Source organism: Pantoea sp. SGAir0175, assembly GCF_043547855.1.
In genome coordinates this window covers 4,063,603-4,121,273 of sequence record NZ_CP028081.1, presented here as the reverse complement: position 1 = coordinate 4,121,273, position 57,671 = coordinate 4,063,603, and the positions used below count along the sequence as shown (strand labels likewise).

Annotated in this window: 47 protein-coding genes, 1 tRNA gene and 3 rRNA genes (1 of these 51 running past the window's edge); 23 read left to right on the top strand and 28 right to left on the bottom strand. The window is 56.7% G+C overall.

Features of this window, described 5'->3' with window-relative positions:
• From glmU to ravA, 17 genes are all read right to left on the bottom strand, one after another.
• Positions 1-401 carry the beginning of a bifunctional UDP-N-acetylglucosamine diphosphorylase/glucosamine-1-phosphate N-acetyltransferase GlmU gene (gene glmU, locus C1N56_RS19235; RefSeq protein WP_159377273.1) on the bottom strand. Its footprint begins 970 nt before the window's first position, so the window shows 401 of its 1,371 coding nt (coding positions 1-401); it begins with the start codon at positions 399-401; the stop codon falls past the left edge of the window.
• Positions 402-979: 578 nt separating this feature from the next.
• The gene (locus C1N56_RS19230; RefSeq protein ID WP_021508191.1) at positions 980-1,399 is read right to left on the bottom strand and encodes a F0F1 ATP synthase subunit epsilon; all 420 of its coding nucleotides are present in this window, start codon (positions 1,397-1,399) and stop codon (positions 980-982) included.
• Positions 1,400-1,423: 24 nt separating this feature from the next.
• Positions 1,424-2,821, bottom strand: coding sequence for a F0F1 ATP synthase subunit beta (gene atpD, locus C1N56_RS19225; protein ID WP_021508190.1), 1,398 nt, complete (start codon positions 2,819-2,821; stop codon positions 1,424-1,426).
• Positions 2,822-2,884: 63 nt separating this feature from the next.
• Positions 2,885-3,751, bottom strand: coding sequence for a F0F1 ATP synthase subunit gamma (gene atpG / locus C1N56_RS19220; protein WP_021508189.1), 867 nt, complete (start codon positions 3,749-3,751; stop codon positions 2,885-2,887).
• A gap of 52 nt (positions 3,752-3,803) precedes the next feature.
• Entirely contained in the window at positions 3,804-5,345 is a 1,542-nt protein-coding gene (atpA, locus tag C1N56_RS19215) for a F0F1 ATP synthase subunit alpha (protein ID WP_021508188.1), read from the bottom strand.
• 14 nt (positions 5,346-5,359) lie between these two features.
• Positions 5,360-5,893 carry a F0F1 ATP synthase subunit delta gene (atpH, locus tag C1N56_RS19210; RefSeq protein ID WP_021508187.1) on the bottom strand — a complete coding sequence of 178 codons (534 nt, stop codon included), beginning with the start codon at positions 5,891-5,893 and terminating at the stop codon, positions 5,360-5,362.
• Positions 5,894-5,907: 14 nt separating this feature from the next.
• Positions 5,908-6,378: a F0F1 ATP synthase subunit B gene (atpF, locus tag C1N56_RS19205; protein WP_021313757.1), complete on the bottom strand. Its 471-nt coding sequence runs from the start codon at positions 6,376-6,378 to the stop codon at positions 5,908-5,910.
• A gap of 108 nt (positions 6,379-6,486) precedes the next feature.
• Positions 6,487-6,726: a F0F1 ATP synthase subunit C gene (gene atpE / locus C1N56_RS19200; protein WP_003849523.1), complete on the bottom strand. Its 240-nt coding sequence runs from the start codon at positions 6,724-6,726 to the stop codon at positions 6,487-6,489.
• A gap of 49 nt (positions 6,727-6,775) precedes the next feature.
• The gene (atpB, locus tag C1N56_RS19195; protein ID WP_031279833.1) at positions 6,776-7,594 is read right to left on the bottom strand and encodes a F0F1 ATP synthase subunit A; all 819 of its coding nucleotides are present in this window, start codon (positions 7,592-7,594) and stop codon (positions 6,776-6,778) included.
• A gap of 8 nt (positions 7,595-7,602) precedes the next feature.
• Complete coding sequence (atpI, locus tag C1N56_RS19190; RefSeq protein WP_021508185.1) at positions 7,603-7,983, bottom strand: F0F1 ATP synthase subunit I; 381 nt, start codon at positions 7,981-7,983, stop codon at positions 7,603-7,605.
• Positions 7,984-8,696: 713 nt separating this feature from the next.
• Positions 8,697-9,314, bottom strand: a complete 618-nt coding sequence (gene rsmG / locus C1N56_RS19185) for a 16S rRNA (guanine(527)-N(7))-methyltransferase RsmG (RefSeq protein WP_058758219.1) — start codon at positions 9,312-9,314, stop codon at positions 8,697-8,699.
• 48 nt (positions 9,315-9,362) lie between these two features.
• The gene (gene mnmG / locus C1N56_RS19180; RefSeq protein WP_021508183.1) at positions 9,363-11,252 is read right to left on the bottom strand and encodes a tRNA uridine-5-carboxymethylaminomethyl(34) synthesis enzyme MnmG; all 1,890 of its coding nucleotides are present in this window, start codon (positions 11,250-11,252) and stop codon (positions 9,363-9,365) included.
• Positions 11,253-11,693: 441 nt separating this feature from the next.
• Positions 11,694-12,134 (bottom strand): FMN-binding protein MioC, encoded by a 441-nt coding sequence (mioC, locus tag C1N56_RS19175; RefSeq protein WP_021508182.1) that lies wholly within the window; start codon positions 12,132-12,134, stop codon positions 11,694-11,696.
• Positions 12,135-12,288: 154 nt separating this feature from the next.
• Complete coding sequence (gene asnC, locus C1N56_RS19170) at positions 12,289-12,750, bottom strand: transcriptional regulator AsnC (protein WP_007893613.1); 462 nt, start codon at positions 12,748-12,750, stop codon at positions 12,289-12,291.
• Positions 12,751-12,855: 105 nt separating this feature from the next.
• Entirely contained in the window at positions 12,856-14,994 is a 2,139-nt protein-coding gene (gene ovoA, locus C1N56_RS19165) for a 5-histidylcysteine sulfoxide synthase (RefSeq protein WP_394516978.1), read from the bottom strand.
• A gap of 71 nt (positions 14,995-15,065) precedes the next feature.
• Complete coding sequence (gene viaA, locus C1N56_RS19160) at positions 15,066-16,526, bottom strand: ATPase RavA stimulator ViaA (RefSeq protein ID WP_058770715.1); 1,461 nt, start codon at positions 16,524-16,526, stop codon at positions 15,066-15,068.
• Positions 16,523-18,019 carry an ATPase RavA gene (ravA, locus tag C1N56_RS19155; RefSeq protein WP_058758223.1) on the bottom strand — a complete coding sequence of 499 codons (1,497 nt, stop codon included), beginning with the start codon at positions 18,017-18,019 and terminating at the stop codon, positions 16,523-16,525. Before ravA ends, viaA begins: the two co-directional genes overlap by 4 nt.
• 299 nt (positions 18,020-18,318) lie before the next feature.
• Between ravA and kup the strand changes: the two genes are divergently transcribed.
• Entirely contained in the window at positions 18,319-20,187 is a 1,869-nt protein-coding gene (gene kup / locus C1N56_RS19150; RefSeq protein ID WP_021508177.1) for a low affinity potassium transporter Kup, read from the top strand.
• Positions 20,188-20,198: 11 nt separating this feature from the next.
• Here the strand turns inward: kup and qseC are convergent, their stop codons facing one another.
• On the bottom strand, positions 20,199-21,530 hold the full coding sequence (gene qseC / locus C1N56_RS19145) for a quorum sensing histidine kinase QseC (RefSeq protein ID WP_394516977.1): 1,332 nt from the start codon (positions 21,528-21,530) through the stop codon (positions 20,199-20,201).
• Positions 21,527-22,189, bottom strand: coding sequence for a quorum sensing response regulator transcription factor QseB (gene qseB / locus C1N56_RS19140; RefSeq protein ID WP_058775628.1), 663 nt, complete (start codon positions 22,187-22,189; stop codon positions 21,527-21,529). The genes qseC and qseB overlap by 4 nt, the downstream gene beginning before the upstream one ends.
• Positions 22,190-22,359: 170 nt before the next feature.
• Between qseB and C1N56_RS19135 the strand changes: the two genes are divergently transcribed.
• From C1N56_RS19135 to rbsR, 7 genes are all read left to right on the top strand, one after another.
• Entirely contained in the window at positions 22,360-22,755 is a 396-nt protein-coding gene (locus C1N56_RS19135) for a YgiW/YdeI family stress tolerance OB fold protein (protein WP_058758226.1), read from the top strand.
• A 172-nt stretch (positions 22,756-22,927) separates the two neighbouring features.
• Positions 22,928-23,347 carry a D-ribose pyranase gene (gene rbsD, locus C1N56_RS19130; RefSeq protein ID WP_021313542.1) on the top strand — a complete coding sequence of 140 codons (420 nt, stop codon included), beginning with the start codon at positions 22,928-22,930 and terminating at the stop codon, positions 23,345-23,347.
• A 7-nt stretch (positions 23,348-23,354) separates the two neighbouring features.
• Positions 23,355-24,863 (top strand): ribose ABC transporter ATP-binding protein RbsA, encoded by a 1,509-nt coding sequence (rbsA, locus tag C1N56_RS19125; RefSeq protein ID WP_132466901.1) that lies wholly within the window; start codon positions 23,355-23,357, stop codon positions 24,861-24,863.
• Complete coding sequence (gene rbsC, locus C1N56_RS19120) at positions 24,860-25,831, top strand: ribose ABC transporter permease (RefSeq protein WP_021508172.1); 972 nt, start codon at positions 24,860-24,862, stop codon at positions 25,829-25,831. Before rbsA ends, rbsC begins: the two co-directional genes overlap by 4 nt.
• 27 nt (positions 25,832-25,858) lie before the next feature.
• On the top strand, positions 25,859-26,734 hold the full coding sequence (rbsB, locus tag C1N56_RS19115; RefSeq protein ID WP_021508171.1) for a ribose ABC transporter substrate-binding protein RbsB: 876 nt from the start codon (positions 25,859-25,861) through the stop codon (positions 26,732-26,734).
• Positions 26,735-26,798: 64 nt separating this feature from the next.
• Entirely contained in the window at positions 26,799-27,728 is a 930-nt protein-coding gene (rbsK, locus tag C1N56_RS19110; protein ID WP_058770712.1) for a ribokinase, read from the top strand.
• A 4-nt stretch (positions 27,729-27,732) separates the two neighbouring features.
• On the top strand, positions 27,733-28,725 hold the full coding sequence (rbsR, locus tag C1N56_RS19105) for a ribose operon transcriptional repressor RbsR (RefSeq protein WP_369597187.1): 993 nt from the start codon (positions 27,733-27,735) through the stop codon (positions 28,723-28,725).
• Here rbsR and mdtD read toward each other — a convergent pair.
• Positions 28,722-30,125 (bottom strand): multidrug transporter subunit MdtD, encoded by a 1,404-nt coding sequence (mdtD, locus tag C1N56_RS19100; RefSeq protein ID WP_021508168.1) that lies wholly within the window; start codon positions 30,123-30,125, stop codon positions 28,722-28,724. The two genes, rbsR and mdtD, sit on opposite strands and share 4 nt — an antisense overlap.
• 541 nt (positions 30,126-30,666) lie before the next feature.
• Between mdtD and C1N56_RS19095 the strand changes: the two genes are divergently transcribed.
• From C1N56_RS19095 to rrf, 4 genes are all read left to right on the top strand, one after another.
• Positions 30,667-32,208 (top strand): 16S ribosomal RNA (locus C1N56_RS19095).
• Positions 32,209-32,296: 88 nt separating this feature from the next.
• Positions 32,297-32,371: transfer RNA gene (locus tag C1N56_RS19090), tRNA-Glu, on the top strand.
• 214 nt (positions 32,372-32,585) lie between these two features.
• Positions 32,586-35,491 (top strand): 23S ribosomal RNA (locus C1N56_RS19085).
• A 222-nt stretch (positions 35,492-35,713) separates the two neighbouring features.
• Positions 35,714-35,829 (top strand): 5S ribosomal RNA (gene rrf, locus C1N56_RS19080).
• The 16S, 23S and 5S rRNA genes sit together here with 1 tRNA gene alongside, the layout of an rRNA operon.
• 86 nt (positions 35,830-35,915) lie before the next feature.
• Here rrf and mobB read toward each other — a convergent pair.
• Both mobB and mobA read right to left on the bottom strand, forming a co-directional pair.
• Positions 35,916-36,419, bottom strand: coding sequence for a molybdopterin-guanine dinucleotide biosynthesis protein MobB (gene mobB, locus C1N56_RS19075; protein WP_282996538.1), 504 nt, complete (start codon positions 36,417-36,419; stop codon positions 35,916-35,918).
• Positions 36,419-36,991, bottom strand: a complete 573-nt coding sequence (mobA, locus tag C1N56_RS19070) for a molybdenum cofactor guanylyltransferase MobA (RefSeq protein WP_021507127.1) — start codon at positions 36,989-36,991, stop codon at positions 36,419-36,421. Before mobA ends, mobB begins: the two co-directional genes overlap by 1 nt.
• Positions 36,992-37,062: 71 nt before the next feature.
• On the opposite strand from mobA, the gene C1N56_RS19065 reads away from it, so the two are divergent.
• From C1N56_RS19065 to polA, 4 genes are all read left to right on the top strand, one after another.
• Positions 37,063-37,338 (top strand): YihD family protein, encoded by a 276-nt coding sequence (locus C1N56_RS19065; RefSeq protein WP_021313943.1) that lies wholly within the window; start codon positions 37,063-37,065, stop codon positions 37,336-37,338.
• 46 nt (positions 37,339-37,384) lie between these two features.
• Positions 37,385-38,371 carry a serine/threonine protein kinase gene (locus C1N56_RS19060; protein WP_058775452.1) on the top strand — a complete coding sequence of 329 codons (987 nt, stop codon included), beginning with the start codon at positions 37,385-37,387 and terminating at the stop codon, positions 38,369-38,371.
• 26 nt (positions 38,372-38,397) lie between these two features.
• Positions 38,398-39,027: a thiol:disulfide interchange protein DsbA gene (gene dsbA / locus C1N56_RS19055; protein ID WP_021507125.1), complete on the top strand. Its 630-nt coding sequence runs from the start codon at positions 38,398-38,400 to the stop codon at positions 39,025-39,027.
• 423 nt (positions 39,028-39,450) lie between these two features.
• Entirely contained in the window at positions 39,451-42,240 is a 2,790-nt protein-coding gene (polA, locus tag C1N56_RS19050) for a DNA polymerase I (protein ID WP_394516976.1), read from the top strand.
• Positions 42,241-42,650: 410 nt separating this feature from the next.
• On the opposite strand, the gene yihA is transcribed toward polA, so the two are convergent.
• Positions 42,651-43,292: a ribosome biogenesis GTP-binding protein YihA/YsxC gene (yihA, locus tag C1N56_RS19045; protein ID WP_031279643.1), complete on the bottom strand. Its 642-nt coding sequence runs from the start codon at positions 43,290-43,292 to the stop codon at positions 42,651-42,653.
• A gap of 555 nt (positions 43,293-43,847) precedes the next feature.
• Here yihA and yihI point away from each other — a divergent pair.
• A complete protein-coding gene (gene yihI, locus C1N56_RS19040; RefSeq protein WP_349844108.1) occupies positions 43,848-44,366 on the top strand; it encodes a Der GTPase-activating protein YihI in 519 nt (172 codons plus the stop codon).
• 237 nt (positions 44,367-44,603) lie between these two features.
• A complete protein-coding gene (hemN, locus tag C1N56_RS19035) occupies positions 44,604-45,977 on the top strand; it encodes an oxygen-independent coproporphyrinogen III oxidase (RefSeq protein ID WP_394516975.1) in 1,374 nt (457 codons plus the stop codon).
• 29 nt (positions 45,978-46,006) lie between these two features.
• Here hemN and C1N56_RS19030 read toward each other — a convergent pair whose 3' ends face one another.
• From C1N56_RS19030 to glnA, 4 genes are all read right to left on the bottom strand, one after another.
• Positions 46,007-46,132, bottom strand: coding sequence for a YshB family small membrane protein (locus C1N56_RS19030; RefSeq protein WP_021507120.1), 126 nt, complete (start codon positions 46,130-46,132; stop codon positions 46,007-46,009).
• Positions 46,133-46,238: 106 nt separating this feature from the next.
• Positions 46,239-47,648 carry a nitrogen regulation protein NR(I) gene (gene glnG / locus C1N56_RS19025; protein ID WP_394516974.1) on the bottom strand — a complete coding sequence of 470 codons (1,410 nt, stop codon included), beginning with the start codon at positions 47,646-47,648 and terminating at the stop codon, positions 46,239-46,241.
• A 7-nt stretch (positions 47,649-47,655) separates the two neighbouring features.
• Positions 47,656-48,705, bottom strand: a complete 1,050-nt coding sequence (glnL, locus tag C1N56_RS19020) for a nitrogen regulation protein NR(II) (RefSeq protein WP_394516973.1) — start codon at positions 48,703-48,705, stop codon at positions 47,656-47,658.
• Between the two features lie 198 nt (positions 48,706-48,903).
• Positions 48,904-50,313 (bottom strand): glutamate--ammonia ligase, encoded by a 1,410-nt coding sequence (glnA, locus tag C1N56_RS19015; protein ID WP_031279641.1) that lies wholly within the window; start codon positions 50,311-50,313, stop codon positions 48,904-48,906.
• Positions 50,314-50,753: 440 nt separating this feature from the next.
• Between glnA and typA the strand changes: the two genes are divergently transcribed.
• From typA to fabY, 5 genes are all read left to right on the top strand, one after another.
• Positions 50,754-52,574, top strand: coding sequence for a ribosome-dependent GTPase TypA (gene typA, locus C1N56_RS19010; RefSeq protein ID WP_058759442.1), 1,821 nt, complete (start codon positions 50,754-50,756; stop codon positions 52,572-52,574).
• A 183-nt stretch (positions 52,575-52,757) separates the two neighbouring features.
• The gene (yihX, locus tag C1N56_RS19005; protein WP_021507115.1) at positions 52,758-53,354 is read left to right on the top strand and encodes a glucose-1-phosphatase; all 597 of its coding nucleotides are present in this window, start codon (positions 52,758-52,760) and stop codon (positions 53,352-53,354) included.
• A 6-nt stretch (positions 53,355-53,360) separates the two neighbouring features.
• On the top strand, positions 53,361-54,227 hold the full coding sequence (locus C1N56_RS19000) for a virulence factor BrkB family protein (RefSeq protein WP_021507114.1): 867 nt from the start codon (positions 53,361-53,363) through the stop codon (positions 54,225-54,227).
• Positions 54,224-54,661 carry a D-aminoacyl-tRNA deacylase gene (dtd, locus tag C1N56_RS18995; RefSeq protein WP_021507113.1) on the top strand — a complete coding sequence of 146 codons (438 nt, stop codon included), beginning with the start codon at positions 54,224-54,226 and terminating at the stop codon, positions 54,659-54,661. Before C1N56_RS19000 ends, dtd begins: the two co-directional genes overlap by 4 nt.
• A gap of 59 nt (positions 54,662-54,720) precedes the next feature.
• Complete coding sequence (gene fabY / locus C1N56_RS18990) at positions 54,721-55,668, top strand: fatty acid biosynthesis protein FabY (RefSeq protein ID WP_021507112.1); 948 nt, start codon at positions 54,721-54,723, stop codon at positions 55,666-55,668.
• A 205-nt stretch (positions 55,669-55,873) separates the two neighbouring features.
• On the opposite strand, the gene C1N56_RS18985 is transcribed toward fabY, so the two are convergent.
• Complete coding sequence (locus C1N56_RS18985) at positions 55,874-57,553, bottom strand: AsmA family protein (RefSeq protein WP_058780493.1); 1,680 nt, start codon at positions 57,551-57,553, stop codon at positions 55,874-55,876.
• Positions 57,554-57,671 lie beyond the last annotated feature (118 nt).

Genomic DNA, 57,671 nt, shown 5'->3' with positions numbered 1-57,671 from the left:
TCCAGCACCACGGTGAGCAGCCCGATGCCGCCAGCGGGTTTGGCGTCGCGCAGACGCTGCAGGGTTTCCTGGGCGATCAGCGGGACATCGCCGTACAGCATCAGGATATCTTCGTCATCGGCGAAGAACGGTGCCGCCTGCTGCATGGCATGGCCGGTGCCGAGCTGTTCCGCCTGCAACACCCAGTTCAGCGGGTTATGCGCCAGTTTCTCCTGCAGCAACTCACCGCCGTGGCCGTAGACCAGATGCACATGCTGTGCGCCGAGGCCGGTAGCGGCATCAATAACGTGTTGCACCATCGGTTTACCTGCCAGGCTGTGCAGCACCTTAGGCAGATCGGAATACATGCGGGTGCCTTTGCCAGCGGCGAGGATCACCACGCTCATTGCGCTTGTCGACATAACTATCCTGACTCAATTTAGCTTTCGAAAGTGTAAGGTTTACCCCTGAGATTACTACATTTTTCTCCGTGCGAAATTAGCGGAAGAGGATGAGCGGCGGTGAGTGGCCAGCACGGGTCGCCGGGAAGGGCATAAGGTAAGGGCGTTGTGCCATTTTCGGTCGCCATCAATGGCGCCCCTGCGGGGTAATTGTGCGGTTTTGGACAGCATGCGCATTTATGCGTACCGACATTTGGTCGCCATGAATGGCGCCCCTACGGGGTAATTGTGCGGTTTTGGACAGCGTGCGCATTCAACCGCATCCACATTTGGTCGCCATGAATGGCGCCCCTACGGGTAATTGTGCGGTTTTGGCAGCGTGTGCATTCATCCGCATCGACATTTGGTCGCCATAAATGGCGCCCCTACGGGTAATTGTGCGGTTTTGGACAGCGTGTGTATTTATGCGTGGTCGCCATGAATGGCATTCATACAGGGCAATCGCACAGCTATTCGTAGGGTGCGCATTTATGCGCACCGGCAGCAGGCAAAAAAAATGCCAGCCCGGGGGCTGGCATTTCGTGACGCATAAAGCCTGATTACATCGCTTTTTTGGTCAGCTCGATGACGCGCAGTTTCGCGATAGCTTTCGCCAGCTCCGCAGAGGCCTGAGCATAGTCCACGTCGCCGTGGCTGCTGTTCATGTGCTCTTCTGCTTTACGTTTCGCTTCCAGCGCGCGCGCTTCGTCGAGGTCTTCACCGCGAATTGCAGTGTCGGCCAGAACGGTCGTGCTGCCCGGCTGTACTTCCAGCACGCCGCCAGAGAGGTAGATATACTCCTCTTCGCCGTGCTGTTTAACGATGCGAATCATACCAGGCTTGATGGCAGTCAGCAGCGGGGCGTGACCCGGGTAAATACCCAGCTCACCTTCGCTACCTGACACCTGGATACGCTGCACCAGACCGGAGAACATTTGCTGCTCCGCGCTGACCACGTCCAGATGATAAGTCATAGCCATACCACTCCTCCTGGGAAACCGTTATTACAGTTTCTTCGCTTTTTCGACAGCTTCTTCGATCGCGCCGACCATGTAGAATGCCTGCTCTGGCAGGTGGTCGAATTCGCCTTCCATGATGCCTTTGAAGCCACGGATGGTGTCTTTCAGCGTCACGTATTTACCCGGAGAACCGGTGAAGACTTCTGCTACGAAGAACGGCTGAGACAGGAAGCGCTGAATCTTACGCGCACGTGCCACCAGCAGTTTGTCTTCTTCAGACAGCTCGTCCATGCCGAGGATGGCGATGATGTCTTTCAGCTCCTGGTAACGCTGCAGCAGCGACTGAACGCCACGCGCGACGTCGTAGTGCTCCTGACCGACGATCAGCGGATCCAGCTGACGGCTGGTAGAGTCCAGCGGGTCAACGGCCGGGTAGATACCCAGTGACGCGATCTGACGGCTCAGCGTAACGGTTGAGTCTAAGTGAGCAAAGGTGGTTGCTGGTGACGGGTCAGTCAGGTCATCCGCAGGAACGTAAACGGCCTGTACGGAGGTGATTGAACCGGTCTTGGTGGAGGTAATACGCTCCTGCAGCACACCCATCTCTTCAGCCAGCGTTGGCTGATAACCTACCGCCGATGGCATACGACCCAGCAGTGCAGAAACCTCTGTACCGGCCAGGGTGTAACGGTAGATGTTGTCGATGAACAGCAGAACGTCACGGCCTTCATCACGGAATTTTTCCGCCATGGTCAGACCGGTCAGTGCTACGCGCAGACGGTTACCCGGCGGCTCGTTCATCTGGCCATACACCAGCGCTACTTTGTCGATAACGTTGGAGTCAGTCATTTCGTGGTAGAAATCGTTACCCTCACGAGTACGCTCACCCACGCCAGCAAAGACCGAATAACCTGAGTGCTCAGCCGCGATGTTACGGATCAGCTCCATCATGTTTACGGTTTTACCCACACCCGCACCACCGAACAGACCGACTTTACCGCCCTTCGCGAACGGACACATCAGGTCGATAACCTTGATGCCGGTTTCCAGCAGTTCCTGCGAGTTTGACTGATCTTCATAAGAAGGCGCTGCGCGGTGAATAGAGGAAACCTCTACAGCGCTGCCGTCTTCTTCTTTCAGGTCGCCTTTCATGTCGATTGGCTCACCCAGCACGTTCATGATACGGCCGAGTGTTGCTTTACCAACCGGAACCTGGATAGGTTTTTTCAGGTCGGTGACTTCCAGACCGCGCTTCAGGCCGTCAGAAGAACCCATGGCGATGGTACGCACCACGCCACCGCCCAGCTGCTGCTGAACTTCCAGCACCAGACGAGCATCACCATTTTTTACCTCGAGAGCGCTGTATACCTGCGGTACCGCGTCCTGAGGGAATTCGACGTCAACTACGGCGCCGATAATCTGGACAATCTTTCCAGCTGCCATCTTGAATCCTCTACCTAATACGAGAATATCCGGCCGCGCTCGCGCGACGGGATATATGCCTGGTTAAACCGCGGAGGCTCCCGAGACGATCTCGGTAAGTTCCTGAGTGATGCTGGCCTGACGAGCTTTGTTGTACACCAACTGCAGCTCTTTGATCAGGTTTCCGCCGTTATCGGTTGCCGCTTTCATGGCCACCATACGTGCAGCCTGCTCACTGGCCAGGTTTTCCACCACACCCTGATAAACCTGCGATTCGACATAACGACGCAGCAGGGTATCCAGCAGCGCTTTCGGATCGGGTTCGTACAGGTAATCCCAGGTCTTCGCCTTCATCTCTTCTTCACCTTCCGCTGGCGGTAACGGCAGCAGTTGGGTAATGGTCGGAGTCTGAGACATGGTGTTATTAAACTTATTGCTGACGATATACAGCTTGTCGATGCGGCCTTCATCATAAGCCTGCAACATCACTTTTACCGGGCCGATCAGGTCGGACAGCGCAGGCTTATCGCCCATGCCGGTAACCTGAGCCACGACGTTGCCACCTACAGAGCCGAAGAAAGAAACGCCTTTGGAACCGATAATCGCCAGATCGCTCTGCACGCCTTTATCAGACCAGCCTTTCATTTCTGCCAGCAATTTTTTGAACAGGTTAACGTTCAAACCACCACAAAGCCCGCGGTCAGTCGAAACGACCAGGTAGCCGACGCGCTTAACGTCGCGCTCATCCAGGTAAGGGTGCTTGTATTCCAGATTACCCAGAGCAAGGTGACCAATCACTTTGCGCATGGTATCTGCATACGGACGGCTGGCCGCCATGCGTTCCTGCGTTTTACGCATTTTGGAGGCGGCGACCATTTCCATCGCTTTGGTGATCTTCTGCGTGTTTTTCACGCTTCCGATCTTGGTACGTATTTCTTTTGCGCCGGCCATTAGCTTCTCCTCAAAGCCTTGCGGCCTGCCTTTTCAGACAAGCCGCCAGACATTACCAGGACTGGGTTGCTTTAAACGTTTCGAGGAGGCCTTTCAGCTTCTCTTCGATTTCGTTGTTGTAGTTACCCGCCTGGTTGATTTCAGCCATCAGCTCCGCGTGTTCGCGATCGGCGAACGCCAGCAGAGCGGCTTCGAAGCTGCCGATTTTCGCCAGTTCAACGTCGTTCAGGAAGCCGCGCTCGGCAGCGAACAGTACCAGACCCTGTTGTGCAACAGACATCGGTGCATACTGTTTCTGCTTCAGCAGCTCGGTCACTTTCTGACCGTGGCTCAGCTGTTTGCGCGTTGCATCGTCCAGATCGGAAGCGAACTGAGAGAACGCTGCCAGTTCACGATACTGTGCCAGCGCGGTACGGATACCACCGGACAGTTTCTTGATAATCTTGGTCTGTGCAGCACCACCAACACGGGATACCGAAATACCCGGGTTAACGGCTGGACGAATACCGGAGTTGAACAGGTTCGATTCCAGGAAGATCTGACCATCGGTAATCGAGATTACGTTGGTCGGAACGAACGCAGAAACGTCACCCGCCTGGGTTTCGATGATCGGCAGCGCGGTCAGAGAACCGGTCTGGCCTTTCACTTCACCGTTGGTGAAACGCTCAACGTAGTCAGCGCTTACGCGTGATGCACGCTCCAGCAGACGAGAGTGGAGGTAGAACACGTCGCCCGGGAATGCTTCACGACCCGGCGGACGGCGCAGCAGCAGAGAAATCTGACGGTAAGCAACAGCCTGCTTAGACAGGTCATCATAGACGATCAGCGCATCTTCACCGCGGTCACGGAAGTATTCACCCATCGCGCAACCGGCATACGGAGCCAGGTACTGCAGCGCAGCGGATTCAGAAGCGGAAGCGACAACCACGATGGTGTTAGACAGCGCACCGTGCTCTTCCAGCTTACGTACCACGTTAGAGATGGTAGAGGCTTTCTGACCGATCGCGACGTAGACACACTTGATGCCAGAATCGCGCTGGTTGATGATGGCGTCGATGGCCATCGCAGTTTTACCGGTCTGACGGTCACCGATGATCAGCTCACGCTGGCCACGGCCGATTGGAATCATCGCATCGACAGATTTGTAACCGGTCTGAACAGGCTGGTCGACTGACTGACGGTCGATAACGCCTGGTGCAATCACTTCAACTGGTGAGAAGCCATCGTTGTCGATAGCGCCTTTACCGTCGATCGGTGCACCCAGGGTGTTAACCACGCGGCCCAGCAGGCCACGGCCAACCGGCACTTCCAGGATACGGCCAGTACACTTCACCTTCATGCCTTCGGCGAGGTCAGCGTACGGACCCATCACTACTGCACCTACAGAGTCACGCTCGAGGTTCAGTGCGATAGCGTAACGGTTGCCCGGCAGAGCAATCATCTCACCCTGCATTACATCGGCCAGGCCGTGTACGCGGATGATACCGTCACTTACAGAAACAATAGTACCTTCGTTGTGAGCTTCGCTCACGACATTGAACTGAGCAATGCGCTGCTTGATCAGTTCGCTGATTTCGGTGGAATTCAGTTGCATATGCTCCAGTCCCCTTAAGACTGCAAGACGTCTGCCAGACGGTCAAGACGGCCGCGCACGCTGCCATCAATCACCAGGTCACCCGCACGGATAACCACACCTGCCATTACAGACTTATCAATTTTGCAATTCAGCTTAACTTTGCGTGACAGACGTTTTTCCATCGCGGCGCTGATTTTACTCAGCTGGCTGTCACTCAGCGCACTGGCGGAGATCACATCAACTTCGGCTGTCGCTTCATAAGCGTCACGCAGTTGAATGAACTGTTCCAGTACCGCTGGAAGCGCTGTCAAACGTCCGTTCTCCGCCATAACCTTAATCAGGTTCTGAGCGTGTTCATCAAGTTGATCACCACAGACTGCGTTGAAAGAAGCAGACAAGGCTTCCGGTGCCAATGCACCGGAAAGGAGTTCTGCCATCTGTTCGTTGCGAGCCACTTCTGCGGCAAACGCCAGCATGGTCTGCCAGCGGTCGATACTTTGATGCTCAACAGCAAAGTCAAAAGCTGCTTTGGCGTAGGGGCGAGCTACAGTAATCAGATCAGACATCAGCCCCTCCCTCCTTACAGTTCAGCGACCAGTTTATCAACGATGTCGCTGTTAGCAGCTTCATCCACGGAACGTTCGATGATCTTCTCGGCGCCAGCTAAGGCCAGCAGCGCGACTTGCTTACGCAGCTCTTCACGTGCACGTGAGCGCTCGGCTTCGATTTCTGCCTGCGCCTGAGACACGATGCGGTTACGTTCAGTCTCAGCTTCAGTTTTGGCTTCGTCCAGAATCTGGGCACGGCGTTTGTTCGCCTGCTCGATAATGACCTGAGCTTCTTCTTTGGCTTTTTTCAGCTGGTCGGTCGCATTGGCCTGCGCGAGATCCAAATCTTTCTTCGCGCGTTCAGCAGAAGCAAGGCCTTCAGCAATTTCTTTCTGGCGCTTTTCGATGGCAGCCATAATCGGCGGCCATACGTACTTCATGCAGAACGCGACAAACAGGATGAACGCGATGGCCTGGCCGAGGATTGTTGCATTAATGTTCACAGCACAATGCCTCTTATTAAGTTAACTTGCTCTGCCGCTATCAGCGATAAACGGCAGAATCCGTTCCTCATCACACTGCGTGCCATGAGTGAACCACGGCTACAGGCTTTAGGCGACAGCAAACATCACGTAGAGACCCAGACCAACAGCGATCATTGGGATTGCATCCACCAGACCCATTACAACAAAGAACTGCGTACGCAGCAGAGGAATCAGATCCGGCTGACGCGCTGCGCCTTCCAGGAATTTACCTCCGAGGATGCCGATACCGATCGCAGCACCGATTGCCGCCAGACCCATCATCACAGCGGCAGCCATGTACAGCAGATCCATATTCAGGTTTTCCATGACAGTCTCCAGTTTGTTTCAGTTAAATGCTAAGTTGTTGAGATAAAAATCAATGCTCTTCAGATGCCATCGACAGATAGACAATCGTGAGGACCATGAAAATGAAAGCCTGCAGCGAAATAATCAGGATGTGGAAAATGGCCCATGGCACATTCAGCACCCACTGCGACCACCACGGCAGCAGACCGGCAATCAGGATAAAGATCAGCTCACCCGCATACATGTTGCCGAACAGTCGCAGACCGAGCGAAACCGGTTTAGACAGCAGGCTAACACCTTCAAGAATCAGGTTGATGGGGATGAAGATCGGGTGATTAAAAGGCTGCAGCGTCAGCTCTTTGGCGAAGCCACCTACACCTTTCATTTTGATGCTGTAGAACAGAATCAAAATAAATACGCCCAGCGCCATAGACAGCGTGATGTTCACGTCTGCAGACGGCACGACGCGCAGCGCCGGCAGGCCCAGATAGTGCTCGCCGATAAACGGCAGCAAATCGATAGGCAGCAGATCCATGAAGTTCATCAGGAAGACCCAGACGAAAATCGTCAGAGCCAGCGGGGCGATAACTTTACTCTTACCGTGGTACATGTCGCGGACGTTGCTATCAACAAAGCCAACGACCAGCTCGATAGCCGCCTGCATTTTCCCTGGCACACCGCTGGTGGCGCTTTTCGCCACTTTACGGAACAGCACCAGGAACACCAGTCCCAGTACAACAGAGAAAAACATGGAGTCCAGGTTTAACGTCCAGAACGTTGCTGGCGCGTCGTGTGCATTCACCAGCTCGAAAGTACGCAGGTCCATCTGAAGATGTGTCAGATGATGACCTATGTATTCCTGCGGCGTTGAGATCTCTCCTGCGGCCATGATGCCTCTTACCCTTTGTTGTTAATTACAGCCGGCGCGACGATTTGTACCACCAGCACCGATAACCAGGTGATTGCGAGTGGCCAGAAGACCGCTCCAAATCCACCTAACGCCACAACGAGAAAAACAACGGTGGCAAACACCTTGAGCACTTCACCAAAGGCGAAGCTCCAGGCGACACGCCCTTTTGCCGGAGTTTGATCCTGCAGGCGCCAGGCTAAAAACATAAACAGTACGTTTGGCAGCCAGGCTGCCGCACCACCCGCGATGGCAGAGGCGCCCCAGGTGACATCTTTCAGGGCAAACAGCGCACCGATTACGACAAAGGTCACCAGCTGGATCACCAGCACGGTTCGGGCTAATTTCACACTGTAAAGAGACACTGACATGACGCTTAACTCTCCTGCCCCGAACGGGGTATGTCGCGTGTCGTATAAGACTGCCTTTACTCTTTTGAGTCAAGCAGCAAAAGCCGTGCAAATTATACGGGCCGCACCTGCGATTTCAATCGGTAAGTAGCGAAAAGGTGAACAATTATTTAAATTTCTTTCTGGAGGGCTATTTTTCAAAACATCCGCTTCGGCCTGTCTGGCGAAACAGGCTTGAAATTGCCCGGCAGACTTGCTTTTAAAGCGTGCTTCAGATCACATTATAAGCACCCCCGGCAGCGATAATTTGCTTTTTAACCCCTGCCGCGCAATTAATCAAACCCGTAATTTACTTTTCTATCAGCAAGATAGAATTATTGTTCCAGGATTAGCGCCAGATTTTCGATAAAAACACTCTATTGACATCACCCACCGCAATAAAAACGTAAAACTGATATTACGTCCGCCGATTTATTGCAGAGTTATATTTTCCGCCGTGATTATTCGGCACAGTAAATACAGCGGTTAAAGTGATGTAACTGATAATGAAATGTGAATTATTCGTTAAATGTAACAGAGGTTTTCGGATAATTTCCGCGGCGGATGTTAACCTGCTTCCCCTGCCCTGTTGAATAAAAGCGTTTATCGTGACGCGTTCAACCGCTGTTTTTTTAGCCGGCTGCTGCGCTAAGCCAAACGGCATGAATCACGATAAATCCACACCGTTTGCGCGACTATTGCCGCCTGATCACCACCAGATGACGCTCACCTTCCAGTTCCGGCACCCGCAGTGGCTCAATTTTTTCGATGGCGAAGCCGGCAGGCAGCGCGGCAATTTCGTCATCCGGCCTGACGCCTTTCAGTGCATAGAAGTGGCCTGTCGCGCCCGGCAGATGATGACACCAGTTCAGCATGTCCTCCAGCGACGCGAAGGCGCGGCTGATCACCCCGTCAAACGGCGGCTCAGCCGGGAACTCTTCCACCCGGCTCTGCACCGGCGTGACGTTAGTAAGCCCTAACTCATGTTGCACCTGACGCAGGAAACGCACGCGTTTCCCGAGGCTGTCCAGCAGCGTAAAGTGCGCCTGCGGGCGGACAATCGCCAGCGGGATCCCCGGCAGGCCCGGTCCGGTACCGACATCAATAAAGCGCTCACCCTGCAGGTGGGGTTCTACCACGATGCTGTCGAGAATGTGGCGCACCAGCATCTGCTGCGGATCGCGCACCGAGGTCAGGTTGTAGGCTTTATTCCACTTGTGCAGCAGTTCGACATAACCCACCAGCTGCTGTTTTTGCTGATCGGAGAGGGAAATGTTTGCCGCTTGCAGCAGCCGGGAGAGTTTATTAATCACGACGAGAATTCCATTAACAGGGGCGAGCATGCCCGCCCCGGGGGTCGATCAGGCGCTTTTACGCAGCAGGCCCTGTTTTTTCAGGTAAATCAGCAGAATTGAAATTGCCGCCGGCGTGATGCCGGAAATACGCGATGCCTGGCCAATGGAAGTCGGTTTGTGGTCGTTGAGTTTGGCGATCACTTCATTCGACAGTCCATTCACCTGGCGATAGTCGAGGTCGGCCGGGAGTAAGGTGTTTTCATTGCGCTGCTGGCGATCGATCTCCTCCTGCTGACGCGCGATGTAACCTTCATACTTCACCTGAATCTCTACCTGCTCTGCGGCCTGCTCATCCGCCAGCGCCGGACCGTAGCTCGGCAGCGACATCAGCAGTTCGTAGGTCATCTCCGGACGACGCAGCAGATCTTCCGCGCTGGCTTCTTTGGTGAGCGGCGCGCTGATTACCGTGTTCACTTCGCTGACGTTTTCAGACTTCGGATGCACCCACAGGTCACGCAGACGCTGACGCTCCTGCTCAATCGCTTCCAGCTTCTGGTTATAGCGAGCCCAGCGCGCGTCGTCGACCAGGCCGAGTTCACGTCCGGTTTCGGTCAGGCGCAGATCGGCGTTATCTTCACGCAGCATCAGACGATACTCGGCGCGCGAGGTAAACATGCGATACGGCTCTTTGGTGCCCAGCGTACACAGATCGTCGACCAGCACGCCAAGATAGGCCTGATCGCGACGCGGCGCCCAGCCCTCTTTGTCCGCTGACTGACGCGCAGCGTTAAGGCCGGCCAGCAGCCCCTGCGCCGCCGCTTCTTCATAACCGGTGGTGCCGTTGATCTGGCCGGCAAAGAACAGGCCGTGGATAAATTTACTCTCCAGCGTCGGCTTGAGATCGCGCGGATCGAAGAAGTCGTACTCGATGGCGTAGCCCGGGCGCACGATCTTCGCGTTCTCCAGACCTTTCATCGAGCGCACGATCTGCATCTGCACATCAAACGGCAGGCTGGTGGAGATACCGTTCGGGTAGATTTCGTTGCTGGTCAGCCCTTCCGGCTCAAGGAAAATCTGATGTGCGTTACGATCGGCAAAGCGCATCACTTTGTCTTCAATCGACGGGCAGTAGCGTGGCCCGATCCCCTCGATGATCCCGGCATACATCGGGCTGCGATCGAGGTTATTGCGGATCACTTCATGTGTCTGCTCATTGGTGTGGGTTATCCAGCATGGCACCTGCTGCGGATGCTGTCCGGCATGGCCCATAAACGAGAACACCGGCATCGGGTCATCCCCGTGCTGCGGCGTGAGCACCGAAAAGTCGATGGTGCGGGCATCGATACGCGGTGGCGTACCGGTTTTCAGGCGGTTTACGCGCAGCGGCAGCGCACGCAGACGTTTAGCCAGCGGAATCGACGGAGGATCGCCTGCACGACCACCGCTGTAGTTATCGAGGCCGATGTGGATTTTGCCGTCCAGGAAAGTGCCCACCGTCAGAACGACGGTTTTCGCCCGGAACTTCAGGCCCATCTGGGTCACGGCGCCGACAACGCGATCGTTCTCCACAATCAGATCATCAACCGCCTGCTGGAAGATCATCAGGTTCGGCTGGTTTTCCAGCGCAGTGCGTACCGCCTGGCGATACAGTACCCGGTCTGCCTGTGCACGCGTGGCACGCACCGCCGGGCCTTTGCTGGCGTTTAGTATCCTAAACTGAATACCGGCCTGATCGATCGCGCTGGCCATCAAACCGCCTAAGGCATCCACTTCCTTAACCAGGTGTCCTTTCCCGATGCCACCGATCGCCGGGTTACAGGACATTTGTCCCAGCGTATCAATATTATGGGTGAGTAACAGGGTTTGCTGACCCATTCGGGCAGCGGCCATCGCGGCTTCTGTGCCCGCATGACCACCACCGATTACGATGACGTCAAAAGGATCTGGATAAAACATGAAGTGGGTCCTCGTTAGTGTTCGGACAGGGATCGTTGCCCTGGGCGGTGGATTCTACTGAAATTCTGTTCAGGGCGAAAGTCGCGGGATCCTGCGGTTTAAAAGAAAGGATCTTAAGTCTTTTATATGATCTCTCTGTTAGATCTCTTATTAGGATCGCCCCTGGCTGTTGATAACCCGGAAAAGCGTTGTGGCAACAGGGGATTAGCGAGGATCATTTACTGTGAATGATCGGTGATCCTGATCCGTATAAGCTGAGATCAACTTTGCTACTTATGCACAGCGTAAAAAAGCATCAGCGGTTGTTCTTTGGATAACTACTGGTTATACGCATGAAATAACGAATCTTATCCACAGAGCGACGCAGGTAAAAGGCGATAAAACAGCGGAATCAACTGGGGATCGACACAAATACCCGATCCCCGACCAGCAAAGATCGTCTTAAATCTGCGGGTGCCAGCTGGCGACCCACACTTCCGCCGGATCTTCCGGAATCTCATGTTCCAGCACGTCGATCTCCAGCCGATCGCCAATACGTTTGGCGCCCAGCTGCGTTAACGTCGTCTCCAGCAGCTTGATCGCACCGCAGAACAGATCGTATTCATGATTACCGATACCCACTGCGCCAAAGCGTACGCCTGAGAGATCCGGCTGGCTCTCCTGCAGCGCTTCATAAAACGGCAGCAGGTTGTCCGGCAGTTCGCCGGCACCGTGCGTTGAGCTGACAATCAGCCAGACGCCCTCCTGCGGCACCTCATCCAGCTCGGGTCCGTGCAGCAGTTCGGTTGAAAAGCCCGCTTCCTGCAGTTTCTCTTCCAGATGTTCAGCGACATATTCGGCGCTGCCAAGGGTACTGCCACTGATTAAGGTAATATCGGCCATGATGCTCTCCCGCACTAAAGGCGAGCATTGTACGCTGTGATCAAGCGGTGATCCACCTGTGGAAAACAGGGTTAATCGTCGATAGCATCAGGCGACAAGGCGCATCACAAAAGCGATCCGCCCGGGATAAGGTTATGCACAGCGGGGAAGCCGATCACGGCTTGATGGTGCGCATGATCGGGTTTTGCAGGGAGATCAGCGTTTCGGTGGACTGGATTTCATCAATGGTCTGGATCTTGTTGATCAGCACCTGCTGCAGCGCGTCAATGGAGCGGCACATCACTTTAATAAAGATGCTGTAGTGGCCGGTGGTGTACCAGGCTTCCACCACTTCATCCAGCGCTTCCAGTTTGCTGAGCGCGGCCGGATAGTCGCGCGCGCTTTTCAAAATGATGCCGATAAAACAGCAGACATCAAATCCGAGCTGCCGTGGATCGATCTCCACGCGCGTACCCAGAATAATCCCCGCCTGACGCATCTTCTCGACGCGCACGTGAATCGTGCCGGGGCTGACGTTGAACTGCTTGGCGAGTTCGGCGTACGCGGTGCGCGCGTTTTGCAGCAGCGCATTTAAAATGCCGCGGTCGAGATTATCCAGTTGCAGGTGTTCCGCCATCATCCATCCTCATTAGGTTCGTCTTCTCTGAACAGGGAGAATGTGCAGCAAATTAGCGGGACAGGCAAGGCGCAGACAGCGGAGCTGCCGCTGTCTGCACGCTTTTTAGCGCTTACGCCACAGCGTCAGCTGGGCCTGTGTGTGCTGGAACTTACGCGCGGTTTCGCGAATCACAAACGGCACGTCCTGCGGCGGCGCAACCTCCTCAAAGGCATCGCGCAGCAGTCGTTGCAGCGCCTGCCAGGTGGTGAGCGCTTCACCGTTTTCACGGAAACCGCCCAGCCAGTTCTCCTTCGGCGTGAACTCTTCCAGCCAGGTGTAAGGTGAGGAGATAGCCAGCAAACCGCCGGAGCGGATCATCGGCGTGATGTCCTGCAGGAAGCGCTTCGGCTGGCGCAGGCGATCGATCAGGTTGGAGGCCAGTACCAGATCGTAGCCATCGGGCTGCGGTTTCAGGTTACAGGCATCGCCCTGCACAAACTGAATGCGCTGCGCCAGGGACTCATCGAAACCAAACTCTTTCAGCCGCACCTGGCGATACTCAACCAGCTCTCCCTCTTCCGGCACCACGTAACGGAAATCCTCGCCCGAGGTCAGCTGCAGCGCCACGTCGATAAAGCGCGCCGAGTAATCCATGCCGGTGACCGCAGCAAAATGGCGTGCCAGTTCAAAGCTGGCACGGCCGGTGGCGCAACCGATATCCAGCGCGTGGCCGCGCTGCGCGCAGTGCGGCAGCACGATATCGACCAGCGCCGCCGCGTAGTTCGGCACACCGTAATAGCCGGGGCCGTACTGGAAGTCGAGGTACTGCGACACCATGCTGTCGGTTTCATACGGATTCAGCGCCATGCTCTCCTGATGCGAGGAAACCACGTAGCGGAAACCGGCATGCTGGAAGAAGTGGCGCCGGAAGGCGTAGCGTGAGGATTTCAGCGCTTCGTTGCCGGTGGAGATCCAGCTGCCGCCTTTGATCAGCGCATGTTTGCCGTCAAAGGTGGGCGTGGAGAAATCGTCATACAGCGGATGTACCCTGAAGCCTTCAAAGCCGTTGGTCGGCGTGGTGGTCCACTGCCAGACGTTGCCGACGATGTCGAAGAAGTCACCCTGGGCAAAGTGGTCTACCGGACAGGAAGAGGCCCAGCGGGCAAGGTTGATGTTGCCCGGCGCGTCGATCCAGTCCGGCTGATCGCCGGCAACCTGCTCGCGCAGCTGCATCCACTCGGCTTCGCACGGCAGCTGGATCGCTTTGCCGCTTTCCTCCGCCAGCCAGCGGCAGAACGCCGCCGCTTCCAGCTGATTCACTTCGGCGGGCCAGTCCCACGGCATCGCCACTTCTTCGGTCATCAGGCGCAGCCGGAGATCGTCAGGTTGCGCGATGTCACCGACCCAGAAAGTCGGCATCTGCGCCTGGGCAAACTCGCGCCAGCCCCAGCCTTCGTCATCCCACCAGCGGCGTTCGTTATAGCCGTTGGCGGCAATAAAATGAAAGAACTCGGCGTTGCTCACCAGCATTTTGCTGGCTTTGAACGGTTTCAGCTCCGTTGAAAGGCTGCCGTATTCGTTGTCCCAGCCGTAGGTATCATCGGTTTTACCCTGCGTGACGCGTCCGCCTGGCATCGCCACCAATGTATTGGCCGGTACCGAGGCACGATCGTGGCGCGCCAGCGGACACGCCGGCCAGTGCGGCTGCGGTTTTACCCACTCAAGCGGCAACTGGCGGATCAGCACGCTGGAGGTTTCGAGGTGAATACGCTCATGCTCAATACCCATCAGAATCACCCACGCCGGGCTGTCCCAGTCAATCGGCAGCTCCAGCGGCATGGTGCGGATAAATTCACTTACCACGGTTTTCACTTTGCCGCGGTAGTCGCGCACTTCGGCTACGTCCGGCCAGCTGTAATGGCTGTCGTCGAGATCGTCCCAGCTCATCTCATCCACGCCGATCGCCATCATCGCCTCGATGCGATCGTCAATGCGCTGCTGCAGATAACCGCCCGCCATCAGCTTATTAATGTAGAAAGTGGCGGTATGGCCAAAGTAGAAGATCAGCGGATGGCGCAGGGTGATGGCTTTATTAAAGTACGCGCGCTCATCGGCGAGGCAGTCGAACAGGCTTTCGTACAGCTCCCAGGTCTGGGTGAAATAGGCCAGCAGTTCGGCGCGTTTGGCGTCGCTGCTGCTGCCGGAAAGCCGGACGGTGCGGGTGGGCGCAGGCAATTGATCGTGAAGATGAGCGGTTGTCACAGTGAACTCCGTAAGCTGATTAAACACAGCGGGTAATTCACTATAGCAAATTAGCATTTCTGCCTGATGAATTAGCGTTTCCAGCGGCGCAGCAGGCGGCTTTTCAGGCCGGTATCGAAGCGCCAGATGTGATCGAAAATGCGCAGAATGCCGGGTTTGCCGTGCGCCGACATCGCCACGGCGTGGAAGCGTTGCTGGTGGTGGCGCTGGCGCTGTTTAATGGTGCTGACGATGTCGTCCGGCAGACGCTGGGCGATGAAATCGGAAACGATCACCGCATCGGCTTCCTGCCACTGACTGCCCTCCATACGCGTGACCACCGCAGACAGGCAGGCGGCCAGATCGGTGCCGCCGCGAAAACGCTGGCTGAGAAAACGGATTGCCTGCTCAATGCCGTTATCCGCGGTCAGCTCGTAGCCAATCACTTCGTGAGCAAACAGCATGATGTAGCAGCGCCGCCTGTCGGCCAGCGCCACCTTCAGCAGCGCCAGACAAAACGCTTTGGCGCAGCGTTCATTGAAACCGCCCATCGAACCAGAGGTATCCACGCAGACGATGAACGGGCCGCGCGGCTGCGCTTCGTGCTGCTGATGGCTGGCCGGGCGCAGTGTCACTTTCTCGTGCCAGGCATCGCCCTGTAACCGGTAGGTCAGCAGGCGTTTCTCCACCAGCCGGCGATAAAACTCCAGCTCCAGTTCGCTGATGCTCAGCGCCGCCAGCTCCGGCGGCAACAGACGCAGCACATCGTCGCTCTGATGGATGCCGCTGACCTCTTCCGGCACGTTGTCCGGCTCGCGCACCAGCTGATGAAACGCTTCCAGCGGCGCATCCTGTGACGGTACCGATTTCGCTTCGCGGCTGCGTCCCAGCTGCTGCGCCAGTTTCATCAGTTCCGGCTGCTGGGCGAGGAAATCGCCATACTGCACAATCAGCTCATAGTCGCCATGCTGCAGCGGTGCCTTGCTCAGATCCCACAGGCGTCCGGCGGCGGCTTCGTCGTCATCGGTCAAAATCGGCGCCAGCTGGCCGCTGATGGCCATGCGCTGCTGCAGCTCAGCCATCAGGCGTTCCCGCTGCTCTTCCAGCAGGGTTTCGTTCAGCGTCAGGGTTTGCAGCGTCAGGCTCAGGCGCCAGCGCTGCAGGAACAGCGTGTGCTGCGCATTGCTCAGCTGGGCGCTGTCGGTATGCAGCAGCAGTTTGCTGGCTTCTTCGATAAACGGGGACGGCAGCGCTTTCAGCTGCGTCATGATGGCAGGCAGTTGCTCACTGAAGGCGTGGCTGCTAAGCAGCTGCATCTGCTGGAACAGCTGAAATTCGCGTGCCAGCGCGTCCGGCACCGGCGTGGTTTTCATCTGGGCGGCAATCTCGGCGCGCCAGCGCGGCAGCTCGCCCATCATCGCCTGTTTCAGGCGCGGAAATTTTTCAAAGAACAGCGCCAGCTGTGGCGAGGCCAGCAGTGCCACGATCAGCTCTTCGATCAGCTCGGTTTCGCCAATCGACAACAGCGTGCTGAGCGTCTCCAGCGAGATCATTTTCTCGCCTGTTTCAGCTGTTCCGCCACATCCTGCAGGCTGGTTTCGACGCGCGCCAGCCAGTCGTCGCTGATAAACAGGCAGCGCTGGTGCTGGCTAAACAGCGTGCGCTGCGCGCGCAGCTGGGCCTCCAGCGCGTCGTACTCTTCAATGATTTCCTGCGGCACGTCGCTGCTGCTGGCGGCACCCGGCAGCGTCAGGCGCGTGGACTGCAGGCTGACGTCGCGCAGCGTCAGACAGTGGTGCGCATCCACCAGCAGGTCGAGCGTCTGGCCAAAGCCGATGCCGTTGAGCTTGCCGCGAATCTCGCCCGCTTTCAGCAGCCACTGATTGAGCGCATCGCGTGCCACCACTACGTGCGTGACCTGCATGTCGTGCAGCGTCAGCGGCTGCTGCAGCATCAGGGTCAGCTGTTCGTCCGTAATCGAGGCCGGTAATTCATAGTGCGGTTTGCGGCTGAACATGCCGCTGTGCTTCTCCAGCGTCAGCGCCTGCGCCACGCTCTGCTGCTGTTGCAGCGCCAGCCGGCGCGCTTTGATCTGCTGCAGCGTGTGCAGCATCGCCTGCTGCTGCCACGCGTGCTGCGTCATCAGCGCATCGATTTCACGATCCAGCAGCTGCATCGACGCCACGTCGTGCCACAGGCAATCTTTCAGCAGGATCAGATCAAGCGGGGCAATCGCCACGCGGCCGCTGTAAAACGCGCTGGCCTGCAGCAGATGGATGGCTTTTTTCCAGCGGCGATCGGAGATATACGGCGCCTCTGGCAGGTTCTCCAGCTGCTGGCGCAGCTGATAGATCAGTTCAAACACATGATCGGGCAGGCTGACCTGGCTGATGCCTTTCTGCCACTGCTGATACTCTTCATCGCTGATGCACAGCGATTCCGCCACCGGGTTGGCGTTTTCATCCTGCTGGTGGGTCAGCATGCTGCGGAAATTCTGTTTTTCATGCACATTGTCGAGCCACAGCCGGATCAGCATACGGTCGTACAGCGCTTCCAGACCGCTGTCGGCCTCCGGCAGTTCGTTGGAGGCGGTGACCAGCAGACGCATCGGGATCGGCTCTTCGCTGTCGCCGTTGCGGAAGCGACGTTCGTTAATGGCGGTGAGCAGCGTATTGAGAATCGCCGGACCGGCTTTCCAGATCTCATCCAGAAAGACAATTTCGGCATCCGGCAGATAGCCTTTGGTCAGACGCTGATAGCGTCCTTCATCTTTCAGCGCCTGAATCGACAGCGGGCCAAACACCTCTTCCGGCGTGGAAAAACGGGTCATCAGGTATTCAAACGCACGGGCGTGCTGGAAGGCGTATTTCAGGCGGCGGGCAATCAGGCTCTTGGCGATGCCCGGTGGCCCGAGCAGAAACACGCTTTCGCCGCTCAGCGCTGCCAGCAGGCAGAGACGAATGGCATGATGCCGTTCATACAGCCCTTTCTCCAGGGCATTGCTGAGGCGAGAAATTCTTTCTGCCAAAAGATGGGGTTGAGCCATAATCACATCATTGTCCTTCTGATCCTGGTGCCGTCATATTCTGGCGAGCGCAATACTCTACTGTTTATCATGCGTGAAAGCGTTGATAGCCGTCAGCTTTTTTGTTTCAGAAGGTTGAGGTGAGGCAAATCGCGGGTTTTCAGCGCATTTCGCGCCGATTTTCGGCGAAAAAACGCTGCGCAGACGGCGTAATGCCAGACGGTAAAAGTAGGTTTTTTCGGGAATATGTGCATACTGTGCGCTTTTTGATGATCTGAGCGCCGGGCTGAGGCCTGCGCGGCTCCAACAAAAGACAACTTATGAGCTCGGATAAGAAACAGTCCCTTGGCGCAGTCACTCTGGCGGCGATCGGCGTGGTGTATGGCGATATCGGCACCAGCCCGCTCTATACCCTGCGCGAGTGTCTCTCTGGTCAGTTCGGCTTTGGCGTGGAACGCGAGGCGGTGTTTGGCTTTCTGTCGCTGATCTTCTGGCTGCTGATTCTGGTGGTTTCGCTTAAATACATCAGTTATGTGATGCGCGCCGACAACGCCGGTGAAGGCGGGATCCTGACGCTGATGTCACTGGCGGGCCGCAATACCGGCGCGCGCGCCACGGCGATTCTGGTGATCATGGGGCTGATTGGCGGCAGCTTCTTCTACGGGGAAGTGGTGATCACGCCGGCGGTATCCGTGCTTTCGGCCATCGAAGGGCTGGAGATCGCCGCGCCGAGCCTCGATAGCTACATTGTGCCGCTGGCGATTGCGGTACTGACGCTGCTGTTTGTGATTCAGAAACACGGCACCGGCATTGTCGGTAAGCTGTTTGCGCCGGTGATGCTGCTGTGGTTCATCATCCTGGCGGTGCTGGGCGCGCGCAGTATCATCAATAATCCTGAGGTGCTGCACGCCATGAACCCATACTGGGCGCTGCACTTCTTTATTCAGTACAAAACGGTATCGTTCTTCGCGCTGGGCGCGGTGGTGCTGGCGATCACCGGCGTTGAAGCGCTGTATGCCGATATGGGCCACTTTGGTAAGTTTCCGATTCGCCTGGCATGGTTTGTGGTGGTGCTGCCGTCGCTGGTGCTCAACTATTTCGGCCAGGGCGCGCTGCTGCTGGAGCATCCGGAGGCCATCAAAAATCCGTTCTTCCTGCTGGCGCCGGACTGGGCGCTGATTCCGATGCTGATTCTCGCGACGCTGGCCACGGTGATCGCCTCGCAGGCGGTGATCTCCGGCGTATTCTCGCTGACGCGCCAGGCGGTGCGTCTTGGCTATCTGCCGCCGATGCGCATCGTGCACACGTCCGAAGAGGAATCCGGCCAGATTTATATTCCGGTGATCAACTGGCTGCTCTATTTCTCCGTAGTGATTGTGATCGTCGGCTTTGAGCACTCCAGCAATCTGGCGGCCGCCTATGGGATTGCGGTGACCGGTACCATGGTGCTGACCGCCATTCTGTGTTCAACGGTGGCGATTCAGAACTGGCACTGGAATCGCTACCTGGTGGTGCTGATTCTCATCGCGATGCTGTGCATCGACGTTTCGCTGTTCTCCGCCAACCTGGTCAAAGTGTTCTCCGGCGGCTGGCTGCCGCTGACGCTGGCGCTGATGATGTTTATCGTAATGACCACGTGGAAGAGCGAGCGCTTCCGCCTGCTGCGTCGTATGCATGAGCATGGCAATTCGCTGGAGGCGATGATCGCCTCGCTGGAGAAGTCGCCGCCGGTGCGCGTGCCGGGCACGGCGGTCTACATGTCGCGGGCGCTCAATGTCATCCCCTTTGCCATGCTGCATAACCTGAAGCACAACAAGGTGCTGCACGAGCGCGTGGTGCTGCTGACGTTGCGTACCGAAGATGCGCCTTATGTGCACAACGTGCGTCGCGTGACCATTGAGCAGCTGTCGCCCACCTTCTGGCGCGTGGTGGCAAGCTACGGCTGGCGCGAAACGCCGAACGTCGAGGAGATTTTCCACCGCTGCGGCCTCGAAGGGCTCAACTGCCGCATGATGGAAACCTCGTTCTTTATGTCACACGAGTCGCTGATCATCGGCAAACGCCCGTGGTATCTGCGTCTGCGCGGCAAGCTGTTCCTTGCGCTGCAGCGCAACGCCCTGCGCGCGCCGGATCAGTTTGAAATTCCGCCTAACCGGGTAATCGAGCTCGGTACTCAGGTCGAAATCTGACGCATCGCGCGTCACCAGCTGAGGGTGACGCGCAGCCCCTGCGGCTGCACCGCGCTGAAGGTCAGCCGGATGCCGTGCAGCTGAGCCACATTTTTCACAATCGACAAGCCAAGCCCGCTGCCGGTTTGCGCCTGCCCCGGCGGTCGCCAGAAGCGTTCGCCCAGCCGCGTCAGTTGATCGGCGCTGACGCCCGGTCCGTTATCCACCACCTCCAGCCTGCGCGCGTTAAGCCGCAGCTGAATCTCACTGCCGGACGGCGTGTAGCGCAGCGCGTTATCCAGCAGATTGCGCAGCAATAAACCCAGCAGCAGTGGATGACCGTTCATCACCGGCTCCGCGTCAGCCGTCAGCGTCAGCCTGGTGTGCTGCGCTGCCGCCTGTGCCTGGTGTTCAGTGACCAGCTGGTGCAGCAACGGCGCGAGGGGGACCGGCTGAAATTCGCTGCGCAGATCGTCTGCTTCGACCCGCGACAGCGTCAGTAGCTGATCGACCAGCCGCGTGGCGCGCAGGATGCCGCTGTCGAGCTGCTGCAGCGCATGGTTACGCATCGCCTCGTCATCGCCGGCCAGCTGAATCACCTCACTCTGCACGCGCAGCGCTGCCAGCGGGCTGCGCAGCTCGTGCGCCGCATCGGAGGTAAAGCGTCGCTCGCGCTGGACCAGCTGTGCCATGCGGGCAAACAGGCCATTCAGCGCCGCCACCAGCGGCTTCACCTCCAGCGGCAGGCGTTGCGGCGTCAGCGGGGTGGCATCATCCGGCGCGCGCTGCTGTAGCGATGCAGTCAGGCGTTTCAGCGGACGCAGCTCAAACCATACCAGCGCCAGCAGCAACAGCAGCATCAGCGGCATGGCCACCAGCCACGGCAGCAGACTGCTCAGTGCCAGATCGCGCGTCATATCATCACGATATTCCCACTCCTGTCCGACCACCACGCGCCACTGCTTATCGGCTGACGTCAGCCACAGCAGCCGCCAGCGATCGTCATCACCACGCAGGCGACCATCGTGGAAGCCGTCACGATCCGCTGTAAACTGCAAATCGCGGCCGTTTTCGCCGTCGTTCAGCAGCGGTTTGCCGTCGGCGCTGAACAGCGCAAAGGCCAGCGCGTCGTCATCCTGATCGCCGCGATGGTGGCGCAAAATCGCTTTGGTTTTTGGCAGCGAGGCGGCCTGCAGGCGACTGGCATCCAGCGCCAGCAGGCGTTTGGCGAACAGCATCTGCTGGGTATCAAACAGCTCATTAACGGTGTCGCGCGTCTGCTGCCATGCGCTAAAGGTGGCGCTGGCACCACACAGAATTATTAACAGCAGAAAGCCGATGGCCAGTCGCAGGAACAGACTCATTCTGCCGCTCCCAGCGTGTAACCAATGCCGTGCACGGTGCGGATGAACTGACTGCCAAGCTTTTTACGCAGATGGTGGATGTGCACTTCGACTGCGTTACTGGAGACGTCGTCGTCCCAGCTGTACAGTTTCTCCTCCAGCTGCGCGCGCGTCAGCACGCGACCGGGATTGCGCAGGAACAGCTCCAGCAGCGCCAGCTCACGGCTTTTCAGGCTGAGCGGTTCGCCATCCAACATCACGCTATGGCTGCCGGGAGCCATCACCAGCCTGCCGTGACGCAGCTCCGGCTGCAGCTGACCGTGACGGCGACGAATCAGCGCCTGCAGACGCGCGGCCACCTCTGTCAGCGCAAACGGCTTACACAGATAGTCGTCGGCACCGAGTTGCAGACCCTGCACGCGCTGGTCCAGCGCATCGCGTGCGGTGAGGATCAGCACCGGGACATCCGCGCCCTGCTCACGCCACTGGCGCAGGATGTCCAGCCCGTCACGTTGCGGCAGCGACAGATCCAGCACCACGGCATCCCATGGCGCCGCGTTGAGTGCCTGAAATCCGGCTTCGCCGCTGACAAACCAGTCGACGCTGAAACCCAGTTTGGTCAGGCCGACCTTCAGGCCATCGCCAATCAGCGTATCGTCTTCAATTAATAAAATGCGCATGCGTTTCTCCCGGTTATCTGGGGGTTTATACGAAGCAGATGCGCGCTTGTACAGCGTCATTCGCCCGTTTTGGCTTATTTTTCCCCTCTTTTTTTCCCTTAAGATCCTGTTAAGAACCCTGTGGTGAAATAGCTCCCGTAATCCGCACAGACATGGAAATGAGGTGAAAAATGAAAAAGAGTGCAGCGCTATTCGCCATTATCGCCCTGGCGGCAACCCCGGTGTTAGCCGCCCAGCAGGGTGGCTTTGTCGACCCGAACGCGCCAGCCGCTCAGGCTAAAGCCGGCGGTTTTAAGGCCGATAACAGCAGTGTGGTGACGGTCAAGCAGGCCGAAGAGATGAAGGATGACAGCTGGATCACCGTGCGCGGCCAGCTTGATAAGCAGATCGGCGATGAAGATTATCTGTTCCGCGACAGCAGCGGCAGCATGAAAGTGGAGATCGACCACAAACGCTGGAACGGCCAGACCATTACGCCGAAGGATCAGGTCGAGTTGACCGGCGAACTGGATAAGGATTTCAATTCGATTGAACTGGACGTTAAACAGGTGCGTAAACTGCCGTAACCTCCCCTGCGGAGCCACGTCGTGGGCTCCGCCATCCCGCCAAACTCAAATTTTCCCCGGCCCAGGCGAAACGTTTCGATGGCGATCACATTTCCGTGATGCCGTCATTGAGTTGCCATGTACATTTAATACACTGCCAGACAGCGAAACGTTTCGCTGTGGAGTGGAATAAATGAAAAAAGGTCGCCTGTTAAACGCTGAAGTCTCTCATGTGATTGCCCGCCTCGGGCATACCGATACGCTGACGATTGCCGATGCGGGCTTGCCGATTCCGGCCGGTCCACAGCGCATCGATCTGGCGCTGACGCCCGGTACGCCCGATTTTTTACAGGTGGTGGAGGTCATCACGCAGGAGATGCAGGTTGAGAGCGCCCTGATAGCGGAGGAGATCCAACAACACAATCCGCAACTCCACAGCCAGCTGATCGCCGTGCTCGAAGCCTTGCAACAGCACCAGGGGAATGTGATTAGCGTTCGTTACACCAGCCATGAACAGTTCAAACAACACACTCAGCGCAGTCAGGCGGTCATTCGCAGCGGAGAGTGCTCTCCGTATGCGAATGTCATCCTGAGCGCGGGCGTCACTTTCTGAGGCCGCTATGCAACCGTTATTGCAACTCAGGGGAATTGAAAAATCATTTCCCGGCGTGAAGGCGCTCAACGGCGCGTCGCTGGCGGTTTATCCCGGGCGCGTGATGGCGTTAGTGGGAGAGAACGGCGCGGGCAAATCCACCATGATGAAGGTGCTGACCGGCATCTACAGTATGGACGCCGGTTCGCTGCACTGGCTGGGCAAAGAAGTGACGTTCTCCGGGCCGAAAGCGTCTCAGGAAGCCGGCATCGGCATCATCCATCAGGAGCTGAACCTGATCCCGCAGCTGACCGTCGCGGAGAATATTTTCCTCGGCCGTGAATTCGTTAACCGCTTTGGCCGCATCGACTGGAAACAGATGTATGCCGCGGCGGATGCGCTGTTAAAGCGCCTCAATCTGCGCTTCAGCAGCCACAAGCTGGTGGGCGATCTGTCGATTGGCGACCAGCAAATGGTGGAGATCGCCAAAGTGCTCAGCTTCGAGTCGCAGGTCATCATTATGGATGAACCGACCGATGCGCTGACCGATACCGAAACCCTGTCGCTGTTCCGCGTCATCAATGAGCTGAAAGCGCAGGGCTGCGGCATTGTTTATATCTCCCACCGCATGAAAGAGATCTTTGAGATTTGCGATGACGTCACCGTGTTCCGCGACGGCCAGTTTATTGCCGAGCGCGCGGTAAACGATCTGAGCGAAGAGGGCCTGATCGAAATGATGGTTGGCCGCAAGCTTGAGGATCAGTATCCGCATCTCGATCAGACACCGGGCGAGGTGCGGCTGCGGGTCGAGCACGTTAGCGGACCGGGCGTAGAAGATGTCAGCTTTACCCTGCGTAAGAGCGAGATTCTGGGCATTTCCGGTCTGATGGGCGCGGGCCGCACCGAATTAATGAAGGTGCTGTACGGCGCGCTGCCGCGTACGCACGGCAAAGTGACGCTTAACGGCCGCGAGATTGTCACCCGCTCGCCGCAGGACGGCCTGGCCAACGGCATCGTCTATATCTCGGAAGACCGTAAGCGTGACGGGCTGGTGCTCGGGATGTCGGTCAAAGAGAACATGTCGCTGACCGCGCTGCGCTACTTCAGCCGCGCCGATGGCGGCCTGAAGCACGCCGAAGAGCAGCTGGCGGTGGGCGATTTTATTCGCCTGTTCAATGTGAAAACGCCGTCAATGATGCAGCCGATCGGTCTGCTGTCCGGCGGTAATCAGCAAAAAGTGGCGATTGCGCGTGGCCTGATGACGCGCCCGGATGTGCTGATCCTCGACGAGCCGACGCGCGGCGTCGATGTCGGGGCGAAAAAAGAGATCTATCAGTTAATTAACCAGTTTAAAGCCGAAGGGCTGAGCATCATCCTGGTGTCGTCGGAAATGCCGGAAGTGCTGGGCATGAGCGACCGCATTCTGGTGATGCATGAAGGCCATCTGAGTGGCGAATTTTCCCGTGAGCAGGCTACCCAGGAATCCCTGATGGCAGCGGCGGTCGGTAAGCAACACAGCGAGGAGTTAGTTGTATGAGTACCCAAACCTTACCTGCCAGCCGTCGCTGGTTCAGCAAAGCCTGGCTGCTGGAGCAGAAATCGCTGATCGCGCTGATTGTGCTGATCGCCGTGGTTGCCAGCCAGAGCCCGAATTTCTTCACGCTGCCCAACATGTTCAACATCCTGCAGCAGACGTCGGTCAACGCCATCATGGCGGTGGGCATGACGCTGGTGATCCTGACCTCAGGCATCGACCTTTCGGTCGGCTCGCTGCTGGCGCTGACCGGCGCGGTAGCGGCATCGATTGTCGGGCTGGAAGTTAATGCATTGGTGGCCGTAGCGGCATCGCTGGCGCTGGGTGCCTTTATTGGTGCCATTACCGGTGTGATTGTGGCACGCGGCAAGGTGCAGGCGTTTATCGCTACGCTGGTAATGATGCTGCTGCTGCGCGGCGTCACCATGGTTTATACCAACGGCAGTCCGATCAACACCGGCTTCAGCGATAACGCCGATCTGTTTGGCTGGTTCGGTATTGGCCGTCCGCTGGGCATTCCGACGCCGGTATGGCTGATGGCGGTGGTGTTCGCGCTGGCGTGGTACATGCTGCATCACACCCGCCTCGGCCGCTATATCTATGCGCTGGGCGGAAACGAAGCGGCCACGCGCCTGTCCGGCATCAATGTTAACCGCGTTAAAGTCATCGTCTATTCGCTGTGCGGCCTGCTGGCGGCGCTGGCGGGCACCATCGAAGTGGCGCGTCTCTCTTCCGCGCAGCCGACGGCGGGCACCGGTTATGAACTGGATGCGATTGCCGCAGTAGTGCTGGGCGGTACCAGCCTCGCGGGCGGTAAAGGACGCATTATGGGCACGCTGATCGGTGCGCTGATTCTCGGCTTCCTCAATAACGGCCTCAACCTGATGGGCGTATCGTCTTACTACCAGATGATTGTCAAAGCCGTCGTCATTCTGCTGGCGGTGCTGGTGGATAACAAAAGCAGTAAGTAACTCTGACCTTCACACAGGATTAAAGAAATGAAAAAGTTAACTGCATTGGCCGTCATCCTTGGCGCCACCCTCAGTGCTGGCGCGATGGCTAAGGATACGATTGCGCTGGTGGTCTCAACCCTGAATAACCCGTTCTTTGTGTCGCTGAAAGATGGCGCACAGAAAGAAGCCGATAAGCTGGGCTATAACCTGGTGGTGCTCGACTCACAGAACAACCCGGCAAAAGAGCTGGCAAACGTGCAGGATCTCACCGTGCGCGGCACCAAACTGCTGCTGATCAACCCAACGGATTCTGACGCGGTCGGTAACGCCGTGAAAATGGCTAACCAGGCGAACATCCCGGTGATTACGCTGGACCGTATGGCGGCGCAGGGTAAAGTTGTCAGCCACGTGGCGTCTGATAACCGCTTCGGCGGCAAAATGGCCGGCGATTTCATCGCGAAGAAACTGGGCGACGGTGCGAAAATCATCGAGCTGCAGGGCATTGCCGGCACCTCCGCTGCCCGCGAGCGTGGTGAAGGCTTTAAGCAGGCCGCCGATGCGCACAAATTCAACGTGCTGGCCAGCCAGCCGGCCGACTTCGACCGGACTAAAGGTCTGAACGTGATGCAGAATCTGCTGCAGGCGCATCCGGACGTGCAGGCAGTCTTTGCCCAGAACGACGAAATGGCGCTGGGTGCATTGCGTGCGCTGCAGACCGCAGGCAAAACCGACGTGCTGGTGGTGGGCTTTGACGGCACCGCGGACGGCGTGAAGGCGGTAGAATCCGGTAAACTCAGCGCGACCGTTGCACAGATGCCAGACAAGATTGGTATGATTGGCGTCGATACCGCAGATAAAGTTCTGAAGGGCGAAAAAGTGCAGGCGATCAACCCGGTTGACCTGAAACTGGTTACTAAATAAAACCCAAAGAAAAGCATGGCAACGCGCCACCCTCGCGGTGGCGCAACTTCCTGGATAACTCCCTATGAGCAAAAGCGCAAAACTGGCGGTACTCGGCAGCATCAACGCCGACCACATCCTCAACCTCGCCCATTTTCCCCGTCCGGGTGAAACGGTGATCGGGAAACAGTATCAGGTTGCCTTTGGCGGTAAAGGGGCCAACCAGGCCGTCGCGGCTGGCCGGGCCGGCGCTGACATTGCTTTTATTGCCTGCGTGGGTGCAGATGACATCGGCGAACGTATTCGCCAGCAGCTGCAGCAGGACCAGATTGATACCGCTCCGGTGGAAACCGTGGCGCAGGAAGCCACCGGCGTGGCGATGATCTTCGTGAATGGCGAAGGCGAAAATAACATTGGCATCTACTCAGGCGCGAATGCGGCGCTGACGCCAGCCTGTGTGGAGCGCCACCAGCAGGTGATTCGTTCGGCCGATGCGCTGCTGATGCAGCTGGAGTCGCCACTGGACAGTGTGCTGGCCGCGGCCCGCATCGCGCGCGCCAGTCATACTCAGGTGATCCTCAATCCGGCGCCGGCGACCCAGCTCTCTGATGAGCTGCTGGCGCTGATCGACATCATTACGCCGAATGAAACCGAAGCGGAAATCCTCACCGGTATCGCCGTCAACGACGACGACGACGCGGCGCGGGCAGCTCAGGCGCTGCACGCCAAAGGCATCGATACCGTATTGATTACGCTGGGCCGGCGCGGCGTATGGCTCAGCGAGCAGGGCCAGGGACAGCGTATTCCCGGCTTCAGCGTGCAGGCGGTGGATACCATCGCTGCCGGTGATACCTTCAACGGCGCCTTCATTACCGCGCGGCTGGAAGGCGTGGCGATGCAGGATGCGGTCCGTTTTGCCCATGCGGCGGCAGCCATTGCCGTGACACGCCCGGGCGCACAGCCCTCAGTGCCATGGCGCACTGAGATTGACGCATTCCTGCAGCAACAGGGTTAAGCGCTTGGCTACCATGAAAGATGTCGCCCGTCTGGCGGGCGTCTCCACCTCCACCGTTTCGCACGTTATCAACAACAACCGTTTTGTTAGTGAACAGGTGCGCGACCGAGTGGAACAGGCGATTCGCGAATTAAACTACGCGCCGTCGGCGCTGGCGCGCAGCCTGAAGATCAAGCAAACACGCACCATTGGCATGTTACTGACCGCCAGCAGCAACCCGTTCTACTCGGAAGTGGTGCGCGGTGTAGAGAACAGCTGCTATGAACGCGGCTACAGCCTGATTCTGTGCAATACCGAAGGCGATGAAGAGCGCATGAATCGCAGCCTTGAAACGCTGATGCAGAAGCGCGTGGATGGCCTGCTGATGATGTGCACGGAAACCCATCTGCCCTCCGCCGACATCCTTAATCGCTATCCTTCGGTGCCGATGGTGATGATGGACTGGGCGCCGTTTGAAGGGCGCGGCGATATTATTCAGGATAACGCGCTGCTGGGCGGCGAACTGGCCACGCAGTATCTGATTGACCGCGGTTACACCCGCATCGCCTGTATTGCCGGGCCGCTGGATAAAACTCCGGCGCGCCTGCGTCTGGACGGTTTTCATCAGGCGATGGCTGCCAGTGGGCTGGCGGTGCCACCGGGCTATGTGGTGGACGGCGATTTCGAATTTCAGGGCGGTTTTAACGCCATGAATCAGCTGCTGGCGCTCGATCCGCCACCGCAGGCGGTGTTTACCAGCAACGATGCGATGGCGGTGGGCGTCTATCACGCCCTGTATCAGGCGGGACTGCGCGTGCCGCAGGATATGGCGGTGATGGGCTATGACAACATTGAGCTGGCGCGCTATCTGACGCCGCCGCTCAGTACCATTCATCAGCCGAAAGATGAGCTGGGCGAGCTGGCCATTGATACGCTGATTCATCGTATGAGCGATCCCGACGCCAGCCAGCAAACGCTGGTGCTGACGCCGGAGCTGGTGGAGCGCGGTTCGGTTTAACTGCTTTTACGCGTTTTCTCGCGGTTGGCGATCAGGTTACGGCCATCACCCGGCCGTAACATCAGAAACGCCAGCGCCGACAGCACGGTAATCACGCCCATGGTAAAGAAGGTGGCGTGGAACTGCTGCACCGTGGTGCTCTCAAAATCCTGGTAAAAGCGCAGCACGGCGGCGCTGACCGCCACGCCAAAACTGATCGACACCTGCTGCGTTACCGCCAGCACGCTATTGCCGCCGCTGGCGTTCTCATCATTCAAATCCGCCAGCGTGATGGTATTCATGGCGGTAAACTGGGTGGACATCGCCATGCCCAGTACAAACAGCGCCACCAGCAACATGATGATGCTTCCGTCCGGCGACTGCAGCGCGAAGCTGGCGACCAGCACGCCGATGATAACCGTAATGCCCACCAGCGTTTTACGATAGCCAAAGCGGCGCAGCACCTGAGTCACGGTGGATTTAGCCAGCAGCGAGCCAATCGCCGTAGGGCCCATCATGCAGCCGGCGATGATCGCCGGATAGCCAAATCCTACCTGTAACATCAGCGGCATCAGGAACGGAATACAGCCAGTACCGAGACGCGCGGCAATATTACCGATAATCCCGACGGAGAACGTGCGTGTCTTAAACATCGGCAGACTAATCAGCGGAGCCGGATGGCGGCGCGCATGCATAATATAGAGCAGCAGCAATACCACGCCGCTGACCAGCACCAGCACCGCCTGCCACGGCGATACGATACGCTCGCCAAACAGCTCAATACCGATGGAGATCAGCACCAGGCCAAAACCAAACAGCATAAAGCCGCCGAAATCGAAGCGGCGTTTTGGCGTGGTGAAGTCTGGCATATATTTGCGTGCATAGAAGATGCCGGCGATGCCGATAGGAATATTAATCAGGAAGATCCAGTGCCAGCTGGCGTAGGTGACCAGCAGACCGCCGAGCATAGGGCCAAGAATCGGTCCGACCAGGCCGGGCATGGTGACGAAGTTGAGTACCGGCAGCAGTTCGCTGCGCGGATAGGCGCGCAGCAGCGCCAGACGCGCTACCGGCATCATCATTGCTCCGCCAACGCCTTGCACCACGCGCGAAACCACCAGCATGCTCAGCGATCCGGACAGCGCACAGGCCAGTGACCCGAGCGTGAACAGGGAAACCGCCACAATAAACACCTTACGCGTGCCAAAGCGATCGGCCAGCCAGCCGCTGACCGGAATCAACATCGCGACCGTGAGCGTATAACTGATGACAGCGGACTGCATGGCGAGTGGGGAACGTTCAAGGCTGGTGGCAATGGCGGGAAGCGCGGTATTCAGGATGGTGGCGTCGAGAGCCTGCATAAAAAACGCCATGGCGGCGATCCAGGGCAGGCCGGCCATACTGCGCGCGGAGCGAATCATTGAAAATCCTTCTTGAAGAAAATCGGTCAGCAAAGAGCGTAAGTTAAACAGGATAGCATCGGTCGCTGCGACGATGGCGCTGATTTGTGCCGCCGGGATAGCTGATTTGCCTGATTATTGGCCGGGAAATGTCTGTTTTTACCGCGTTCGTATAAAAAAGTAGCTTTCGGTCAATTTTTTTCAGGAAATGCTTGTCACTTCAGATTAACTCCCTATAATGCGCCACCACTGAGACGGCAAAGCGGCAACGCAGGCGGCTCAGCAGGGCGTGAAGTGATTCACCCCGCCGGAGAAAAACGCTGAAAAAAGTGTTTGACTCTGAAGGAGGAAAGCGTAATATACGCCACCTCGCGACAGCAGGCCGAACGCCGCGTCGCACCGCTCTTTAACAATTTATCAGACAATCTGTGTGGGCACTCGCAGGATTGATATCAGCGTCTCCGGACGTAAAAAATATCAAGTCTTTGCTGAGTGAACACGTAATTCATTACGAAGTTTAATTCACAGAGCATCGCTGCACTCGTTGCAGCAAATCAAACTTAAATTGAAGAGTTTGATCATGGCTCAGATTGAACGCTGGCGGCAGGCCTAACACATGCAAGTCGAACGGCAGCACAGAAGAGCTTGCTCTTTGGGTGGCGAGTGGCGGACGGGTGAGTAATGTCTGGGAAACTGCCCGATGGAGGGGGATAACTACTGGAAACGGTAGCTAATACCGCATAACGTCGCAAGACCAAAGTGGGGGACCTTCGGGCCTCACACCATCGGATGTGCCCAGATGGGATTAGCTAGTAGGTGGGGTAATGGCTCACCTAGGCGACGATCCCTAGCTGGTCTGAGAGGATGACCAGCCACACTGGAACTGAGACACGGTCCAGACTCCTACGGGAGGCAGCAGTGGGGAATATTGCACAATGGGCGCAAGCCTGATGCAGCCATGCCGCGTGTATGAAGAAGGCCTTCGGGTTGTAAAGTACTTTCAGCGGGGAGGAAGGCGGTGAGGTTAATAACCTTGCCGATTGACGTTACCCGCAGAAGAAGCACCGGCTAACTCCGTGCCAGCAGCCGCGGTAATACGGAGGGTGCAAGCGTTAATCGGAATTACTGGGCGTAAAGCGCACGCAGGCGGTCTGTTAAGTCAGATGTGAAATCCCCGGGCTTAACCTGGGAACTGCATTTGAAACTGGCAGGCTTGAGTCTCGTAGAGGGGGGTAGAATTCCAGGTGTAGCGGTGAAATGCGTAGAGATCTGGAGGAATACCGGTGGCGAAGGCGGCCCCCTGGACGAAGACTGACGCTCAGGTGCGAAAGCGTGGGGAGCAAACAGGATTAGATACCCTGGTAGTCCACGCCGTAAACGATGTCGACTTGGAGGTTGTGCCCTTGAGGCGTGGCTTCCGGAGCTAACGCGTTAAGTCGACCGCCTGGGGAGTACGGCCGCAAGGTTAAAACTCAAATGAATTGACGGGGGCCCGCACAAGCGGTGGAGCATGTGGTTTAATTCGATGCAACGCGAAGAACCTTACCTGGCCTTGACATCCAGAGAACTTAGCAGAGATGCTTTGGTGCCTTCGGGAACTCTGAGACAGGTGCTGCATGGCTGTCGTCAGCTCGTGTTGTGAAATGTTGGGTTAAGTCCCGCAACGAGCGCAACCCTTATCCTTTGTTGCCAGCGGCTCGGCCGGGAACTCAAAGGAGACTGCCGGTGATAAACCGGAGGAAGGTGGGGATGACGTCAAGTCATCATGGCCCTTACGGCCAGGGCTACACACGTGCTACAATGGCGCATACAAAGAGAAGCGACCTCGCGAGAGCAAGCGGACCTCATAAAGTGCGTCGTAGTCCGGATTGGAGTCTGCAACTCGACTCCATGAAGTCGGAATCGCTAGTAATCGTAGATCAGAATGCTACGGTGAATACGTTCCCGGGCCTTGTACACACCGCCCGTCACACCATGGGAGTGGGTTGCAAAAGAAGTAGGTAGCTTAACCTTCGGGAGGGCGCTTACCACTTTGTGATTCATGACTGGGGTGAAGTCGTAACAAGGTAACCGTAGGGGAACCTGCGGTTGGATCACCTCCTTACCTGAAGATACTTTCCCGCGAAGTGCTCACACAGATTGTCTGATAGAAAAGTAACGAGCAGGACGGCTGCGAAGTCGTGACACTTTGTGTCCCCTTCGTCTAGCGGTTAGGACTCCGCCCTTTCACGGCGGCAACAGGGGTTCGAATCCCCTAGGGGACGCCACTGCTTGGTGACAGGTGAAAGGTGTCTCCACAGAATATCTCAAAACTGACGGTAACGTCGTGTTTGAGATATTGCTCTTTAACAATCCGGAACAAGCTGAAAATTTGAAACGACGCGTCGTGTTCATTCTCCGTAATAAGAATGAAATGGCGATGCGTTCGAGTCTCTCAAATGCTTGCAGTCCGCAGCGTTGCAAAACGCCTGTGGGTTGTGAGGTTAAGCGACTAAGCGTACACGGTGGATGCCCTGGCAGTCAGAGGCGATGAAGGACGTGCTAATCTGCGAAAAGCGACGGTAAGGTGATATGAACCGCTACAGCCGTCGATGTCCGAATGGGGAAACCCAGTGTGTTTCGACACACTATCGTTAACTGAATACATAGGTTAACGAGGCGAACCGGGGGAACTGAAACATCTAAGTACCCCGAGGAAAAGAAATCAACCGAGATTCCCCCAGTAGCGGCGAGCGAACGGGGAGCAGCCCAGGACCTGAATCAGCTTGTGCATCAGTGGAAGCGTCTGGAAAGTCGCGCGATACCGGGTGACAGCCCCGTACACGAAGATGCATGAGTTGTGAGTCCGACGAGTAGGGCGGGACACGTGGTATCCTGTCTGAATATGGGGGGACCATCCTCCAAGGCTAAATACTCCTGACTGACCGATAGTGAACCAGTACCGTGAGGGAAAGGCGAAAAGAACCCCGGCGAGGGGAGTGAAACAGAACCTGAAACCGTGTACGTACAAGCAGTGGGAGCCTACTTGTTAGGTGACTGCGTACCTTTTGTATAATGGGTCAGCGACTTATATTCTGTAGCAAGGTTAACCGCATAGGGGAGCCGAAGGGAAACCGAGTCTTAATTGGGCGTTAAGTTGCAGGGTATAGACCCGAAACCCGGTGATCTAGCCATGGGCAGGTTGAAGGTTGGGTAACACTAACTGGAGGACCGAACCGACTAATGTTGAAAAATTAGCGGATGACTTGTGGCTGGGGGTGAAAGGCCAATCAAACCGGGAGATAGCTGGTTCTCCCCGAAAGCTATTTAGGTAGCGCCTCGTGAACTCATCTCCGGGGGTAGAGCACTGTTTCGGCTAGGGGGCCATCCCGGCTTACCAACCCGATGCAAACTGCGAATACCGGAGAATGTTATCACGGGAGACACACGGCGGGTGCTAACGTCCGTCGTGAAGAGGGAAACAACCCAGACCGCCAGCTAAGGTCCCAAAGTCATGGTTAAGTGGGAAACGATGTGGGAAGGCACAGACAGCCAGGATGTTGGCTTAGAAGCAGCCATCATTTAAAGAAAGCGTAATAGCTCACTGGTCGAGTCGGCCTGCGCGGAAGATGTAACGGGGCTAAACCATGCACCGAAGCTGCGGCAGCGACACTATGTGTTGTTGGGTAGGGGAGCGTTCTGTAAGCCGCTGAAGGTGTGCTGTGAGGCACGCTGGAGGTATCAGAAGTGCGAATGCTGACATAAGTAACGATAAAGCGGGTGAAAAGCCCGCTCGCCGGAAGACCAAGGGTTCCTGTCCAACGTTAATCGGGGCAGGGTGAGTCGACCCCTAAGGCGAGGCTGAAAAGCGTAGTCGATGGGAAACAGGTTAATATTCCTGTACTTGGTGTTACTGCGAAGGGGGGACGGAGAAGGCTAGGTTATCCGGGCGACGGTTGTCCCGGTTTAAGCGTGCAGGTGTGAAGACCAGGCAAATCCGGTCTTCTTTAACACTGAGGCGTGATGACGAGCCGCTACGGCGGTGAAGTAACTGATGCCCTGCTTCCAGGAAAAGCCTCTAAGCTCCAGGTAACACGAAATCGTACCCCAAACCGACACAGGTGGTCAGGTAGAGAATACCAAGGCGCTTGAGAGAACTCGGGTGAAGGAACTAGGCAAAATGGTGCCGTAACTTCGGGAGAAGGCACGCTGGCGCGTAGGTGAGGGGACTTGCTCCCGGAGCCGAGGCCAGTCGAAGATACCAGCTGGCTGCAACTGTTTATTAAAAACACAGCACTGTGCAAACACGAAAGTGGACGTATACGGTGTGACGCCTGCCCGGTGCCGGAAGGTTAATTGATGGGGTTATCCGCAAGGAGAAGCTCTTGATCGAAGCCCCGGTAAACGGCGGCCGTAACTATAACGGTCCTAAGGTAGCGAAATTCCTTGTCGGGTAAGTTCCGACCTGCACGAATGGCGTAATGATGGCCAGGCTGTCTCCACCCGAGACTCAGTGAAATTGAAATCGCTGTGAAGATGCAGTGTACCCGCGGCAAGACGGAAAGACCCCGTGAACCTTTACTATAGCTTGACACTGAACATTGAGCCTTGATGTGTAGGATAGGTGGGAGGCTTTGAAGCGCGGACGCCAGTCTGCGTGGAGCCAACCTTGAAATACCACCCTTTAATGTTTGATGTTCTAACGTAGGCCCGTAATCCGGGCTGCGGACAGTGTCTGGTGGGTAGTTTGACTGGGGCGGTCTCCTCCCAAAGCGTAACGGAGGAGCACGAAGGTTGGCTAATCCTGGTCGGACATCAGGAGGTTAGTGCAATGGCATAAGCCAGCTTGACTGCGAGAGTGACGGCTCGAGCAGGTGCGAAAGCAGGTCATAGTGATCCGGTGGTTCTGAATGGAAGGGCCATCGCTCAACGGATAAAAGGTACTCCGGGGATAACAGGCTGATACCGCCCAAGAGTTCATATCGACGGCGGTGTTTGGCACCTCGATGTCGGCTCATCACATCCTGGGGCTGAAGTAGGTCCCAAGGGTACGGCTGTTCGCCGTTTAAAGTGGTACGCGAGCTGGGTTTAGAACGTCGTGAGACAGTTCGGTCCCTATCTGCCGTGGGCGCTGGAGAATTGAGGGGGGTTGCTCCTAGTACGAGAGGACCGGAGTGAACGCACCGCTGGTGTTCGGGTTGTCATGCCAATGGCACTGCCCGGTAGCTAAGTGCGGAAGAGATAAGTGCTGAAAGCATCTAAGCACGAAACTTGCCCCGAGATGAGTTCTCCCTGACCCCTTGAGGGTCCTGAAGGGACGTTGAAGACGACGACGTTGATAGGCCGGGTGTGTAAGCGCAGCGATGCGTTGAGCTAACCGGTACTAATGACCCGTGAGGCTTAACCTTACAACGCCAGAGGCGTTTTGGTCCGAGAGACCGGAGAATTTTCAGCTTGTGACGGATAAAGAATCAGCTTTGTTCTGCGGACGCGAGTCCGGAGGATTTTGCGCTGAGGCGAGGCGGCAAGCGAAGGAAAGGAAGGAGCATACACGAGTATGTGACTGACTTTGCGAGCGCGGCCAACGCGGCATCAGTGCGAAAGACGCGGGACAGGGCACAAAGAATTTGCCTGGCGGCAACAGCGCGGTGGTCCCACCTGACCCCATGCCGAACTCAGAAGTGAAACGCCGTAGCGCCGATGGTAGTGTGGGGCCTCCCCATGCGAGAGTAGGGAACTGCCAGGCATCAAATAAGTGAAGAAGCCCCGGACGAGAGTCCGGGGCTTTTTTACGTCCGTACTCCGGCAAATTTCCCGCCGAAAACCGTGTGATTAGCGGTTTTTTAGCCATTGAACAATATACTCTGCAACCTGATCGGGCTGATTAATATCCAGCACCGGTACCTGAAGCGCTAACGCTTCATCCGTCGCTACGGCAATCACCCAGTCATCCAGCAATTCATCAATTTCTCCCTTAACGCCGCGCCGCCATAGCACCATCCTGGGTACGGGTTCCTGTTTAAACCCCTCGACCAGCACCAGATCCAGCGATGCAGCGTCCATACGGCTTGCCAGCTGCGCTAAACTAAACGGCTGTTGCGGCGTTTCGCACATTAACGCCCAGCGTTGTTCGCTGGCGACGATCACCTGATCGGCTCCCGCTTTGCGCAGCAGATAACTGTCTTTTCCCGGCGTATCGATGTCCATCTGATGATGGGTATGCTTGATCAGCCCGGGGCGAATGCCCTGCGCTCTCAGTAGCGGAATCACCTGTTGTAACAGGGTGGTTTTGCCGGTGCCACTCCAGCCCACCACCGCCAGTAGCGGCACACTCATCACGCACTTTCCTCATTAACCAAATCGTCAGGCGTATTGATATTGCGGAAGGCGGCTTCATCATCATCAAACAGTACGCCGTGTCCGCCATGTTCTCGCATGAACTGCATCAGACGACGTTCTCCGCGCAGCAGCCACGCTTCCAGATCATCGGCCAGCGCACGATGCACCAGGGCCAGCGCCGGATGATCACGCTGACCCGATGTCACCCACACGGCGGCGGCTGCACCACGCTGCTGCCACAGCCGTGCAACAAAATCCTGCGGTAGCCACGGCGTATCGCAGGCGCAAAACGCCACCCATTCGGTCTGGCTGTGCCGCAGGCCGCTGAGCATGCCTGCCAGCGGACCGGGATAATCAGGCAGCGAATCACGAATCACCTGACAACCACTTGCCTGATAACGATCAATGTTACGGTTGGCGCTAATCAACACAATATTGACCTGCGGCTGTAAACGCTGCAGAACGTGCTGATAAAGCGGTTTGCCCTGTAATGGCAGCAAGCCCTTATCCTGACCTCCCATACGGCTGCCTTGCCCGCCTGCGAGGATCACACCGGTAAATGCGGTCATCTTCGTCTCCCTGTTTATTCTGGACGATACTTAACTCGCGGTAGCGAACCACCTGCGCAAAGGAATCAATGATGAAATATCACCGACTCAATGAACTGCTCGAACTGCTGCAGCCTGCCTGGCAGCAAGAACCCGATCTCAACCTGCTGGCATTTTTACAAAAACTGGCGCAGGAATCAGGTTTCAGTGGCCCATTAAGTGAATTAAGCGATGACGTATTGATTTACCATCTCAAAATGCGTGATGCCGGTAGTCAGGCTGTGATCCCGGGTCTGAAGAAAGATTATGAAGTGGACTTCAAAAGCGCGCTATTACGTGCGCGCGGTGTGATCAAGGATGATGAGTAGTGTTATCCTTGCGCGTTCAACGCACAGGTAACATACAGGCACAATGATGAGCGAAGCCGCTTTTAATTTTCAGACGCTGAATCCCGACGTCATCCTCGATGCGCTCTGGGATGCCGGTCTGCGGGTCGAGTCCGGCTTAACCGCCCTGAACAGCTACGAAAACCGCGTCTATCAGTTCAGCGATGAGGATAAGCGACGCTATGTCGCTAAGTTCTATCGTCCGCAGCGCTGGAGTGCCGCGCAGATCGCTGAAGAGCATCGGTTTGCTCAGGATCTGCTGGACGATGAAGTGCCGGTTGCCGCACCGCTGGCGCTGCAGGGCAATACGCTCAATCAGCACGCTGGCTTTATGTTCGCGGTGTTCCCCAGCCTCGGTGGCCGGCAGTATGAAACTGACAATGAAGAGCAGATGGAGTGGGTGGGGCGTTTCCTTGGCCGTATCCATCAAACCGGACGCCATAGCCCGTTCCGCCAGCGGCCCACTTTGGGCCTGCAGGAGTATGTGGTTGAGCCACGTCTGCAGCTGGAACAGAGCGCGCTGGTGCCCGCCTCGCTGAAGGATGCGCTACTGAAGGCGTTAGATAAACTCAGCGCCACGCTGCAGCAGAGCTGGCACAGCCAGTGGCAACCGCTCCGGCTGCACGGTGACTGCCATCCCGGCAATATTCTGTGGCGCGATGGGCCGATGTTTGTCGATCTCGATGACGCGCGCACCGGTCCGGCTGTGCAGGATTTGTGGATGCTGGTGAACGGCAGCCGTCAGGAGCAATTGATCCAGTGGGATATTTTGCTGGAAGCGTATAACGAATTCGGTGATTTCGATTTACACGAATTGACACTGATTGAGTCTTTACGCGCCATGCGCATGGTTTATTATCTGGCCTGGGTGGTACGCCGCTGGCAGGATCCCGCTTTTCCGCGCGCCTTCCCCTGGATGACCGATGAGGACTTCTGGCGCCGGCAGATTGCACTATTTATCGAGCAGGAAAGGCTGTTACACGAACCGCCGTTACAGCTTAGCCCGCAATTTTAATGAAGTACTCAGGAGATGTTCTCACGATGAAAAAGATTTGGTTTGCGCTGGTAGGTTTGATGCTGGCATTTAGCGCCTCAGCGGCACAGTTCAACGACGGCAAACAGTACGTTACGCTGCCAAAACCGGTCGCCGGTGAGCCGCAGGTTATGGAATTCTTCTCCTTCTTCTGCCCGCACTGCTACCAGTTTGAACGCATTTACCACGTCAGCGATGCGGTGAGAAAGAATCTGCCAGCGGACACCAAAGTGACCAAATATCACGTTGATTTCCTCGGCGGCGACTTCGGTCCGGTGGTCACGCATGCGTGGGCAGTGGCAATGGCGCTGGGTGTGGAAGATAAAGTGACCGCACCGATTTTCGATGGCATCCAGAAGACCCAGACCATTACCGACGCAGCCAGCCTGAAAGAAACCTTCATTAAAGCAGCGGGCATCACCTCTGAAGATTACGATGCAGCGTGGAACAGCTTCGCCGTGAAGGCGCTGGTTGCACAGCAGCAGAAAGCGGCTTCAGATGTAAATCTGCAGGGCGTACCGGCGATTTTCGTTAACGGCAAATACATGGTTAACAACGGCGGCCTGGACACCAGCTCAATGGATAACTTCGTGGCGGATTATGCCAACGTCGTGAAATTCCTGGTTGAGAAAAAGTAATTAAGCGCTGAAAACGCGATGGCTTATGCTGTAGCGGCGCGGTTATCACCCGCCGCTACAGTGAAACCAACCCACACCACATCCTTAATTCACGAATCTATTCATCCCTTACAGCCAGCGTTTTTTGATTACCCTTTCGCTTAATATCCACATAGACGATCGCCTTTTTAAAAAGGTGTTTCGTATCACGGCAAGATTATAACTGACTGATTGTAAAATCATTTTAATCGTAAAATGATTGCAATTAACGTAAATAACAATACGTTATGAATTTTACGCACAAAGTTATCCACAAGATGATCCTTGCGATCCGCGCCGCGTAACCGCGAAAAAGATCCTCACTTTCTGCTGTTACTTCAACATTGTTCGCTGGTTGTGGCATCCTTATAACCCTGATTATCGCAACGAAGAAAATACAAACCTATGGCGCAAATTGCAGAAAATCCCCTGATTCTGGTAGATGGCTCTTCCTACCTCTACCGTGCATATCATGCCTTTCCGCCGCTGACCAACAGTGCGGGTGAGCCAACCGGCGCCATGTATGGTGTGCTCAACATGCTGAAAAGCTTGCTGATGCAGTATCAACCCAGCCATGTGGCTGTGGTCTTCGATGCCAAAGGCAAAACGTTCCGCGATGAGCTGTTTGAAAATTACAAATCGCATCGTCCACCGATGCCGGACGATTTACGCGCGCAAATCGCGCCGCTGCACGAGATGGTAAAAGCCATGGGGCTGCCGCTGCTGGCGGTGTCCGGCGTGGAAGCCGATGACGTGATTGGCACGCTGGCGCTGGAAGCGGAAAAGCAGGGGCGTGCGGTGCTGATCAGCACCGGCGATAAAGATATGGCGCAGCTGGTGACGCCGGGCATTACCCTGATTAACACCATGACCAACACCGTGCTCGGTCCGGAAGAAGTCGAGCAGAAATACGGAGTACCGCCTTCGCTGATTATCGATTTCCTCGCCATGATGGGCGACAGCTCGGATAACATCCCGGGCGTTCCGGGCGTGGGCGAGAAAACCGCACAGGCGCTGCTGCAGGGGCTGGGCGGCATGCAATGCATCTACGACAACCTTGATAAAGTGGCCGGGCTCTCCTTCCGTGGAGCAAAAACCATGGCGGCGAAGCTGGAGCAGAATCGCGATGTGGCATTTCTCTCCTACCAGCTGGCGACCATCAAAACCGATGTGGAACTGGAGCTGGCCTGCGAGCAGCTGACGGTTAACGAGCCTGACGTCGAAGCATTGCAGACGCTGTTTAGCCGCTATGAATTCAAACGCTGGCTTGCCGATCTGCAGGAAGGAAAATGGCTGCAGGGTAAAAAGAGCAATAGCCAGGCGCAGAAATCGCTGCCGGATGAACCCGCCGTGGCCGCAGCGGAAACGGTCAGCGTGCTGTCATCCGACGGCTATGTCACCATCCTCGACGAGGCGACCTTTGCCGACTGGCTGAAAAAACTGCAAAGCGCCGACGTGTTTGCTTTTGACCTGGAAACCGATTCGCTGGATACCCTGAGCGCCAATATTGTCGGCATTGCCTTCGCCGTGGCACCGGGCGAGGCCGCTTACCTGCCGGTGGCGCATGACTATCTTGACGCGCCACCGCAGCTGGATCGCGCCGCGGTGCTGAAGCAGCTGAAACCGCTGCTGGAGGACAGTAAAGCAGCGAAGGTCGGGCAGAATCTGAAGTACGATCGTGGCGTACTGAAAAATTACGATATTGAGCTGAACGGCATCAAATTCGACACCATGCTGGAGTCTTACTGCCTGAACAGCGTCGGCGGCAAGCATGATATGGACAGCCTGGCGGCCCGCTGGCTTAACCACAAAACCGTCACTTTCGAAGAAATTGCCGGTAAAGGTAAAAATCAGCTCACCTTCAATCAGATCGCGCTTGAGCAGGCGGCGCACTATGCGGCAGAAGACGCTGACGTCACGCTGCAGCTTCACCTGCAGATGTGGCCGAAGCTGGAGCAGGAAGCCGGTCCGAAGCAGGTATTCGAGGCGATTGAGATGCCGCTGGTGACGGTCATTTCCCGCGTAGAGCGCAACGGTGTGCTGATCGATCAGAACATCCTCGCGAAACATTCGCAGGAGCTGACCTCGCGTCTGGCCGAGCTGGAGCTGAAGGCGCACGAGCTGGCCGGCGAGCCTTTCAACCTCTCCTCCACCAAACAGCTGCAAACCATTCTGTTTGAGAAGCAGGGAATTAAGCCGACGAAGAAAACGCCGGGCGGCGCGCCATCGACCAGTGAAGAAGTGCTGGCTGAGCTGGCGCTCGACTATCCGCTGCCGAAAGTAATTCTTGAGCATCGCGGCCTGTCGAAGCTGAAATCCACTTACACCGATAAGCTGCCGCAGATGATCAATCCGATCACCGGCCGGGTACACACCTCTTATCACCAGGCGGTGACGGCCACCGGACGACTCTCCTCGACCGACCCGAACCTGCAAAACATTCCGGTGCGCAACGAAGAGGGACGGCGCATTCGTCAGGCGTTTATTGCGGGCGCGGATAAGCGCATCGTGGCTGCCGACTATTCGCAGATTGAGCTGCGAATCATGGCGCACCTGTCGCAGGACAAAGGCCTGCTGGATGCGTTTGCGCAGGGTGAGGATATCCACCGCGCCACGGCGTCTGAAGTTTTCGGTGTGGCGCTAAGCAAGGTTTCCGGTGAGCAGCGCCGCAGTGCGAAAGCGATTAACTTCGGACTGATTTATGGCATGAGCGCATTTGGTTTGTCGCGTCAGCTGAACATTGGTGCCGGCGAAGCGAAGAAGTACATGGATCTCTACTTTGAGCGCTATCCGGGCGTGCTGCGTTATATGGAAGCGACGCGCGCGCAAGCCGCGGATAAGGGATACGTCGAGACGCTGGATGGTCGTCGTCTGTGGCTGCCGGACATCAACTCCAGCAATGCCATTCGCCGTAAAGCTGCCGAACGTGCGGCGATCAACGCACCGATGCAGGGCACCGCGGCGGACATCATCAAACGTGCCATGATCGCCGTTGACGGCTGGCTGCTGCTGCAGAACAGTGATGAGGTGAAAATGATCATGCAGGTACACGATGAACTGGTATTTGAGATCCACAAAGATGCCGTCGCAGGTGCCAGCCAGACGATCCGCGAACTGATGGAGAACAGCATGAAGCTGGATGTACCGCTGCAGGTTGAAGTGGGAACCGGCGATAACTGGGATCAGGCGCACTAAGGGCCCGCTGCTCGCCACAGATGCTGGTGGCGGGCAGCGTCATAAGAAAAAAGTTTACTTAATCGGTTCAGCCGGTCATCAAAACTGCCGGTAAAATACAGGTTAAGTAACTGCTTATCGGCTAAGCATTTTTTTGGTAATTAAACTACATGCCCTGCGCGAAAATGTGACGAAGCTGGTAAAAAAGATGTCGAATTCTGAAACTTAACAACAAAAAACCCTTTGTTGGTCAGAAAAAATCGGGTAAAGTTCATCGCGTAGGGTACAGAGGTAAGATGTTCTATCTTTCAGACCTTTTACTTCACGTAATCGGATTTGGCTGAATATTAGCCGCCCCAGTCATTTATGACTGGGGCGTTTTTTATTGGGCTTTTTCTGAAAAAAAGCGGACGCAAAGGTCCGCTCAGGCGCTACTCTGACAGCGCTTCACCGTCGCCTTCCTGCGCCGGAGTCAGCTCGCTAAACCAGGTATCAAGTTTCTGACGCAGCTTATCGACGCCCAGTTTTTTCAGCGATGAGAACATCTCGACCTGGACATCGCCCATAAATGCCAGCGATGCCTCACGCACCATGTTCAGCTGCGCTTTACGGGCACCGGAAGCCAGCTTGTCGGCTTTAGTCAGCAGAATCATAACTGGAATACCGCTCTGCACCGCCCACTCAACCATTTGCTGATCGAGATCTTTAAGCGGATGGCGGATATCCATCAGTACCACCAGTCCTTTCAGGGCCTGACGTTTCTGCAAATATTCACCCAGCGCGCGCTGCCATTTACGCTTCATCTCTTCCGGGACTTCCGCATAACCGTAACCTGGTAAATCCACCAGGCGTTTGCCTTCCACCACTTCAAACAGGTTAATCAGCTGCGTTCGGCCTGGTGTTTTACTGGTACGCGCCAGGCTTTTCTGGTTGGTCAGGGTATTCAGCGCGCTGGATTTGCCTGCATTTGAGCGCCCGGCAAAGGCAACTTCAATGCCCGTATCCGCCGGTAGATGACGAATATCCGGCGCGCTGAGCATGAAATGGGTGACGTGATAGTTCAAAGCAGACAATGTAAAACTCCAGCAGAATGATCGGGCAATGGCGCTGATTATACCTGTTATGGCGCAAAAGTGCCCGACAGGCGTCTTAACGCGCCATTTTGTAAGAGATCGCCGCTAACTGCTACCAGTGATGACGGATTCATGCAACATTCATTCGTTATATTACTGTTTATTTTCAATAGCTTACGTTAAACATGAAAAAGACCGCTCTAAATTAGAGACAAGTCTCACTTGTTCAATTTACTGTTTGGTCTACATTTGTTGTCAGTGCACGGCAGCACCCATCAGGATGATGAGCTCAGGAGCGTCGGGGATGACCGCGAGCATGGCAGGAGAGCGATTCAGGCAGGAATCGGACAGGGACAGGGATTACTCGCAGGAGCGATGTGGCGATGGAGCAACCGGGACGTTGTGAGCCGTAAAGGATTTGACGCGTGTTTCCTTCGTATGAAGGTGCGAAATAAGGCGATAGCACAGGCTATCGCCTTTTTTCTTTGTCATCTTTCTGCTAGATTTCGCCGCAATTCTATACTGAACTCACCAGGCATCGCCGAGACCGAACACATGAAGCAACCTGCACCAGCCCAGCGTGGCAAACCTGCTGCTAAAGCCAAACGCAAATCGCGTGAAGAACTGAACCAGGAAGCCCGCGATCGCAAGCGCGATAAAAAGCACAGCGGCCACAAATCTGGCAGCCGCGCCAACCCGGAAATGCAAAGCGCCGGTAAAGGGCACAGCAAAAAGAGCGCCGATCCGCGCGTGGGCAGCAAAAAGCCAGTCGCGCTGGTGGCGGACGGCAAAACCCTGCCCGAGAAGAAAGTGGCGAAGCCAAAGCCCAAAGCCGAAAAAGTGCGTCTGACGCCGCAGGAAGAGCTGGCCAAGCTGGAGAACGATGAGCGTCTCGACACGCTGCTCGATCGCCTTGAGAGCGGCGAAACCCTGAGCGCAGAAGATCAGGCGTGGCTGGATGAGACGCTGGATCGCATTGACGAGCTGATGGAGACGCTGGGCATTGCGCTGGACGACGACGCCGAAGACGAGCAGGCAGAAGAGGATATGATGCGCCTGCTTAAGGGCCACTAACCGCCATTTTTGATCGGCATGCGGCTTTGCGCATGCCGCGCTAAACAGGTATTCACCTATGTTTTGGCCTGGATCAATTTTAGCGCTGCTGCTGACATGTTATCTGCTGTGGTTATTGTTTAAACTACGCCGCCTGTCGCGGCTGAAATCGCGCTTACGGCGGCGTTCCGCCCAGCGCTTCGTCTCCTCTTCTGCCACGCGACCCGCCCTCAGACGACGTCACCGTAAGGAGTGAGCATGTCATCGCAGCAGATTGAGTGGGATCAGCGGCTCATCGAAAAATACAATTACGCCGGTCCGCGTTACACCTCCTATCCCACCGCGCTGGAATTCAGTGAAAGCTTTGGCGCGAGCGATTTTCAGCGCGCGGTTGAGCGCTATCCCGAGCGCGCGCTATCGCTGTATGTGCATATCCCGTTCTGCCATCGTCTGTGTTACTTCTGCGGCTGCAATAAAATCGTGACGCGCCAGCTGCACAAGGCCGATCGCTATCTGGAGGTTCTGGCGCAGGAGATTCGTCAGCGCGCACCGCTGTTTGCCGGCCGTCGCGTTACGCAGCTGCACTGGGGCGGCGGCACGCCTACCTTCCTTAATCAGCAGCAGGTCAGCCGGCTGGTGGCGCTGCTGCGCAGCCATTTCGACATCGCTGACGACGTTGAGATGTCGATCGAAGTCGATCCGCGTGAAATTGAGCTGGAGATGATCGATCATCTGCGCGCAGAGGGCTTCAATCGTCTGAGCATGGGCGTGCAGGATTTCAACAAGACAGTGCAGGAGCGGGTCAATCGCGTTCAGGATGAAGAGACCATTTTCGCCCTGGTGCAGCGTGCCCGCGCGCAGGGATTCCGCTCAGTCAGTCTGGATTTAATCTACGGCCTGCCGCTGCAGACGCCAGAGAGCTTTGCCTTTACGCTGCAGCGGGTGATTGCGCTCAATCCGGATCGCCTTAGCGTCTTCAACTATGCGCACATGCCTGCGCTGTTTGCCGCTCAGCGCAAAATCAAAGATGAGGAGCTGCCGACGGCGGCGCAGAAGCTGCAAATCCTGCAGCAAACCATCGCGACGCTGACCGGTGCGGGATACCAGTTTATTGGCATGGACCATTTTGCCAAACCGGATGATGAACTGGCGGTGGCGCAGCGCGCCGGCGTACTGCATCGCAATTTCCAGGGTTATACCACGCAGGGCGAAACCGAACTGCTCGGACTGGGGGTTTCGGCCATCAGCATGCTGGGCGACAGCTATGCGCAGAATCAGAAAGAGTTAAAAGCCTGGTATGCCAGCGTTGAGCAGCAGGGCCATGCGCTGTGGCGCGGTTTAACCCTGAGCGAGGATGATTGTCTGCGGCGGGATGTGATTAAAGCGCTGATCTGTAACTTTGCGCTGGATTTTGCCGACATCGAAGCCCGGTGGCCAGTGGTGTTTGAACGCTATTTTGCTGAGGATTTAGCGCTGCTGGCGCCGCTGGTGGCGGACGGCTTGCTTGAGATCGGTGAGCGCCGGCTGCAGGTCACCGGCATTGGCCGTCTGCTGATTCGCAACATCTGCATGTGCTTTGACCGCTATCTGCGGCAGAAAGCACGGATGCAGCAATTTTCGCGGGTAATTTAAGCATAAAGGGAGCCAGCGCTCCCTTTATGTTAACTGAACAGACTGACGCTGATGGCGCAGACCACGGCGGCCAGCGCGGTTTGCGGTGAGTGAGTCACAGCATTACCGATTGCCGCCACGTTATGCGCGATCAGCTGGATGACAGATTGCAACATGTTAGCCTCTCCCGATTGCCGCCCGTATGATACTGAACGGCACCGGTCTGTACAGATGTTACGCGCAGAAAATGTGCAATAAATAACCCTTTTACACTTTTCCGCGTTATTCCATGCCCAGTTCTTTCAGTTTACGCGTGAGCGTATTGCGGCCCCAGCCCAGTAAACGTGCCGCTTCCTGCTTGTGGCCCTGCGTATGACGCAGCGCAGTGGTCAGCAGCGTACGCTCCATCTCCGGCTGTGCTTCTGACAGCAGGTTCTGATGACCGGAACGCAGCGCGCGGTCTGCCCACTGCGCCAGCAGCGTTGCCCAGCTGTCCGGCAGCGACTGCACCGGATTTTCCGGCGTACTCGACTCAAACAGCTCCGGCGGCAGATCCTGAATCAGCACTTCCTGGCCTGCGGCCATGACCGTCAGCCAGCGGCAGGTGTTCTCCAGCTGGCGCACGTTACCCGACCAGTGCAGTCGCGTCAGCGCGGCTTCAGTCTCCGGATGCAGAATTTTCGCTTCCACGCCCAGCTCACGCGCTGCGACCTGCAGGAAGTAGCGCGCCAGACGCGGGATATCCTCGCGACGTTCACGCAGCGGCGGCAGATGCACGCGAATCACGTTGAGGCGATGGAACAGGTCCTCACGGAATTTGCCCTCCTGCACGCGCAGCTCCAGATTCTGGTGGGTAGCGGCGATGATGCGCACATCCACTTTGACCGGCGCATAGCCGCCAACACGATAGAACTGGCCATCGGCCAGCACGCGCAGCAGGCGCGTCTGTACATCAAGCGGCATATCGCCGATTTCGTCGAGAAACAGCGTGCCGCCATCAGCCTGCTCAAAGCGGCCCTGACGAATCTGGTTCGCGCCGGTAAACGCGCCTTTCTCGTGGCCAAACAGCTCCGATTCGATCAAATCCTTCGGGATCGCCGCCATATTCAGCGCGATAAACGGGGATTTGCCGCGCGGGCTGTGGCGATGCAGCGCATGCGCGACCAGCTCTTTACCGGTACCGGACTCGCCATTGATCAGCACGCTGATCGACGAACGCGACAGACGGCCGATGATGCGGAAGACATCCTGCATCGCCGGCGCTTCGCCGATGATGTCGGTGGTCGGGCCGCTTACCGGCTGATTGCGCGGCTGCTGCTGCTCCTGATAGTGACTGATGGCGCGCTCTACCAGCGCGACCGCTTCATCAATATCAAACGGCTTAGGCAGGTAATCAAATGCGCCCTGCTGATAAGCGCTGACCGCCGCGTCGAGGTCCGAATGCGCGGTCATAATGATGACCGGCAGCATCGGATGACGCTGTTTGATCTGCTTCAGCAGCGCCAGACCATCCATGCCTGGCATACGAATATCCGACAATAATACGTCCGGGGTTTTGGTCGAGAGCGCATCCAGCACCTCGTTGCCGCTGTCAAAGGTGGCGCAGCTTAAACCGGCTCCAGTGAGCGCACGTTCAAGCACCCAGCGGATGGAGCTATCGTCATCGACGATCCAGACTATCCCTCGTTGCATAGAAACCTCACTGGCGAATAGGCAGGTAAACCGAGAATTCGGTGTGGCCTGGCCAACTGTTAAATTCAATTTTTCCCGAATGCTGATCAATCAGGCTGCGGGCGATAGAGAGACCTAAACCGGTGCCGCCTTCGCGTCCGCTGACCATCGGATAGAACAGCGTATCCTGCAGCTGGGCCGGAATGCCCGGGCCATCATCTTCAATGTCGATTCGCGCCACCAGCCGGTAACGCGTGCCGTGTAACGTCAGCTGAAACGCGGTACGGGTACGGATGACAATGGTTCCGCCCGCTTCGCCCAGCGCCTGCAGCGCGTTACGCACCACGTTGAGCAGCACCTGCTCAATCTGGTCCGGGTCGTGCGGCAGCTCCGGCAGGCTGGGGTCATAATCACGCACCAGCGAGACGTTTTCCGGCAGCTCCATCGACACCAGGTTAACCACACGTTCAGCCACCTGATGAATGCTCTGGGTCACGTGCAGTCCGGGCTGCTGCGGACCCAGCAGGCGGTCGACCAGATTACGCAGCCGGTCGGCCTGCTCAATAATCACTTTGGTATATTCATTCAGCGCCGGATCGGGCAGGGCGCGCGATAACAGCTGCGCCGCGCCGCGCAATCCGCCGAGCGGGTTTTTAATTTCGTGCGCCAGGCCGCGTACCAGATCGCGCGCGGCAACCTGCTGGGCGTGCTGAATCTGCTCCTGGCTGAGACGGCGCTGATTATCCATCGGCGCCATTTCCAGCAGAATAAATCCGTCGGGTAGACGCTGTGCCGTAAGTGACATAATGTGCGCGCGGCCATCCACCACTAACGTGACTTCGCTATCGGTAAAGCCCTGGCCTGCCCCTAAACTCTCGCTCATTACCTCAATGTTCAGCGAAAAATAGCCGGTAAGTTCCGGTAAGGGCGTGCCGAACAATTTTCGTGAGCTTTGCGCCAGTAGTTGCTGGACCGCCGGGTTGGCGTAGTGGATAACCAGATCGTTATCGACCAGCAAAATACTGTTGATCAGGGAGTTGAGAATCTGCCCCGCGTCGGGCAGCGTGCCAGTTGCCATACAGCGTTCCTCTGCACTAAATTAGTGCATTATAGCCTTTGGGGACGCAAATCTATCCGTCGAACGATGAATTCGCGGTGAAAAAAGCCCATCCGGAGATGGGCTAAAGTTTCCACGGCAACAAAAAATCTTCAGCGCCAGGATTAGCACCGTCGCGGCGTTGGCGGCTACGGTGCATCTGCGCGAATCTTTTAAGGATTAAACGCTGTAGTACAGTTCGAACTCAACCGGGTGCGGCGTCATGCGTACGCGGTCGTTGTCAGCTTTACGCAGTTCGATGTAAGCATCGATCGCGTCGTCAGTGAACACGCCGCCACGGGTCAGGAACTCGCGGTCTTCGTTCAGTGCGTTCAGCGCTTCTTCCAGTGAACCGGCCACTTTTGGAATCTCAGCTTCTTCTTCCGGCGGCAGGTCGTACAGGTTTTTGTCCATCGCATCGCCAGGGTGGATCTTGTTGATCACGCCGTCGAGGCCGGCCATCAGCAGTGCGGTGAACGCCAGGTATGGGTTAGCCGCTGGATCCGGGAAACGCGCTTCGATACGACGTGCTTTCGGGCTGGCCACTACCGGGATACGGATAGAGGCAGAACGGTTACGTGCTGAGTAAGCCAGCATTACCGGTGCTTCGTAGCCTGGGACCAGACGCTTGTATGAGTTGGTGGTCGGGTTTGCCAGGGCGTTGATGGCTTTAGCGTGCTTGATGATACCGCCGATGTAGAACAGGGCAGTTTCAGACAGGCCGCCGTATTTGTCGCCAGAGAACAGGTTTACGCCGCCTTTAGACAGTGACATGTGGCAGTGCATTCCGGAACCGTTGTCGCCAAACATCGGCTTCGGCATAAAGGTAGCCGTTTTGCCGTAGGCGTGCGCGACGTTGTGCACGACATATTTGTAGATCTGAATTTCGTCAGCTTTCTTGGTCATGGTGTTGAAGCGGGTAGCCACTTCGTTCTGACCCGCGGTTGCCACTTCGTGGTGATGCGCTTCAACCACCAGACCCATCTGCTCCATGGTCAGACACATGGCAGAACGGATGTCCTGTGATGAGTCAACCGGTGGCACCGGGAAGTAGCCGCCTTTCAGACCTGGACGGTGACCTTTGTTACCGCCTTCGTACTCTTTACCGGTGTTCCAGGCTGCTTCGATGTCGTCGATAGCCACGTGTGAGCCGGAAGTTGAAGAGCCGAAACGGATGTCGTCAAACAGGAAGAACTCTGGCTCAGGTCCGAACAGTACGGTGTCGGCGATGCCGGAAGAACGCAGGAACTCTTCTGCGCGCTTGGCAATGGAGCGCGGGTCGCGATCGTAGCCCTGCAGCGTGCCTGGCTCGAGAATGTCACAGCGGATGATGAGCGTCGGATCTTCGAAGAACGGATCCATTACGGCAGTTGTTGCATCCGGCATCAGCACCATGTCTGATTCGTTAATGCCTTTCCAGCCGCCGATGGAAGAGCCATCGAACATTTTGCCTTCTTCGAAGAAGTCAGCGTTAACCTGGTGAGCAGGGATAGTAACGTGCTGTTCTTTACCTTTGGTATCGGTAAAACGCAGGTCAACAAACTTAACTTCGTGCTCGTTCATCATCGAGAGAACGTGTTCAGCGGACATACTCAACTCTCCTGGAAATGGTCATTTTGTCGTCGTGGTGAGAGAACTTCTGTTGCCGGGAATGTGTCACGACTACTGACCACCCCTGACCAAGATCTCGGCAAGCTCTTCAACCGTTGTGCAACTGTCGTTTTCGCTTAAAAGATATAAAGCGAATTCTGTGCCAACTTTATTACAATGGTGAAAATGGCGCTGTGATGCGCCCTGCGGTGAGACGACGGCTGCACCAGCGTGGATGGAATGCACCAAAATAGTGCCGTCAGTTTAGGGGTAAGCACTTAAATGGTGCAAAGCGCCATCAAAGTGCAGCTTAATGCACCGTTATTGGTGCTAAAAACGCGCACTGCGAGAATATTTCGGCGAAAACTGTGATCATGTTCAGTCTTTCGCTTAATCCGTGTACAATACCGCGTTATTTCTATAATGCCTGAGGCAAAGCTGTGATCGAAAATTTGCGTAACATCGCCATCATCGCGCACGTTGACCATGGTAAGACCACCCTGGTTGACAAACTGCTGCAACAGTCCGGTACTTTTGATGCCCGTACCGAAGCGACTGAGCGCGTGATGGACTCCAACGATTTGGAGAAAGAGCGTGGGATTACCATCCTCGCGAAAAACACCGCCATCAAATGGAACGACTACCGTATCAACATCGTTGATACCCCGGGACACGCCGACTTCGGTGGTGAAGTTGAGCGCGTCATGTCCATGGTGGATTCGGTGCTGCTGGTTGTAGACGCGATGGATGGCCCTATGCCGCAAACCCGCTTCGTAACCAAGAAAGCCTTTGCCCACGGTTTGAAGCCGATTGTAGTCATCAACAAAGTTGACCGTCCTGGCGCGCGTCCGGACTGGGTTGTTGACCAGGTATTTGACCTGTTCGTTAACCTCGACGCGACTGACGAGCAGCTCGATTTCCCGATCATTTATGCGTCTGCGCTGAATGGTATCGCCGGTCTGGATCACACCGACATGGCTGACGACATGACCCCGCTGTATCAGGCCATCGTCGACCACGTTTCTCCACCGCAGGTTGAAATTGAAGCCCCACTGCAGATGCAGATCTCGCAGCTGGACTACAACAACTACCTCGGCGTAATCGGTATCGGCCGCATCAAGCGCGGTAAAGTGAAGCCAAACCAGCAGGTTACTGTGATCGACAGCGAAGGGAAAACCCGTAACGCGAAAGTCGGTAAAGTGCTGGGCCATCTGGGTCTGGAGCGTATTGAATCCGACCTGGCTGAAGCGGGCGACATCATCGCTATCACCGGTCTGGGCGAGTTGAACATCTCCGACACCATCTGCGACACGCAGAATGTGGAAGCGCTGCCAGCGCTGAGCGTGGATGAGCCAACCGTAACCATGTTCTTCAACGTCAACACCTCACCGTTCTGTGGTAAAGAAGGTAAGTTTGTGACGTCGCGTCAGATCCTTGAGCGTCTGAACAAAGAACTGGTGCACAACGTAGCGCTGCGCGTAGAAGAAACTGAAGATGCTGATGCATTCCGCGTATCCGGTCGTGGTGAGCTGCACCTGTCAGTTCTGATCGAGAATATGCGTCGTGAAGGCTACGAGCTGGCGGTATCCCGTCCGAAAGTTATCTACCGTGAATTCGAAGGCCGCAAGCAGGAGCCATTCGAAAACGTTACCCTCGACATCGAAGAAACCCATCAGGGTTCAGTGATGCAGGCGATGGGTGAGCGTAAAGGCGACCTGAAAAACATGGATCCGGATGGTAAAGGCCGCGTACGTCTCGACTACGTGATCCCAAGCCGTGGTCTGATCGGCTTCCGTAACGAATTCATGACTATGACTTCCGGTACCGGTCTGCTGTACTCCACCTTCAGCCACTACGACGACGTGCGTCCGGGCGAAGTGGGCCAGCGTCAGAACGGCGTGCTGATCTCCAACGGTCAGGGTAAAGCGGTTGCCTTCGCCCTGTTCGGCCTGCAGGATCGCGGTAAGCTGTTCCTCGGTCACGGTGCGGAAGTGTATGAAGGCCAGATCATCGGTATTCACAGCCGTTCTAACGACCTGACCGTAAACTGCCTGACCGGTAAGAAACTGACCAACATGCGTGCGTCAGGTACTGACGAAGCGACCACCCTGGTACCACCGCAGAAAATGACGCTGGAGCAGGCTATCGAGTTCATCGATGATGACGAACTGGTAGAAGTGACGCCGCAGTCAGTACGTATTCGTAAACGCCACCTGACCGAGAACGATCGCAAACGCGCGTCTCGCGGCAGCAAAGAGTAAGCGAAATCGTCTGATAATAAGCCCCGCACCCGCGGGGCTTTTTTTTGCCTGCCGTCTGAGGCAGCGCGACCCGCACGAAATCAGACCCCGCTTGCGGAATGCGGATTTCCCCTAAGCGTACCTGTTCAGGCTTGCCTTTTACCGCTAGAGTGAATGATCCAGGGAACGTAGAGGAGAGGTGTCATGCTGTACATCTTTGATTTAGGCAATGTGATTGTTGATATCGATTTCAATCGGGTACTCGGCGTCTGGAGCGATCTGGGACGCGTGCCGCTTGCCACGCTGCAGAGCCGTTTTCGCATGGACGAGACCTTCGAGCAGCACGAGCGGGGCGAAATCAGCGACCCGGAGTTTGCTGCCCGGCTGTGTGACCAGCTCGATATTGCCCTGAGCTATCCGCAGTTCACTGCGGGCTGGCAGGCGGTGTTTGTCGGCGTGCGTCCGGAAACGCTGGCGATCATGAACCAGCTGCGCGCCAGCGGCGAGCGCGTGGTGATTCTGTCTAACACCAACCAGCTGCATTTCGAGTTCTGGCCAACGCAGTATCCGGAAGTACAGCAGGCTGCCGACCACATCTATATGTCGCAGGATATCGGCATGCGCAAACCAGAAGCGCGCATCTGGCACTACGTACTGGAGCATGAAGGCTTCACCGCCGATCAGGCGGTATTCTTTGATGACAACCAGGCTAATGTTGATGCGGCGCGCGCGCTGGGCATTGAGAGCGTGCTGGTCGAAGATGCGAAAACCGTGCCTGACTGGTTTGCGAGCCGTCGCTGAGTGACCATGCGAACTCATCTGCGCCACTCGGCGCATGCGTTTTTCCTGTGGATCAAACTGCTGTGGCGCCGCATCGATGAAGACAACATGACTACGCAGGCCGGTAATCTGGCCTACGTGTCACTGCTGGCGCTGGTGCCGCTGATTGCCGTGGTATTCGCGCTGTTTGCCGCCTTCCCGGTGTTCTCCGACATCAGCGTGCAGCTGAAGAACTTCATCTTCACTAACTTCATGCCGGCCGCCGGGGATGTGATTCAGCGCTATCTCGATCAGTTTGTCGCCAACGTCAATAAAATGACGGCAGTGGGGGCTGTGGGGCTGATAGTCACTGCGCTGCTGCTGATGCACTCGGTCGACAGCGCGCTCAACGCCATCTGGCGCAGCGACAAGCCGCGCCCGATGGTTTACTCCTTTGCGGTCTACTGGATGATCCTGACGCTGGGACCGCTGCTGGCCGGTGCCAGTCTGGCTATCAGCTCTTATCTGCTGTCGCTGCGCTGGGTGAACGTGACCGGCGTCACCAGCCTGATCGATCAGGCGCTGCGCATCTTCCCGCTAGTACTCTCCATTCTCGCCTTCTGGCTGCTGTACAGCATTGTGCCGACGCGGCGTGTGCCGGGACGCGATGCGTTGATAGGTGCGGTGGTCGCGGGTCTGCTGTTCGAGCTGGGCAAAAAAGGCTTTGCGCTCTATGTTACGATGTTTCCTTCGTATCAGTTAATTTACGGCGTGCTGGCGGTGATCCCCATCCTGTTTCTGTGGGTTTACTGGACCTGGTGTATTGTGTTGTTAGGCGCGGAAGTGACCGTCACGCTGGATGACTATCGCCAGTTAAAACAGCAGGAACGCGATAAAGAACGAGAGGAAACATGATTGCTTTGATTCAGCGTGTGACGCGCGCCAGCGTCAGCGTAGATAACGCCACGGTGGGCGAAATTGGCGCCGGTCTGCTGGTGCTGCTGGGGGTGGAAAAGGGCGATGATGAGCAGAAATCACAGCGCCTGGCGGAGAAAGTGCTGGGCTACCGCATTTTTGGCGATGAGAACGACAAAATGAATCTCAGCGTACAGCAGACAGGCGGTAGCGTGCTGGTGGTTTCGCAATTCACCCTGGCGGCCGACACGCAAAAAGGCATGCGTCCCTCTTTCTCTGGCGGCGCGCATCCGGCGGAAGCGGAGCGCCTCTATCACGACTTCAGCGATCGCTGCCGGGCGCTGGGCGTCACCACCGCCAACGGGCGCTTCGCCGCCAATATGCAGGTTTCGCTGATTAACGATGGTCCGGTGACCTTCTGGTTACAGGTGTGAGATTTTTAGCCGAGCGGCAAGGGATCAGCCACGCAAGCTCCGAACGAGAGAATCACTTTATGTATCATCTTCGCGTACCGCAAACGGCGGAAGAGCTGGATATGTATTACCAGTTCCGCTGGGAAATGTTACGGAAGCCGCTGCGCCAGCCGCAGGGCTCAGAACGTGATGCCTGGGATGCGCTGGCGCATCACCAGATGGTGGTGGATGAGCACGGCAAACCGGTAGCGGTAGGCCGGCTGTATATCAATGCGGAAAATGAAGCGGCGATCCGCTTTCTGGCGGTGCATCCGTCGGTGCAGGGCAAAGGGCTGGGTACGCTGGTGGCGATGACGCTGGAGTCGGTGGCCCGCCAGGAAGGGGCCAAACGCGTCACCTGTAGCGCGCGCGAGGATGCGGTGGAGTTCTTTGCCAAGCTCGGCTTTGTCAATCAGGGCGAAATTACCGCACCGCAAACCACGCCGGTGCGCCACTTCCTGATGATTAAACCGGTGGTGACGCTGGATGATATTCTGCATCGCGCCGACTGGTGCGGACAGCTGCAGCAGGCGTGGTACGAACACATCCCGCTGAGCGAAAAGATGGGCGTGCGCATTCTGCAGTATACCGGGCAGAAGTTTGTTACCACCATGCCGGAAGCCGGCAACCAGAACCCACACCACACGCTGTTTGCCGGCAGCCTGTTTTCACTCGCCACGCTTACCGGCTGGGGATTGATCTGGCTGCTACTGCGCGAACGCCATCTTGGCGGCACCATCATTCTGGCCGATGCACATATTCGCTACAGCAAACCGATCAGCGGACGGCCCGGCGCCATCGCCGATCTCGGCTCGCTGAGCGGCGATCTCGACCGGCTGGCGCGCGGACGAAAAGCACGCGTACAGATGGAGGTGGAGCTGTTTGGGGATGATGAGCTGGGCGCGGTGTTTGAAGGTGTTTACATCGTGTTACCCGCCGATCCCGACGGACCGCTGGAAGAGGGCGGTTCAGGCGCGCGTATTAATTAACCACGCAGCGCGCAACAAAACCACAGGGTCACTCTGCATGGCGTAATGCTTGCCAGCTAAGATTCAAATGCATTCAACAACAGTTGCATTTTTGGTAGCGGCGCAATTTATTGCGCGATAAATCGCGCCGCTACAAATATTGTGCGATTTGTGATGGCCTGACGCGCCCGCATCGCGCTTTTCAGCGCGATCGGTCATGCAATCATCACTGCACCTGCCCGCCACGCATCGTCTGCTGCAGCGACTGCGTATCCGTCGTCACCGACAAACTGCCTTCTGCGCTGGCACGCAGCGGGGCGCCCGCGCTAAGCGAGCCCTTCAGCTGCAGCTGCAAATTACTGCTGCCGCTCAGCGGCAGCGCAGGCCAGCCCCAGTTTTGCAGCACGTTTGCCGGTACCGCCTGGCCTTTCAGGTTCAGCGTAAACGGACGCTGTGCTTCCTGTCCTGCGGTTGCCGTGCCTTCCAGTAATCCGCTACCGTTGAAGGCGCTCATCTCGCTGACCTCAATCTGCCGATCGCTGGCGTTCAGGCTAATCGACGGATGGCGCAAATCGGTGCGGTTAAAGGTGGCTTCCGCCGCGTTAAAGCTGGCTTTGCCCGCCCAGATGCCCCATTGATGCTGGCGCGCCAGCAGCAGATTCTCTGCATTACCGTCGAGCGCGGTCATCTGGAACGGGAAGGCCGGATTAATATCAATCACCAGGTTACGGTTAGCGGTCGCACGCTTCACCAGCACGCTATCCAGCCAGCCCGGCAGCGTCTGCTGCCAGCGATCGCGCCAGTTTTGCGGCAGCGTGTATTCCAGGCCGGCAATGGCTAAATCGTCAAGCGTCAGGCGCTTATCGCTGCGCGTCCAGCTGCCGCTGGCGCGAATCACGCCGTTGACCCAGCGGGAGCTGAACTGCGTCAGCTGAATGCCCTGCGGTGAGAATTCGGCGTTGACGATCGGATCGTTGAGTTCAAAGCTGCCGTTAATAAAGTTGCCGGCGTTCATGGCCAGCGAACCGTCGTCGCTCTGCCAGTCATCGCCGCGCAGCGTGATGTTCTTCAGGGTCAGATCGAGATCGGTCACCGCCCAGTCCGGGCCCTGCAGGCGCGCATCGGTCATATCCAACCGGTTAATGCTCACCGAAGGCACGTCACGCAGCGGACTGAGGAACTCGCTCAGGCTCTGCTGGGTTTGCAGGCGAATATCGTTAAGACGCAGCTGGTTGATTTGCCAGTTACCCTGCGCGTCGCGCTCGGCACGTCCGGTCATTGAGCCGCGCGCCAGATCGGCGCCGATATTGCTCAGCACCAGCCGGCGTTTGGCGATATTGCCCTGCAGCAGCACGTTGTTACCGGCGACGCCGTCCAGCGTCATGGCACCTGCGCTCATCTGGAACTGCGCATCGCTGCCCAGCATATCGTCAGGCGTGGGCTTCCACGGCACAATGCCGCCGTTGACCCGCTGCGCCGCCAGCGGCAGGGCGCTGTGCGGGCTTTCGATCTGCACATTATTGAGCTGCAGCCGGTTGGCCTGAATCGGCAGCGTGGTTTGTGGTGACTGGTTAGCGAGGTTGATGTCGCCGTCGCGCACTTCAATGCTGTCGAAATGCAGCGGATCGCTGAACTGCACCAGTGCCAGACCGAGATCGACGCGCTTCGCCACCAGCACCGCCGGCTGGCCGTCGTGGCCGAAGCTGAAGTCATCCAGGATGATGTGGGAAGGCGAGGAGAAGTTGTGCTCAATCTTACTCAACGACAAATGCCAGGCGGTTTTATCGCTTACCCAACGGCTAAACCAGCCTGCGCCCCACTGGGTTTGCAGCAGCACATAGAGAACCACCAGCGCCAGCAGAATCAGCAGTAACAAGGTAAGGAAAAACTTGCCTAAAAATTTCATCGCATCCATCCATCCCGATATTTATCCGGTGAGTGGTTGTTATGCCTGAATTACCGTTACAGCTCAACAGCCTGGATGAAAAAGCGGATAAATAACAGGCAGGCCGTAGCCTGCCAGC

Bases quoted from the DNA above. Each gene is read 5' to 3' on its own strand.
- C1N56_RS19000 (WP_021507114.1), top strand. From the start codon at position 53,361: ATGCGAACTCATCTGCGCCACTCGGCGCATGCGTTTTTCCTGTGGATC.
- glnL (WP_394516973.1), bottom strand. From the start codon at position 48,705: ATGGCAACTGGCACGCTGCCCGACGCGGGGCAGATTCTCAACTCCCTG.
- C1N56_RS19065 (WP_021313943.1), top strand. From the start codon at position 37,063: ATGAAATATCACCGACTCAATGAACTGCTCGAACTGCTGCAGCCTGCC.
- C1N56_RS19230 (WP_021508191.1), bottom strand. From the start codon at position 1,399: ATGGCTATGACTTATCATCTGGACGTGGTCAGCGCGGAGCAGCAAATG.
- glnA (WP_031279641.1), bottom strand. From the start codon at position 50,313: ATGTCCGCTGAACACGTTCTCTCGATGATGAACGAGCACGAAGTTAAG.
- mioC (WP_021508182.1), bottom strand. From the start codon at position 12,134: ATGGCCGATATTACCTTAATCAGTGGCAGTACCCTTGGCAGCGCCGAA.
- mobB (WP_282996538.1), bottom strand. From the start codon at position 36,419: ATGAGTGTGCCGCTACTGGCGGTGGTGGGCTGGAGTGGCACCGGCAAA.
- rbsC (WP_021508172.1), top strand. From the start codon at position 24,860: ATGAGTACCCAAACCTTACCTGCCAGCCGTCGCTGGTTCAGCAAAGCC.
- atpA (WP_021508188.1), bottom strand. From the start codon at position 5,345: ATGCAACTGAATTCCACCGAAATCAGCGAACTGATCAAGCAGCGCATT.
- atpH (WP_021508187.1), bottom strand. From the start codon at position 5,893: ATGTCTGATCTGATTACTGTAGCTCGCCCCTACGCCAAAGCAGCTTTT.
- atpB (WP_031279833.1), bottom strand. From the start codon at position 7,594: ATGGCCGCAGGAGAGATCTCAACGCCGCAGGAATACATAGGTCATCAT.
- dsbA (WP_021507125.1), top strand. From the start codon at position 38,398: ATGAAAAAGATTTGGTTTGCGCTGGTAGGTTTGATGCTGGCATTTAGC.
- C1N56_RS19135 (WP_058758226.1), top strand. From the start codon at position 22,360: ATGAAAAAGAGTGCAGCGCTATTCGCCATTATCGCCCTGGCGGCAACC.
- C1N56_RS19030 (WP_021507120.1), bottom strand. From the start codon at position 46,132: ATGTTGCAATCTGTCATCCAGCTGATCGCGCATAACGTGGCGGCAATC.
- rbsD (WP_021313542.1), top strand. From the start codon at position 22,928: ATGAAAAAAGGTCGCCTGTTAAACGCTGAAGTCTCTCATGTGATTGCC.
- atpI (WP_021508185.1), bottom strand. From the start codon at position 7,983: ATGTCAGTGTCTCTTTACAGTGTGAAATTAGCCCGAACCGTGCTGGTG.
- viaA (WP_058770715.1), bottom strand. From the start codon at position 16,526: ATGATCTCGCTGGAGACGCTCAGCACGCTGTTGTCGATTGGCGAAACC.
- fabY (WP_021507112.1), top strand. From the start codon at position 54,721: ATGTATCATCTTCGCGTACCGCAAACGGCGGAAGAGCTGGATATGTAT.
- rbsB (WP_021508171.1), top strand. From the start codon at position 25,859: ATGAAAAAGTTAACTGCATTGGCCGTCATCCTTGGCGCCACCCTCAGT.
- mobA (WP_021507127.1), bottom strand. From the start codon at position 36,991: ATGACCGCATTTACCGGTGTGATCCTCGCAGGCGGGCAAGGCAGCCGT.
- atpD (WP_021508190.1), bottom strand. From the start codon at position 2,821: ATGGCAGCTGGAAAGATTGTCCAGATTATCGGCGCCGTAGTTGACGTC.
- hemN (WP_394516975.1), top strand. From the start codon at position 44,604: ATGTCATCGCAGCAGATTGAGTGGGATCAGCGGCTCATCGAAAAATAC.
- qseC (WP_394516977.1), bottom strand. From the start codon at position 21,530: ATGAGTCTGTTCCTGCGACTGGCCATCGGCTTTCTGCTGTTAATAATT.
- C1N56_RS19060 (WP_058775452.1), top strand. From the start codon at position 37,385: ATGAGCGAAGCCGCTTTTAATTTTCAGACGCTGAATCCCGACGTCATC.
- ravA (WP_058758223.1), bottom strand. From the start codon at position 18,019: ATGGCTCAACCCCATCTTTTGGCAGAAAGAATTTCTCGCCTCAGCAAT.
- yihI (WP_349844108.1), top strand. From the start codon at position 43,848: ATGAAGCAACCTGCACCAGCCCAGCGTGGCAAACCTGCTGCTAAAGCC.
- atpE (WP_003849523.1), bottom strand. From the start codon at position 6,726: ATGGAAAACCTGAATATGGATCTGCTGTACATGGCTGCCGCTGTGATG.
- polA (WP_394516976.1), top strand. From the start codon at position 39,451: ATGGCGCAAATTGCAGAAAATCCCCTGATTCTGGTAGATGGCTCTTCC.
- qseB (WP_058775628.1), bottom strand. From the start codon at position 22,189: ATGCGCATTTTATTAATTGAAGACGATACGCTGATTGGCGATGGCCTG.
- rbsK (WP_058770712.1), top strand. From the start codon at position 26,799: ATGAGCAAAAGCGCAAAACTGGCGGTACTCGGCAGCATCAACGCCGAC.
- atpG (WP_021508189.1), bottom strand. From the start codon at position 3,751: ATGGCCGGCGCAAAAGAAATACGTACCAAGATCGGAAGCGTGAAAAAC.
- yihX (WP_021507115.1), top strand. From the start codon at position 52,758: ATGCTGTACATCTTTGATTTAGGCAATGTGATTGTTGATATCGATTTC.
- C1N56_RS18985 (WP_058780493.1), bottom strand. From the start codon at position 57,553: ATGAAATTTTTAGGCAAGTTTTTCCTTACCTTGTTACTGCTGATTCTG.
- glnG (WP_394516974.1), bottom strand. From the start codon at position 47,648: ATGCAACGAGGGATAGTCTGGATCGTCGATGACGATAGCTCCATCCGC.
- mdtD (WP_021508168.1), bottom strand. From the start codon at position 30,125: ATGATTCGCTCCGCGCGCAGTATGGCCGGCCTGCCCTGGATCGCCGCC.
- dtd (WP_021507113.1), top strand. From the start codon at position 54,224: ATGATTGCTTTGATTCAGCGTGTGACGCGCGCCAGCGTCAGCGTAGAT.
- asnC (WP_007893613.1), bottom strand. From the start codon at position 12,750: ATGGCGGAACACCTGCAACTGGATAATCTCGACCGCGGCATTTTAAAT.
- kup (WP_021508177.1), top strand. From the start codon at position 18,319: ATGAGCTCGGATAAGAAACAGTCCCTTGGCGCAGTCACTCTGGCGGCG.
- rbsA (WP_132466901.1), top strand. From the start codon at position 23,355: ATGCAACCGTTATTGCAACTCAGGGGAATTGAAAAATCATTTCCCGGC.
- mnmG (WP_021508183.1), bottom strand. From the start codon at position 11,252: ATGTTTTATCCAGATCCTTTTGACGTCATCGTAATCGGTGGTGGTCAT.